Annotated in this window: 52 protein-coding genes and 5 pseudogenes; 25 read left to right on the top strand and 32 right to left on the bottom strand. The window is 53.6% G+C overall.

Features of this window, described 5'->3' with window-relative positions; translation table 11 throughout:
• Positions 1–82: 82 nt before the first annotated feature.
• Positions 83–478, top strand: coding sequence for a DUF2946 family protein (locus MWU63_RS16290; protein WP_213890417.1), 396 nt, complete (start codon positions 83–85; stop codon positions 476–478).
• 104 nt (positions 479–582) lie between these two features.
• On the top strand, positions 583–2,652 hold the full coding sequence (locus tag MWU63_RS16285; RefSeq protein WP_247078695.1) for a TonB-dependent receptor: 2,070 nt from the start codon (positions 583–585) through the stop codon (positions 2,650–2,652).
• Between the two features lie 16 nt (positions 2,653–2,668).
• Here MWU63_RS16285 and MWU63_RS16280 read toward each other — a convergent pair whose 3' ends face one another.
• The 6 genes and pseudogenes from MWU63_RS16280 to MWU63_RS16255 form a co-directional block, all read right to left on the bottom strand.
• Positions 2,669–3,526: a TonB family protein gene (locus tag MWU63_RS16280; RefSeq protein ID WP_213890415.1), complete on the bottom strand. Its 858-nt coding sequence runs from the start codon at positions 3,524–3,526 to the stop codon at positions 2,669–2,671.
• Complete coding sequence (locus MWU63_RS16275; protein WP_213890414.1) at positions 3,523–3,939, bottom strand: biopolymer transporter ExbD; 417 nt, start codon at positions 3,937–3,939, stop codon at positions 3,523–3,525. Before MWU63_RS16275 ends, MWU63_RS16280 begins: the two co-directional genes overlap by 4 nt.
• A gap of 4 nt (positions 3,940–3,943) precedes the next feature.
• Entirely contained in the window at positions 3,944–4,327 is a 384-nt protein-coding gene (locus MWU63_RS16270) for a biopolymer transporter ExbD (protein WP_213890413.1), read from the bottom strand.
• Positions 4,327–5,028 carry a MotA/TolQ/ExbB proton channel family protein gene (locus MWU63_RS16265; RefSeq protein WP_213890412.1) on the bottom strand — a complete coding sequence of 234 codons (702 nt, stop codon included), beginning with the start codon at positions 5,026–5,028 and terminating at the stop codon, positions 4,327–4,329. Before MWU63_RS16265 ends, MWU63_RS16270 begins: the two co-directional genes overlap by 1 nt.
• Before the next feature lie 254 nt (positions 5,029–5,282).
• Positions 5,283–5,402: pseudogene (locus tag MWU63_RS16260) on the bottom strand (IS6 family transposase); the annotation flags it as partial.
• 117 nt (positions 5,403–5,519) lie between these two features.
• Positions 5,520–5,654: pseudogene (locus MWU63_RS16255) on the bottom strand (IS6 family transposase); the annotation flags it as partial.
• A 33-nt stretch (positions 5,655–5,687) separates the two neighbouring features.
• Here MWU63_RS16255 and MWU63_RS16250 point away from each other — a divergent pair.
• Positions 5,688–5,822, top strand: a pseudogene (locus MWU63_RS16250) (transposase); the annotation flags it as partial.
• 328 nt (positions 5,823–6,150) lie between these two features.
• On the opposite strand, the gene MWU63_RS16245 reads toward MWU63_RS16250, so the two are convergent.
• The gene (locus tag MWU63_RS16245) at positions 6,151–7,110 is read right to left on the bottom strand and encodes a LysR substrate-binding domain-containing protein (protein WP_213890411.1); all 960 of its coding nucleotides are present in this window, start codon (positions 7,108–7,110) and stop codon (positions 6,151–6,153) included.
• Between the two features lie 72 nt (positions 7,111–7,182).
• Here MWU63_RS16245 and MWU63_RS16240 point away from each other — a divergent pair, with 72 nt between their 5' ends.
• The 7 genes from MWU63_RS16240 (at position 7,183) to MWU63_RS16210 (ending at position 12,106) form a co-directional block, all read left to right on the top strand.
• Positions 7,183–8,049, top strand: a complete 867-nt coding sequence (locus MWU63_RS16240; protein WP_213890410.1) for a pirin family protein — start codon at positions 7,183–7,185, stop codon at positions 8,047–8,049.
• A gap of 153 nt (positions 8,050–8,202) precedes the next feature.
• The gene (locus MWU63_RS16235) at positions 8,203–8,742 is read left to right on the top strand and encodes an NAD(P)H-dependent oxidoreductase (RefSeq protein WP_213890409.1); all 540 of its coding nucleotides are present in this window, start codon (positions 8,203–8,205) and stop codon (positions 8,740–8,742) included.
• Position 8,743: 1 nt separating this feature from the next.
• A complete protein-coding gene (locus tag MWU63_RS16230) occupies positions 8,744–8,989 on the top strand; it encodes a DUF2798 domain-containing protein (RefSeq protein ID WP_213890408.1) in 246 nt (81 codons plus the stop codon).
• 100 nt (positions 8,990–9,089) lie between these two features.
• Positions 9,090–9,818: an alpha/beta hydrolase gene (locus MWU63_RS16225; protein WP_213890407.1), complete on the top strand. Its 729-nt coding sequence runs from the start codon at positions 9,090–9,092 to the stop codon at positions 9,816–9,818.
• 124 nt (positions 9,819–9,942) lie between these two features.
• On the top strand, positions 9,943–10,656 hold the full coding sequence (locus MWU63_RS16220; RefSeq protein WP_213890406.1) for a DUF4386 domain-containing protein: 714 nt from the start codon (positions 9,943–9,945) through the stop codon (positions 10,654–10,656).
• Between the two features lie 80 nt (positions 10,657–10,736).
• A complete protein-coding gene (locus MWU63_RS16215; RefSeq protein WP_213890405.1) occupies positions 10,737–11,603 on the top strand; it encodes an NAD-dependent epimerase/dehydratase family protein in 867 nt (288 codons plus the stop codon).
• A 23-nt stretch (positions 11,604–11,626) separates the two neighbouring features.
• Positions 11,627–12,106 (top strand): VOC family protein, encoded by a 480-nt coding sequence (locus MWU63_RS16210; RefSeq protein ID WP_247078693.1) that lies wholly within the window; start codon positions 11,627–11,629, stop codon positions 12,104–12,106.
• 109 nt (positions 12,107–12,215) lie between these two features.
• Here MWU63_RS16210 and MWU63_RS16205 read toward each other — a convergent pair.
• From MWU63_RS16205 to MWU63_RS16190, 4 genes and pseudogenes are all read right to left on the bottom strand, one after another.
• Positions 12,216–13,366 (bottom strand): annotated as a pseudogene (locus MWU63_RS16205) (IS30 family transposase).
• A gap of 241 nt (positions 13,367–13,607) precedes the next feature.
• On the bottom strand, positions 13,608–14,150 hold the full coding sequence (locus MWU63_RS16200) for a helix-hairpin-helix domain-containing protein (protein WP_247078691.1): 543 nt from the start codon (positions 14,148–14,150) through the stop codon (positions 13,608–13,610).
• A 236-nt stretch (positions 14,151–14,386) separates the two neighbouring features.
• Positions 14,387–14,566 (bottom strand): hypothetical protein, encoded by a 180-nt coding sequence (locus MWU63_RS16195; protein WP_213890402.1) that lies wholly within the window; start codon positions 14,564–14,566, stop codon positions 14,387–14,389.
• 278 nt (positions 14,567–14,844) lie between these two features.
• Positions 14,845–14,994: pseudogene (locus MWU63_RS16190) on the bottom strand (IS6 family transposase); the annotation flags it as partial.
• Positions 14,995–15,185: 191 nt separating this feature from the next.
• On the opposite strand from MWU63_RS16190, the gene MWU63_RS16185 reads away from it, so the two are divergent.
• Genes MWU63_RS16185 through MWU63_RS16175 form a run of 3 tightly spaced genes read left to right on the top strand, consistent with a single transcriptional unit; the run spans position 15,186 to position 16,913 of the window.
• Positions 15,186–15,494, top strand: a complete 309-nt coding sequence (locus MWU63_RS16185) for a hypothetical protein (RefSeq protein WP_213890401.1) — start codon at positions 15,186–15,188, stop codon at positions 15,492–15,494.
• Positions 15,491–16,147: an ATP-binding cassette domain-containing protein gene (locus tag MWU63_RS16180; protein ID WP_213890400.1), complete on the top strand. Its 657-nt coding sequence runs from the start codon at positions 15,491–15,493 to the stop codon at positions 16,145–16,147. Before MWU63_RS16185 ends, MWU63_RS16180 begins: the two co-directional genes overlap by 4 nt.
• Complete coding sequence (locus tag MWU63_RS16175; protein ID WP_213890399.1) at positions 16,140–16,913, top strand: two-component regulator propeller domain-containing protein; 774 nt, start codon at positions 16,140–16,142, stop codon at positions 16,911–16,913. Before MWU63_RS16180 ends, MWU63_RS16175 begins: the two co-directional genes overlap by 8 nt.
• An 874-nt stretch (positions 16,914–17,787) precedes the next feature.
• On the opposite strand, the gene MWU63_RS16170 is transcribed toward MWU63_RS16175, so the two are convergent.
• Positions 17,788–18,672 (bottom strand): LysR family transcriptional regulator, encoded by an 885-nt coding sequence (locus tag MWU63_RS16170; protein WP_213890398.1) that lies wholly within the window; start codon positions 18,670–18,672, stop codon positions 17,788–17,790.
• 112 nt (positions 18,673–18,784) lie between these two features.
• Here MWU63_RS16170 and MWU63_RS16165 point away from each other — a divergent pair, with 112 nt between their 5' ends.
• A complete protein-coding gene (locus tag MWU63_RS16165) occupies positions 18,785–19,231 on the top strand; it encodes a DUF6326 family protein (protein WP_213890397.1) in 447 nt (148 codons plus the stop codon).
• Positions 19,232–19,594: 363 nt separating this feature from the next.
• On the opposite strand, the gene MWU63_RS16160 is transcribed toward MWU63_RS16165, so the two are convergent.
• The 3 genes from MWU63_RS16160 to MWU63_RS16150 are packed head-to-tail and all read right to left on the bottom strand — an operon-like array spanning position 19,595 to position 23,250.
• Complete coding sequence (locus tag MWU63_RS16160; protein WP_281496577.1) at positions 19,595–21,502, bottom strand: GtrA family protein; 1,908 nt, start codon at positions 21,500–21,502, stop codon at positions 19,595–19,597.
• 7 nt (positions 21,503–21,509) lie between these two features.
• Entirely contained in the window at positions 21,510–22,238 is a 729-nt protein-coding gene (locus MWU63_RS16155; protein ID WP_213890394.1) for a class I SAM-dependent methyltransferase, read from the bottom strand.
• A 1-nt stretch (position 22,239) separates the two neighbouring features.
• Entirely contained in the window at positions 22,240–23,250 is a 1,011-nt protein-coding gene (locus MWU63_RS16150) for a glycosyltransferase family 2 protein (protein WP_213890393.1), read from the bottom strand.
• 834 nt (positions 23,251–24,084) lie between these two features.
• Between MWU63_RS16150 and MWU63_RS16145 the strand changes: the two genes are divergently transcribed.
• The 5 genes from MWU63_RS16145 (at position 24,085) to MWU63_RS16125 (ending at position 32,172) form a co-directional block, all read left to right on the top strand.
• On the top strand, positions 24,085–25,215 hold the full coding sequence (locus MWU63_RS16145; RefSeq protein WP_247078704.1) for a uroporphyrinogen decarboxylase family protein: 1,131 nt from the start codon (positions 24,085–24,087) through the stop codon (positions 25,213–25,215).
• Positions 25,216–25,502: 287 nt separating this feature from the next.
• Positions 25,503–26,669, top strand: a complete 1,167-nt coding sequence (iadA, locus tag MWU63_RS16140; protein ID WP_247078687.1) for a beta-aspartyl-peptidase — start codon at positions 25,503–25,505, stop codon at positions 26,667–26,669.
• A 49-nt stretch (positions 26,670–26,718) separates the two neighbouring features.
• A complete protein-coding gene (locus MWU63_RS16135; RefSeq protein WP_213890390.1) occupies positions 26,719–27,591 on the top strand; it encodes a cyanophycinase in 873 nt (290 codons plus the stop codon).
• A 31-nt stretch (positions 27,592–27,622) separates the two neighbouring features.
• Entirely contained in the window at positions 27,623–30,424 is a 2,802-nt protein-coding gene (gene cphA, locus MWU63_RS16130) for a cyanophycin synthetase (RefSeq protein WP_247078685.1), read from the top strand.
• An 11-nt stretch (positions 30,425–30,435) separates the two neighbouring features.
• Positions 30,436–32,172 carry a Mur ligase family protein gene (locus tag MWU63_RS16125; RefSeq protein WP_213890388.1) on the top strand — a complete coding sequence of 579 codons (1,737 nt, stop codon included), beginning with the start codon at positions 30,436–30,438 and terminating at the stop codon, positions 32,170–32,172.
• Between the two features lie 152 nt (positions 32,173–32,324).
• Here MWU63_RS16125 and MWU63_RS16120 read toward each other — a convergent pair whose 3' ends face one another.
• The 5 genes from MWU63_RS16120 to MWU63_RS16100 all read right to left on the bottom strand — a co-directional run bounded on the left by MWU63_RS16120 (position 32,325) and on the right by MWU63_RS16100 (position 38,626).
• Positions 32,325–33,575 carry an alpha/beta hydrolase gene (locus MWU63_RS16120; protein WP_247078702.1) on the bottom strand — a complete coding sequence of 417 codons (1,251 nt, stop codon included), beginning with the start codon at positions 33,573–33,575 and terminating at the stop codon, positions 32,325–32,327.
• 400 nt (positions 33,576–33,975) lie between these two features.
• The gene (gene arsA, locus MWU63_RS16115) at positions 33,976–35,748 is read right to left on the bottom strand and encodes an arsenical pump-driving ATPase (protein WP_213890386.1); all 1,773 of its coding nucleotides are present in this window, start codon (positions 35,746–35,748) and stop codon (positions 33,976–33,978) included.
• Positions 35,749–35,787: 39 nt separating this feature from the next.
• Complete coding sequence (arsD, locus tag MWU63_RS16110) at positions 35,788–36,189, bottom strand: arsenite efflux transporter metallochaperone ArsD (protein ID WP_247078683.1); 402 nt, start codon at positions 36,187–36,189, stop codon at positions 35,788–35,790.
• Positions 36,186–37,403 (bottom strand): PatB family C-S lyase, encoded by a 1,218-nt coding sequence (locus tag MWU63_RS16105; RefSeq protein WP_213890384.1) that lies wholly within the window; start codon positions 37,401–37,403, stop codon positions 36,186–36,188. Before MWU63_RS16105 ends, arsD begins: the two co-directional genes overlap by 4 nt.
• 200 nt (positions 37,404–37,603) lie before the next feature.
• On the bottom strand, positions 37,604–38,626 hold the full coding sequence (locus tag MWU63_RS16100) for a threonine/serine dehydratase (protein ID WP_247078681.1): 1,023 nt from the start codon (positions 38,624–38,626) through the stop codon (positions 37,604–37,606).
• Between the two features lie 141 nt (positions 38,627–38,767).
• Here MWU63_RS16100 and MWU63_RS16095 point away from each other — a divergent pair, with 141 nt between their 5' ends.
• Positions 38,768–39,097 (top strand): metalloregulator ArsR/SmtB family transcription factor, encoded by a 330-nt coding sequence (locus MWU63_RS16095; RefSeq protein WP_213890383.1) that lies wholly within the window; start codon positions 38,768–38,770, stop codon positions 39,095–39,097.
• A gap of 18 nt (positions 39,098–39,115) precedes the next feature.
• Here the strand turns inward: MWU63_RS16095 and MWU63_RS16090 are convergent, their stop codons facing one another.
• From MWU63_RS16090 to MWU63_RS16080, 3 genes are all read right to left on the bottom strand, one after another.
• Positions 39,116–40,114: a succinylglutamate desuccinylase/aspartoacylase family protein gene (locus MWU63_RS16090; RefSeq protein WP_213890382.1), complete on the bottom strand. Its 999-nt coding sequence runs from the start codon at positions 40,112–40,114 to the stop codon at positions 39,116–39,118.
• 275 nt (positions 40,115–40,389) lie between these two features.
• A complete protein-coding gene (locus tag MWU63_RS16085; RefSeq protein ID WP_247078679.1) occupies positions 40,390–40,920 on the bottom strand; it encodes a DUF2478 domain-containing protein in 531 nt (176 codons plus the stop codon).
• Between the two features lie 426 nt (positions 40,921–41,346).
• On the bottom strand, positions 41,347–41,493 hold the full coding sequence (locus MWU63_RS16080; RefSeq protein WP_213890380.1) for a hypothetical protein: 147 nt from the start codon (positions 41,491–41,493) through the stop codon (positions 41,347–41,349).
• Between the two features lie 888 nt (positions 41,494–42,381).
• On the opposite strand from MWU63_RS16080, the gene MWU63_RS16075 reads away from it, so the two are divergent.
• Positions 42,382–42,696 carry a DUF3775 domain-containing protein gene (locus MWU63_RS16075; RefSeq protein ID WP_213890428.1) on the top strand — a complete coding sequence of 105 codons (315 nt, stop codon included), beginning with the start codon at positions 42,382–42,384 and terminating at the stop codon, positions 42,694–42,696.
• A 405-nt stretch (positions 42,697–43,101) separates the two neighbouring features.
• Here the strand turns inward: MWU63_RS16075 and MWU63_RS16070 are convergent, their stop codons facing one another.
• Positions 43,102–44,142: a PLP-dependent cysteine synthase family protein gene (locus MWU63_RS16070; RefSeq protein WP_247078677.1), complete on the bottom strand. Its 1,041-nt coding sequence runs from the start codon at positions 44,140–44,142 to the stop codon at positions 43,102–43,104.
• A 109-nt stretch (positions 44,143–44,251) separates the two neighbouring features.
• Complete coding sequence (gene yciA / locus MWU63_RS16065) at positions 44,252–44,635, bottom strand: acyl-CoA thioester hydrolase YciA (protein ID WP_213890378.1); 384 nt, start codon at positions 44,633–44,635, stop codon at positions 44,252–44,254.
• A 285-nt stretch (positions 44,636–44,920) separates the two neighbouring features.
• On the opposite strand from yciA, the gene thpR reads away from it, so the two are divergent.
• Positions 44,921–45,463: an RNA 2',3'-cyclic phosphodiesterase gene (thpR, locus tag MWU63_RS16060; RefSeq protein WP_246531776.1), complete on the top strand. Its 543-nt coding sequence runs from the start codon at positions 44,921–44,923 to the stop codon at positions 45,461–45,463.
• Positions 45,464–45,886: 423 nt separating this feature from the next.
• Positions 45,887–47,044 (top strand): CAP domain-containing protein, encoded by a 1,158-nt coding sequence (locus MWU63_RS16055; protein ID WP_213890376.1) that lies wholly within the window; start codon positions 45,887–45,889, stop codon positions 47,042–47,044.
• A gap of 117 nt (positions 47,045–47,161) precedes the next feature.
• On the opposite strand, the gene MWU63_RS16050 is transcribed toward MWU63_RS16055, so the two are convergent.
• From MWU63_RS16050 to MWU63_RS16020, 7 genes are all read right to left on the bottom strand, one after another.
• Complete coding sequence (locus MWU63_RS16050) at positions 47,162–48,124, bottom strand: dipeptide ABC transporter ATP-binding protein (RefSeq protein WP_213890375.1); 963 nt, start codon at positions 48,122–48,124, stop codon at positions 47,162–47,164.
• Positions 48,121–49,098, bottom strand: coding sequence for an ABC transporter ATP-binding protein (locus MWU63_RS16045; RefSeq protein WP_213890374.1), 978 nt, complete (start codon positions 49,096–49,098; stop codon positions 48,121–48,123). The genes MWU63_RS16050 and MWU63_RS16045 overlap by 4 nt, the downstream gene beginning before the upstream one ends.
• A gap of 1 nt (position 49,099) precedes the next feature.
• Positions 49,100–50,008: an ABC transporter permease subunit gene (locus MWU63_RS16040; protein ID WP_213890373.1), complete on the bottom strand. Its 909-nt coding sequence runs from the start codon at positions 50,006–50,008 to the stop codon at positions 49,100–49,102.
• Complete coding sequence (locus tag MWU63_RS16035; protein WP_213890372.1) at positions 50,008–51,015, bottom strand: ABC transporter permease subunit; 1,008 nt, start codon at positions 51,013–51,015, stop codon at positions 50,008–50,010. Before MWU63_RS16035 ends, MWU63_RS16040 begins: the two co-directional genes overlap by 1 nt.
• Positions 51,015–52,115: a Xaa-Pro peptidase family protein gene (locus MWU63_RS16030; protein ID WP_213890371.1), complete on the bottom strand. Its 1,101-nt coding sequence runs from the start codon at positions 52,113–52,115 to the stop codon at positions 51,015–51,017. The genes MWU63_RS16035 and MWU63_RS16030 overlap by 1 nt, the downstream gene beginning before the upstream one ends.
• Positions 52,116–52,172: 57 nt before the next feature.
• On the bottom strand, positions 52,173–53,765 hold the full coding sequence (locus MWU63_RS16025) for an ABC transporter substrate-binding protein (protein ID WP_213890370.1): 1,593 nt from the start codon (positions 53,763–53,765) through the stop codon (positions 52,173–52,175).
• A 75-nt stretch (positions 53,766–53,840) separates the two neighbouring features.
• Positions 53,841–54,533: a GntR family transcriptional regulator gene (locus MWU63_RS16020; protein ID WP_213890369.1), complete on the bottom strand. Its 693-nt coding sequence runs from the start codon at positions 54,531–54,533 to the stop codon at positions 53,841–53,843.
• 415 nt (positions 54,534–54,948) lie between these two features.
• On the opposite strand from MWU63_RS16020, the gene MWU63_RS16015 reads away from it, so the two are divergent.
• On the top strand, positions 54,949–55,314 hold the full coding sequence (locus MWU63_RS16015) for a hypothetical protein (protein ID WP_213890368.1): 366 nt from the start codon (positions 54,949–54,951) through the stop codon (positions 55,312–55,314).
• 63 nt (positions 55,315–55,377) lie between these two features.
• Positions 55,378–56,793, top strand: a complete 1,416-nt coding sequence (locus MWU63_RS16010; RefSeq protein ID WP_213890367.1) for a M20 family metallopeptidase — start codon at positions 55,378–55,380, stop codon at positions 56,791–56,793.
• Positions 56,794–56,833 lie beyond the last annotated feature (40 nt).

Genomic DNA, 56,833 nt, shown 5'->3' with positions numbered 1-56,833 from the left:
GGCTGACGATTTGAAGCCGTTTCTTCCGCGCGGTTTGTCGCACGGGCTTGCACCTCACATTTTTGTGAGTCAAAACAAATTCATGGAATCGAATATCTTATTGCCCAAGAAGAAACTTCGCCCCGCTATGGCGGCGTTTCTGGGTATTTTACTGCTTTTGCAGACGACACTGGCTAGTCTGGGCGCCTTTGCTGCATCCGCTGAGGGTTTGCAGGTCGTAATCTGCGATGCCGGTGGTTTGCGGACAATCACGCTGGATAGTTCCGGAGAGGAAATTCCCGAAACACCGTCACATCACGCCGATGCTGAATGTCATTTCTGCCTCACTGGCATTTGTCTGTCAGCACAATCTCCGAAAAGTGATGTGCTCCCTCTTGCGACCGGAAGTCAGCGGCTAGCGCGACCACGTAGCAAGCAAGCCACCTCGCGACATGAAAGCCGAACAGGACCGATCCGTGCGCCACCTCGCACAGTCTAAGCCAGCTTAACGCGTGGCTTTTCGCTTAACTGTGCTTAGCCGTCTTGCCACTTCCGGCGGCGGTTGGTGCATTCCTAGACTGGATTTCTAGAGAGGTTGGACAAATGTCGAAACCCCAATTCATGCGCCTTGGCGCGACCGCCATTCTGCTGTCTTCGCTTTCCACCACGGCTTTGGCCCAAGCGGCCGACTTACCGGAAGCCGAATTAATACTGCAACTCGATCCGATCATTGTTCAGAACACGACAGCTCCCTCCGGACCTTCGCGACTTGTATTCAACCACCGCGATAGAACCTTAAATCTGGCTGCTGACGGGGGTGAACTGCTGCGTTCCGTACCCGGCATCACCTCTGGGCGCATGGGTGGCCACGGATTGGAACCGGTGATCCGGGGCCAGCAGCAAAACCAGCTAAATATTATTGACGCGGGCGCCTTCACATTCGGGGCTTGCCCTAACCGAATGGATCCGCCAGCGACTACCGCCGCCTTTAATCGTGCGGACCGCGTGATCATCGAACGCGGCTATCATACCGTCACCAATGGGCCCGGCGGTTCGGGCGGTGCCATCGTGCTTGAACGCGAGGCACCTGTTTTTGATCCCGGCAAACCCTGGACCCTGTCAACCCAAGCCGGTGCAGCGTCAAACTCTGATCTGCGCGAAGGAGCGTTGTCCGGTGCGCTGGATTTGGGTTCAGGTTTCTACCTCGAAGGTTTTACCGAACATCATGAGGCCGACAACTACGTGGATGGCGATGGCGCCACGGTACGCAGTGCGTACCAGCAGCAAGCCGCTGGCGTTACCCTTGGTTATGTAGGTGAAAGGCTATCGCTCGCCTTTGACATTGAAAGAGACGAAGCCGAGGATGTCTTGTTTCCGGGTGCTAGTATGGACAGCCCGTCGTCAGAAACGACAGTAATGCGTCTACGCGGTGGTCTGGAGATGAACCAAGACGTGTTGCAGCGGGTAGAGGTGAACGCCTACCTCGGCACCGTTGACCACGTGATGGACAATTTCTCGCTAAGGCCAGTGGGTATGATGGCAGCCCGCACGCCTTCAACCTCGGACACCTATGGTGGTAAACTAGAGGCTCATCTTGATTTCGGGCGTACCACGGCAAAAATTGGGGCGGACCTCCAATCCAACAACAGAATGGCGACATTCTATTCCGCGCCAGCCGCCATGCAGGCACAAGTGGCGGCTGAAAACCCAGCGCTGGCGCGTTTTCTGATGTGGCCTGATGTGACCATTGCCCAATATGGTCTCTATGGTGAAACCGAGACAATGCTCACATCTAAAACCACGCTGACACTCGGCGGCAGGTATGACTATGTCAGCGCGTCTGCAGATGCCGCCAACATCGTACCGGGCGGATCAGCCCTTTCACCCAACGATTTCTATACTGCGCAATACGGCACGACCTTCGACAACAACCGCGAGGAACATAATTTTGGCGCCCTCGCCCGGGTTGAACAAAAGCTTAACGACAATGCGACGCTCTTTGTCGGCGTGTCTCGTTCAGTCCGCACATCCGACGCCACGGAACGGGCAATGGCGCGCAACAATTGGGTTGGCAACCCTGACATCGCGCCTGAAAAACACCACCAGTTTGACGTCGGCGTCGAGGTCACCCGCGCAAATTGGCAGGTCGGGGCAGCGGCCTATCTCGATCAGGTCGATGACTACATTCTGCGAGATGCTTTCAGCGTGCCCGGCGTGACCACTTATCGCAACATTGGTGCTCGGCTTGTCGGGCTCGAACTTGATGGAAGTTGGCAACGAGGGGGCTTGGAACTCTCGGGTGACATGGCATGGACATATGGTATAAATCTGATCGATGATCGACCGCTTGCACAGATCCCTCCGCTTAGCGGTTCGGTGTCTCTTTCCTATGGTGAGACGGACTGGCGTGCAGGGGCACGGGTGAACTGGGCAGATAGTCAGTCACGGATTGACCCGTCGCGTGACGCAAACGCGACGACGGGTTATGCAACTCTGGATGTTTTCGCCAGATACACGCTGAGCGACAATGCGATCCTTCATGCAGGGGTCACAAACCTGACCGATCAGACCTATGCAAATCACCTGAACCGCCCGAACGTCTTTGACCCGACAATGGTACAGGTGAATGAGCCAGGGCGCAGTGTTTACCTGAGTGTGTCAGCCGAATTCTGAATGGTGCCGCTCCTCCCTATCGAGTGAACTGTATAGGTAGTGAGAACACATAACTGGGCCGTGTCAGGCCCCTTGGCGCGGCGGGAAACCGGCGCGCCGACCGCACAGCTTCCAAGGCAGCCTGATCAAGCAAGCTATTACCTGACGAGCGGGCAACTGAAACACCCTGCAACCGGCCATTCCGACCCATTGAAAGTCTGACCGTGACCGTACCTGACACCCCGCGCGCGCCTGCGGGATAGCGCTTGCGACGTTCGATAGTGGCGCGTAATTCTCCCCCCCAACTGGCCAGCAGGCTACGCTCTTGGTTTTGGCTTAGGGTGGCGGAACTATCGGATGCGCTTGTGCCTGCTGCGGCCCCACCACCCTGACCAGCAGCGCGTTGCGCAGTGCTGGCCGGAGCTTGCACCTGCACCTGTTGTGCTCGCGTATCGACAGGTTGGGTGTTGGGACGCGCGACGGGAGCAGTATCTGAAGGCGTCGCAGCCTGTGGCGCCTGTGGTTCGGGCGGCTGCGGCGATGTGGTGACAACCTGATAAGCAGTGTTCTCAGTGGGCATTGGCAAAACCTGAGACATACTAGGTAGCATCGGCTGTGCCGGGTTGCTGGTTTGCCTGTTCGACATAGTAGGCGGCACGTTTGGTGTCGCGAATTGTTGAGGAGAGACCTCGGGTGGCATCACAATCTCAGTAGGCTGCTCCCATTTCGCCACCATATTCGCAACCGAAGAACTTGAGGCTTGCAACGAGACCAGCGCCGTTCCGTCCTCACCTGACGAGCTTGCACCACCGGCCTTCTCACTTGTGGCAAAAGCCGCCATGTGCACCGCCACCGCTATGGTGAGGAAAATAGTGAATTCAACAGCGCGACTCATGGAGCAATCGTGATCAGCTGAAGTTGTGCAATCCCTGCCGCTTTGAAATGCGGCAAGAGTGATGCCAAACGCTCGGCAGGCATCGTTGCATCTGCCCTCAAGATAACTGGCGGTGGCCCATCCGGACATGGGGTCTTCTCGCAGTAAGTGGCGTGGTCCGCGCGCAAAGCAGCGAGCGCGTTTTGTAACCCGCTCGCATCGCGGTATGCCAACTGCTCATCGGCCCCAAGATAAAGTGTAAAGCTGCTTTCGGCAGGGTCTTGTGCGTCTACCTGCGGAGGGGTCACCTCAAAAGGTTCAGGCGGGGCGATTTGGGCTGTCATCAGAAAAAAGATTAGTAACAGAAACACCACGTTGATCATCGGAACGATGCTTTCACGTGGCGCGGCGAGGGAGGGGGCGGGAAATTTCATCGCGCTATTCCACCAGCACGAGCGCGGTATGGCCCGCCTCACGCAGTAGCTGCATCACCTCGACCAACCGTTGCAGTGAAGCCCCATCACGGCTGCGCAGAATGATCGTGTCTTCTTCTGCTTGGGTCAGACTTGCCATGCCTTCCAGCAGCGCATCAGCGGAGACCGGGTTTCCGTTCAGATGCAGCTTGTCTGGCAGAATATCAACGAGACGAGGCGGCCCTTGATAGGCCGTCTCTGCGTCGCCACCAGCCAATGTGAGCGGAAGTTGCATATCATTGCCGAAACGAGCAGCCAACATGAAGAAAACCAACAGTAGAAAGACCACGTCAATCATCGGTGTCAGGCTTGGTCGGCGTCTTTTGCTGGCTACATCGAAGGAAAACATCACTCGGCGGCCAATACTTTAGTGCCCGCCTTCGTTGACAAGGGGCGTAAAAAAATACGCGTGGCAGCATCTTCCATGTCATGGCGCAACCGGTCGACCACGCTGTCAAACCAAGTCAGAGCGACGGAGGCGGGAATTGCCACTGCCATGCCTGCTGCTGTTGTCAGAAGCGCCTCCCAGATGCCGCCGGCCAAGGCTGCCGGGTCGGCGCGGCTGCCAGCCTCCTGAAGGGCCTGAAACGCCGCGATCATGCCCAGTACTGTCCCCAACAAGCCCAGCAGCGGCGCAATCGTCGCGATCAGTTCGAGCGGACGCAAACCACTGCGCGCCTGCATCAGGAGGCTTTGAGCAACACGACCTGTTTCCGCTTGAGCGGAACTGTCGTCAAGCGACGGATCACAACGGGCGAGCATGGCAGCACGTGCCAGTCGCGCGCGGATCGTGCACCGCCCTTTCAGCAACTCCAGCGCATCATCCTGATGACCTTCGGCCCAGAGAGTCACGGCTCGTCGAAAACACGGCCCACCGTTCCACGCACCCAGAACGGCCAGCCGCCAAGTCTTCCAGAGGATCAACGCAAGTGCCACAACTGACAGTAGTGCAATTGCAGCGATAGCCGGGCCACCAAGCCCCAATAATTCATAAATACGGGCAAGCGGATCGGCTGTGCTGGGCACTGTTACAATTTCGATAGCATCCATCGGAACACCCTTTTCCAGCAGTTTGGCTTAAATTTTCCCAAAGAAATTTTCTGAGTATTTATAATGTGCTGGTAGGTTTGGAAGAGTGTCCAAGGGTCGCACCCCCTCCCCGTGTTTCCGGGACTATGCCTGATAGGCCCTATCGAGGATGGCGAGGACCTCGGTTCCGCCACGCACAGCCTGGGTGTAATGTCCAAGGGACATAACCTTTTCCACCAGAACCAGACCGCTTCATGGCTGATATTAATCCCTTATTCGTGCAGCATGTCCACGACTTTCTGAAGCGAATATGGAAAGCGAACGTAGAGCATGACTGCTAGGCGGATAATCTCGGGGCGCGTCTTGGAATAGCGAAAAGGGCTGGTTTTTGTCATTCAGCCAAGTTAGGCACCGCCCTGCCCACCTCAAGCCAGTTTTTTCTGACAGAGCCCTCTTGACGGCTGTGTCAGACAAATTCGAACCAGTCTCAGCATGCTGCCAAATACCAGAACCTATGCTGAACAAAGTTGGCGCCACTCGGCGAGAGCGGCGGTTCGGTTAATCTTGAAATTGCCGCGTGAGTAGAGATGGCGCTCTAGGTTGAAATGGTTGTGAACGGAAGCATGCACAGCGGCGAGTTTCTGTAACCTGGACAGACATCCGGAACACGTAAGAGCCACGGCGACAAAGTCGTTAACGACATCCATCGTGCCACACGCAAACAGTATTCAGCCGAAGAGAAGATCAGGATCGTGCTGGACGGCCTTAAAGGCGAGGACAGCATTGCTGAGCTTTGCCGCCGTGAGGGGATTGCGCTGCATTTTTTGAGGAAGGCGCGGGTGCAAAACGGGGCTTCACTGTTATTTTATGCTGCGCCTCGAAGGACTGAACCCGGATTCTCTGCGTCGTTTGGCGCAGAACAGATCTCGACCAAGCACATTGCTCGCCCTTGCCGGGAAGACAAAGTGAAACGAAGTGGCCTCGAATATTTGATGCAAGGTCTGGAACAGCCTCACCGACCATGATGCATCATATCCATGGGCCGGTGCGAATGCGCTTGTGGATTCTGATCAATGGTTGGCGGCCGGGTAGCTTTTCCAGAGCCAGCGAGGGATTTGTCCAGTTGGTTGGATCGAAAACACGCTACAAGCTGCCGGCACAGTTCATGACATCCGGCAACTCGCGGCGCAGAAACGCGGCAAGGGCGTCGACCTGTGGCGGGTGTCCTCTCCGCCCGTGCATCAGAAGGCTGATCTCCGGCAACCCGGCAGTCCATTCCGGCAAGAGGCGGCTCAGCCGCCCTGCGGCGACATCCTCGGTGCAGGTGTAGACCGGCAGGGCCACCACACCGAGCCCGGCCGCAGCCGCCTGTTTCAAGGTGACCATGTCATCGCTGCGCATGCGCGTTGCAAAGGGAACCGACGCATTGGCCCCGTCGGACCCTTGCAACGACCAACTGTTACCGCCGGGCCGCCAGCCAAGCGTAAGTCCGGGCAGACCGTCGAGATCAGCAGGTGAAGCCGATGGACCGATTTGGTGCGCAATGCCGGGAGAGCCGAACAGGTGCCAGGGAACCTCGGTAAGCCGCCGCTGGATCAGCCCGGAGTCGGGTAGCAACTTGAAATGCCCCCGAATGGCCAGATCAATGCCATCGCTGATCAGGTCGGAAAAGTCGTTGGACGCCTGGATTTGCAGAACGATACGAGGGTTCTCAGCCAAGAAACGTGGCAGAATCCGGCCAAGCGCGAACTGCGCAACCCCGACCGAACAGGACAGTGTGACGGTGCCCTCCAGCGTGTCCTTGTCCCTGCGCACCGCCGTTTCGGCCGCGACCATGCATTCAAGCGCCATCTTGGCGTGACGATAGTAGGCCTCTCCGGCCTCCGTCAAAGACATTCGTCTTGAATCCCGGTTCAGGAGCCGCGTGCCCAGAGCCTCTTCGAGGTTTTTCACCTGCCGGCTGATCCGTGATTTTGGAATGCCCAGCGTCCGCGCTGCTGCCGAGAACCCCTGTTTCTCAACTACATGCACCAGGTAATAGGCTTGATTGAGGTCCATAGTCTCTGCCTTCTCAATATAGTTGTCGTTCCAAATACAGAACAAAGGGTTCCGAAATCAACGGATTTTCCGAACAACGTCTCGACTGTAGGTCCATATTCAGCACAGGAGGCGAATATGACCGTTCAACACACAGAACCAACCTACACGTCCCAAGCCGCGATCATCAGGTCCCAGCAAGGCGAGAAAATAACCCGGGGCGACGACTTTGAAGCGATCAGCTTCATCCACCGCCAGCTTGACGGGTTGATGGACCCGCTGATCATGGTTGATCACTTCACCATGACAGCACCGACCTTCGGACCCCATGCCCATGCCGGTCTCTCGGCGGTGAGCGTACTCTTTGAGGACAGCACCGGAAGCTTCCGCAACAAGGATTCGCTGGGCAACGACATCGAACTGGCACCGGGCGATCTCTACTGGCTGAAGGCCGCCCGCGGCGCGGTGCATGACGAGGCGCCCACCCCCGGTTCGCGCACCCATGCGCTGCAGATCTTTGTCAACCAGCCGGCAGCACAGAAACAGGACGAACCCAGTGCGCGGCATGTGCCCGCTGATGAGATGCCGGTGATCAAAGGTCCGGGCCATCGGGTGCGGGTGATGACCGGCAAAAGCAATGGTGTTGTCGGCGTAATCCCGCCCGCGATGCCCTTCACCATCCTCGATATTGCCCTGCAGGCAAACGGCAGCTTCACCCATCGCCCCGATCCCGGCGACGCCACGTGGCTGCACCTCATCCGTGGTGAGATCGGGGTCGACCTCGACGGAACCCGCCATCGGCTCAGCAGCGACACAGCGCTGGCCGCCCACGGCGCCGACGAGATTCGGTTGCTGAGCAGTGAGGGCGGACAGGCCGTGCTCCTCGGCGGTGCCCCCTTGCGCGAACCTTTTGTGCAAAAGGGTCCCTTCGCGATGCGTGACGTCCACCAACTGGCCGCGGTGATTGCCGCCCAGGAGGCCGGCGAATTTGGCACCATCGACTGAGCCGTCCGCGTCTCTTTTTGGTCCGAAATGCCAACCAAGCCGGTTCGGGCAGGGAAACAAGACGTGGCCTGTATCAATCCCGAAGCGATGCCGATGCGGTCCAGGGCCGGTGAAATTTACGAAAACCTGTGAAACGGAAACTGGAGAATACCCATGAAAATCCTGACTTTCGGTGCAAGCAACACCAAGAACTCCATCAACAAAGCGCTGGCGCGGTTTACCGCGACGCTGGTCCCGGGGGCCGAGATTGAGGTCCTGGACCTGAGTGACTACGACCTGCCGATCTTTAGCGAAGATCTTGAGAAAGAGATCGGTCAACCTCCGGCGGCAAAGACGTTCTTCGAGAAGATCGGCTCCGCCGATGGGGTGATCGTATCCTTCGCGGAACACAATGGATCCTATACCGCCGCCTACAAGAACCTCTTCGACTGGGCGAGCCGGATCGATCAGAAAGTGTTCCAGGACAAGCCAACGGTCTACCTTTCGACCTCTCCGGGGCCCGGGGGCGCGGGGAGCGTGCTGGCTTCAGCGAAGGGCTCGGCCCAGTTTTTCGGGGTGGACCTAAAGGCGGCTGTTTCCGTTCCCAACTTTTACGATGCCTTTGATGCGGAGACCGCGCGCATCAATGAGCCGAACGCCTTGGCTGACCTGATCGCTGCGGCCGAGACTTTGGCCCTGCGAGAGATCGCTTGATATGACACATCGTGGGCGCCTACAGCGGCTCTCAGGATCATTGGTCATGTCGTCTTTCATGTCCATGGCTCTATCAGGGGTGTTCAGCCTCTTGGAGTTCGGAATCTCGTGGACGTGGCTGCAAGCCTGGGGGCAAAGCATTCTGATCGCACTGCCGATCGCGTTCTCGCTGGATATGATTTTCGGAGACAAACTCCGCTTTCTGTCAGGCAAACTGGCAGACAAGGCCGCAAGCGTTTGGCCATGAAAACTGAAGCTCGGGAGGGCGAGAAAGCTTTCCCGAACTTGGCGAAATGAATGCTTAGGACCAATGTCCCCCAACATTTCAATGCACGAAGGGTAAACCCATGAAACGCATTTTCTCCCTGACTACAGCAGCCTTCTTCGCACTGCCGGTTGGCGCGCTTGCTGAAGAAGGCTCCTTCCTCTCTGACGGCGTTGCCCTGCATTACACCGACGAGGGCACCAGCCCGGCAGTAGTGATGCTGCACGCCTTCGCCGGCACCTCGGCGCTGTGGAACTCGAACGGGCTGATACCTCTGGACGGTTTCCGCACGCTTGCCTTCGATGCCCGTGGCCACGGGCAAAGCGACAAATCGGCCGATCCAAGTGCCTATGGCGAGCATTTGGTCGGCGACGTGATCCGGATGATGGTTGCGCGCGGTATCGAAGAGGTACACATCGTCGGCTATTCGATGGGCGCTGAAACCGCGCTCAAGCTTGCCACTGACCATCCCGATCGTATCCTGTCGCTGGTTGTTGCCGGGTCTGGCTGGTCCGGCGAGAAGGAAGCACAAGTCTACAGCTTCGTCTCCGACGCGCTTGGCTCAAGCGACGCGTTCGGTGATTTCATGGCCGCGATGCCTGCCGACAAGATGACCGAAGACGAACAGATGGCCGCTTTCGCCATGCTGATATCGCACGGCACCACTCCCGATCAGGCAGCGGCCCTGCTGTCCGGAGCGTCGGCGACGATGAATGAGGTGATTCACCTTACCGCAAAGGAGCTTGCTGCGATCACGGTCCCCGTGCTGGGCATTGCGGGTGAAGCGGATGAGGAGCGCGCCAATGTCTAACGCCTGTCCGACGCGATCCGGATTTCACTTGCGTGATGACCCCCAAGGCCGATCACCTCGCCACCCCTCTTTTGCCGCTTTTCTCCGAAGCCGTCACCGGGTTCCTGCACAACTGACCAAATCCATGAGACGCCACCTTTCTCAATCCGAGCTTTCAATCGCGCGTTTCGCCGGGCTGCTCTATCTTGCCATCATCGTCTTCGGCATCAGTTCCGAAGTCGCCCTGCGCGGCCCGTTGATCGACCTGACGAACGCAGAAAGCACCGCAAAGGCAATCCTTACCGCTCTCGGCAGATTCCGCCTGTCCATCGCCTTCGACTTGATCATGGCGTTGGCCGATACCGGGCTCGCAGTGCTGCTCTTCATATTGTTCAGGCCGGTCGCACCCACGCTGGCCCTGGCTGCAATGATCTTTCGCCTCGTGCAATCGGTCATCATTGCCTCCAACCTGATGAACCTGCAGTCAGCGGTCCTGTTGATCTCCGCCGGGCAGGACATCACCGTGCTGGCCCCTGGGCAAGCCGAGGCAATGGCGACGCTGTTTCTTAACCTGCATGGGCATGGCTATGACTTGGGATTGGTGTTCTTCGGGCTCAACAGTCTGATGACCGGCGCCCTGATCTGGCGCTCTGGTTTTGTGCCGAAGGTCCTTGGTGCGGGAATTGCCGCGGCCGGGATCGTCTACCTGATCGGTTCTGCCTTACGTTTTTTTGTGCCCGAATTCTCTGTGGTGTTCGCGCCGGCCTATGGCGTGCCGGCAATCACCGAGACGGCTTTCTGCCTGTGGCTGCTGGCGGCAGGTTGGGCATCGCGGCGACCGCACCTCGCATCGGCCTGAACCCGCAACCGCGGTGGCAGAACCTGACCAAGGGGACGCCACCGCGGCAACTTTCACCTATTGAAGAAAGGAAACGGGCCATGAAAGTCCTTGTCCTTGGCGCAACCGGCATGATCGGAACCGCCGTTACCAAAGAACTGCTGCGGGCCGGGCACAAGGTCACAGGATTGTGCCAATCAGATCGCTCGGCGAGGCAGCTCGAACGCATTGGGGCAACGCCGCTTCCCGGCGATCTGCAAAACCCGGGGGCCTGGGCAGGTGTGGTGCCGGTTACTGACGGTATCATCCAGGCCGCCGCGACCTTCAAGGACGATATGGGCGCGGTGGACAGATGCGTTCTGACGTCGGTGGCACAGGCAGCGGAAACCGCAGGAACCCGACCGAGGTTCATCTACACCGGTGGTTGCTGGCTATACGGTGAAACCGGTGATGAGATCGCAACGGAAGAAAGCCCGTTCAACCCGTTACCTGCCTTCTCCTGGATGGTGAAAAACGGCGCGCGGCTGGCGGCCTCTTCTGTCTTTTCGACGGCGATCATCCATCCGGCGATGGTCTACCATGCCAGCGGTGGCGCGTTTGCCCAATTCATGTCGAATGCGCGCAGGAACGAACCGATTGAGATTTGGCGTGACGCCGGGATCCGCTGGCCGCTTGTCCATCGCGACGACCTGGCCCGCGCCTATCGGCTGCTGCTGGAGCGCCCGGACCTCACCGGCCATTTCAATGCCTCAGCGCAGGCCGGGGTGAAAGTTGGTGACATTGCCACCTGGTTTGCCGGCGCATCAGGTATCGTCGTGAAGAGCGCGGAAATGGCAGTTGCAGATCATGGCAGGCTGGCAGACGGGCCGATGCTCGATCAACAAATGTCAGCGACGAAATTGCAGAATATTTGCAACTGGATACCGCAACACGTAGATTTCCGGGCATCCGGTATCTCCAGGCCTTAACGTTAAAGAAAGCGAGGAGACGTATGTCTGAGCGAAATTTCAAAGCCCGCGCCATTGGCGAGATCGCCATCAGGTGCATTGATCTTGACGCTATGGTTGCATTCTATCGTGACGTGATCGGGCTTGAGCCACTCAATGATCCGGACAATGGCCGTATCGTGTTTCTCCGTATTGCCGAAGGTTTTGCCGGGCATACCGCCATACTGGCCCTGTTTAACCATGACGTCGAGGGAGCGGGCCGGACCCGCGCAAGCGTGACGCCGCCGAAAACTGGTCCATCCTCATCGCTTCACCATATTGCACTCAGCCTGCCCTGGGACGAACAGGACGCGGTAATTGCCTGGTACGAAAAGCTGGGGCGCGACTATAATGTCGAGCATTTTGACTGGGTCGGCTGGCGCGGTGTTTTTACTTTCGATCCTGACGGCAACACCGTTGAACTTGTCGCCAAAGACCCAGATTGGGTCGGCCCTTCAGATACTTCGTCCGAGACATCAGATTAGTGCGCCTGTTATGAAAGCGGCCTTTGATTGAGAACTCTGCAGTGTCTGCTTCGTCTCGCTGGCCGCCATTCGCAGCAACTTATGTCGATGACTGCTTTGCGGGGCGGTTTCAACGGATCGACGCAACACATGCATTGAAACGCTCGGCAGGTGTTTCGTAGTTGAGCGTCTTACGAGGTCGTTCGTTGAGCTGCCTTGCGACAGCGCTCAGCTTTGCTGGACAATTTATCGTCAAATCCGTGCCCTTTGGAAAGTACTGTCGCAGCAGGCGGTTGGTGTTTTCGTTTGTACCGCGTTGCCACGGCGAATGTGGTTCGCACAAGAAGACGTAGATATCCGTCGCCAAGGTGAAGGTCTTATGTCCTGCCATCTCTGTCCCGCGATCCCAAGTCAGAAAGCGATACAGCTCTTTCGGCAACTTGCGTGACTGTTTGATCAATGCCTGAATGACGCTGTTGCTGTCTTTGTTGCCAACCCTTGCCAGCATCACAAAACGGCTGTGGCGTTCGACCAATGTCGCAATAAAGCTGTTGCCAGTGCCTGCAATCAAGTCGCCTTCCCAATGTCCTGGCACTGCCCGATCTTCGATCTCTGCAGGCCTGTTACGGATCGATATTGCATCATTGAACTCACCCAATCCGCTGCGCTTCAAGGTAGCGTGACGAGACCGTTGAATGGATCGCGTGGCTCGCAGATGCGCCAGCAACTCCTTTTTAAGTACACCGCGTGCTTGGATAAACAGGCTTCGATAGATCGTCTCGTGTGAAACGCGCTTGTTCGCATCACCTGGATGTTCGCGCATCAGCCAGCCTGCGATTTGTTGCGGGGACCACTTGCGGATCAGTTTGGTTGATATTGTGCGGCAGAGATAGGCATTACCATTCAGTTTGCAGAGCTTTGGGCGGTGGGCACGGTCCCACGCGGCTGCATCTGACGGTGCTGCTCGGTATTGTTTAGCGCCACCATTGCGCCTGACTTCACGGCTGATGGTCGATGCAGGTCGCTTCAAATTGCGGGCAATGGATCGTAAAGACTGAGAGGCAATAAGACCGCGTGATATCTCTTCGCGATCTGCAAGTGTTAAAGCTAAACGCGGTCTGGTGGACGAATGCCGCCAGTACAGGCAAGGAGCGGATAAATCGATGAGGACGCGCGATCAAACCCACGTCCAATCGAACTCATCGACTCTCCGCCTTGCCAGCGATCCCAAATCTCTGACTTCTGCTTGTCCGTGTAAAATGTACGTTGACGATACTTCATCCTGCTCACTCCATCTTTCCTAAAAGATTAAAGTGTTGCATTGACCAGTTGAAACCGCAGCTCGAAAAAAAACGACGCGAACACTTCGAACGGAGGATGACCGAGAGCAACGAGGGCTGAGTGTGCGAACGAACTCAAGTGTGGGTTTTAGGCGAAGACCTGAGCCGCTGGGTGGTGTGTGGTGGTGAGGTGTGGGTGGTGAGCGGAGAGAAACCGAAGGCAGCCCATTGCAGCGGCGCATTTATTTCTTTTTGGACTTGCGGTCTTTCTTGTCTTTCTTCCGCGCCTTGCCCTTCTTGACCGCGGCCTTCTTTGACTTTTTGGCGGCTGCTTTCTTGGCCGCAGCGGCTTTTTCCTTGGACTTCTTTTTCGAGGCCTGTTTTTTCTCCTTCGACTTGTTTTTGGCTTTCGCCTTCTTCGAGGCTTTTCCTTTGTCCGCTTTCTTCTTGTTGGTTTTTTTAGCGGCTTTCTTCGGTACGGCTGGCGTCATGGCCTCGTCGGCGATGGCGGTGTCTTCGGCCTTGGCACGGGCATCCCCCGACACCTTGGACGCCGCAGCCCGCACAGAGGCTTTGTGCGATTTTGGATATACTTTCGGAGCATCGGTGATGACCTGCCGCGCCGCTTTAAGGAGGATTTCAACGCGGCGCGCGCCGATGCCCGGAACCTCAAGCAAAGCTGTGGGCGATGTCGCCGCAAATTCTTCCGCTGTTGAAATGCCTTTTTCGGTCAACTTCGAAGCTAGGTGTGGTCCGATTCCCGGTACGTCAAGGATGAATGTCATTGAAAAATTCCTTATTACCCAAAGTGACGGGATGTAAAAGGGACCGGCCCGGTGGCCGATCCTGTCGATTGATTTGCGCTGTTCAGGATACTTTCTTCAGCGCCTTTTTTGCGGATTTCAGCTTTTTGCTCTGACGCGCGACTTTGGATTTGCGCGCTTTGACTTCTTTCTTAAGTGCTTTGATCTTGGCTTTCTTGGCCATTGGGGTTTCTCCTATGTTAAAAGGGTTATTGCCTTTAGGACTGATCCTCATGTTCCTTGAGAAAATCGCGGATAAAGCGGCGGATCTCGCGCGCGGCACTCGTGTCGAGTGAATCGCACAACGAAACGAACCGGTCCCTGTCCGACGCTTTGATTCTGATGATCAACTGACTGTCTTTCAGGTGCTTTTTCCTCGGTTTTTTCTTTTCGGGCATCGTCCAGTTCCATATTAGCTTATAGTTTGCTATTCTATTGTAGATCGTTTGTATATACTTTTTTCAGTTTCCACTTTGAAATGGTTTGCCCCATGTGAACGTAATCGGATGGTCAAAGATCACCATCAAGCAACCGGAGTCAGAGGCGATTGTCGCGAAGTTACGACAGGTTGCAGTTCTGGTGGCGGTGTCAGACTATTTCGAACCAGTCTCAGTTTGCCGCCAAATGCCAGAACCTATGCGGAACAAAGCTGGCGCCATTCGGATAGGGCGGCGCTTCAGATTATCTTGAAATTATCTCTGCTGCAGAGCGCGCGTTCCTGATTGAAGTGGTTATGGACGGAGGAGTGAACGGCGACGAATTTCTGCAAACTCCGCATCTGCCGGAAGCGCTGCATGGCACGATCCTGATCTTCTCTTCGGCTGAATACTGTTTGCGTGTGGCACGACGGATGTCTTTAACGACTTTGTCGCCGTGGCTCTTACGTGTTCCGGATGTCTGTCTCATCTCCACTCCTTGGTGGTTACGATGAGCCAGAAATCCTCTCTTATCAAATCGTCCTAATCTGTCCCATAAGCCCTGAAGTCAGACATGCCCGTAGACGCCGCAAGAATTCTTATGCCAAATCGCTTTCGTTTTTGGGTGCAGATTCATATGCCCTTGATGATGCGCACATGCATTGCCGCTTCGCTGCTGATGTTTGTACTGGCGCTGGGAGAGCTCCCAGCATCACTGCTAACCATTCCACCGGGAACCGGCACGATAACGATCCGTATTTACAATTACATGCACTACGGTGCCACCGAAACGGTTGCAGGCCTGTGCCTTGTTATTCCGCTGCTAACGATAATTTATGCAATTTTTCTGTTTGGAGTGGCCGGAAGCTGGCGCTTTTTTCTACCAAAAGTACCAGGGAAAAAGACATGATTTCGCTTAATTGCATCACCAAATCCTTGGCAAGAAAAACCATATTCGATGACGTATCCCTGACAATCGAAACTGGGACCCACGTCGCCATAACAGGGCCTTCCGGCTGCGGGAAAACCACCTTTCTGCGTCTGATTGCTGGTCTTGATACGCCTGATCGCGGCGACATCCGCATTGAAAGCAAACTGACAAGTCAATCTGGCCGGACCCTTGTTCCACCGCATCAGCGGCAAGTTGGTTTTGTGTTTCAGGCCTCGGCTCTTTGGCCACACATGAATGTTGTGCAAAACATTTTGTTTGGGCTTCAGCAGTTGCCAAAATCTGACGCTGCTGAGCACCTGAACCGAATTTTATCCGAAACCGGAACAACGCATCTGGCTAAACGCATGCCCGGCACGCTGTCTGGTGGTGAACAGCGGCGCGTCGCAGTCGCGCGCACGCTCGCACCAGAGCCAAGAATTCTACTGATGGATGAACCACTCACCGATCTTGACAGTGTTGCAAAAACTGAGTTGGCGGAGTTGATAAAGAGCATCGTGCAGAACAGCAAAATGACGCTGATCTTTGTTACGCACGACTTGAAGGAAGTTAGCCATTTTTGTGACAGAAATTACGTGATCAAAGGCGCTAAAGTGATTGCATTAAATGGGTAATATTTGGGGAAATAAAAAACTCCACAACACACTCAGATCGGGCCTCCAGTTTTTCATTGGTGCAGTGGTGGTCTTGGTTGGTGTTGCTTTGATTGTCTCGCTTATTGACCTCAGGAAAATCAATTCGCTTCCCCCTGGTTGGGTGGTTTTACGAGAACCTGGAGAAGTCTCAGCCCTGCTTACGGTTGGCGACGAAGTTTGGGCGGGAGGACGTGACGGTTTGACCATTGTTGACAGGGACACATTGACCATTCTGGCTACGCCAACTGAGGTGAAGGGGTTAAGGTACATACGCGCGCTACAGAATTCTGTGGGCGGTAGCCTTTGGGTGGCACACGATGCAGGTGTTTCACAGTTTGACTACGGGCAGTGGCATCACTTTTCATCAGGTGAAATTGGGCTAACGGGCCCAGTGTATATGGTTCTGGCAGAACCTTCGGGAAACATCTGGGTCGGTGGTGAGGGCGGGCTGGTACGCTTTAAGGACGGTACTTTTGAGCCTGTCATGTTGCCTGAAGAAACGAAGATTACAGCCATCAGTACAATTTTTCTGGATAGTTCGAATACCCTTTGGTTGGGTTCAGATTCCAACACAAACGGCGGGCTTCTATCCTTTAGCGAAAGTTCTGGTTGGCAAAGCTACTCTGCTGGACAAGATCTAAATCATAGCTCGGTTACAGACATTATCGAGGATCAGACCGGAGTATTGTGGGTCACAACCGGCTTTGCCGGGCGTGGAGGTGTCAGCCTTTTTTTCGCAAAATAAGTGGGAGAAGCTTGAACGAGAGTCAGAACTTGAAAGCAGAAAGGTGCGGTCTGTCTTTGAGGATTTAGAGGGGCGTATTTGACAGTGGTATGAATATGACGGCCTCAGCATTTTTGATGGGGACCACTGGACCGATATCAGCGCGGCCGACGGCCTCGCCGGAGATGAGGTTAAAGCCGTACTGCAAGACCAAAACGGGTCTTGCTGGATCGCCACACCTGAAGGTCTGTCTGTTATCGAAGAAAACGCCTGGCGATTGCGCATTAGTAACTAGCTTGCTAACAACTAAGTTCTTTCTATCCGTGCGGCTCTATGATGGCGATGCTGCACAAACTCTTGCGGGGCCATCATAATCCAGGGAGTGGCAGCGACATCCGCGTTCTGGACGCTGGATTGGGAGCCGGAACACTTTCGTAAGCCCTGAGCAAGGCGGTTCGTTCCGGTATCAGCCTTTCTGGAATCGACGTTGCGCCTGATATGATCGCGCGTGCGCAAAAGAACTTACAGAAATCAGGATTGAATGTCGCTCCGTCACAAGCAGACATCACTGCGCTACCCTTCCAAAATGAATTGTTCGATATCGTCATGGCTGGACATGTGCTTGAGCATCTACCGCAACCCAGCCTTGCTTTAGAGGAGGTGGTCCGGGTTTCTTAAACCCGGCGGCCTGCTTATTGCCTGTATGCCGCGCTGGTCACTGCTCGGAACCTATGTTCAAATAAAATGGCAAACCCATGAGGTCCCAGTTTATGTTGGGCGAAGATGGCTCCGCGATTACGGTCTAAGCGCCGTGCGCAATTCCATTCGACAAAGGCACGAACTGCAGAAAACTCAGCGTCACCTACACCGGGAAAAGCTGGCCTGAGCAATGCGTTCAAAGCAAGCTTTCGGCCAGCAGATCGAAAACAAGGCGTATTCGGCGACTCGTATGCAATTCACGGTGGGTCACAAGCCAAACAGGGATCGCAATCGGATTGATTTCGGGGAGAACCGGCGTCAGCTCCGACATCGTCGCAGCTATTTCCTTTGACAAAAGGCCGATTCCAAGCCCTTCGCCCACCATTGCCAGATACGCGGGGCCGCTGTTGGTAGACAACTTGAAGTTTCGATCTGTCAGCGACAGTCCCCGAGCCGCCAACGCTGAAAGCAAGTGCTCAGGGTTTTCAAAACCGATGAACTCCGCCCCTGAGACATCGGCGACTGTTTCGGGATATCCATACGATTGAAGATATCGACTGGATGCATAGAGGTGGGCAGACACCTCACCAATCTTTTTGCCAACGAGGTCTGGCTGCTCAGGTCTTGCGTGCCGGATAGAAATATCCGCCTCTCGGCGCATTAAGTCACGCACTTCATTCGATGTGATTACACTAATATTGATACTAGGTGCGACGTCTCTTATCCGCCGCAGAACTTGAGGTAAAAGGTGCGTCGCCAAGACATCGGTGGCTGTAATGGAAACCTTGCCTTCAACGGTCTGAGATTGACCTGATGCAACCAGTGACACGAGATCAGCAGCCGCCCCCATCGTCTTGAAATGCTCTAGTAATTCAACGCCAGGCTCGGTTAACACTAACCTGCGGCCAACGCGCTCAAACAGCATGACACCAAGATCCTGTTCCAAGTTGGCGACCTGCCGGCTTAATGTCGGCTGCCTCTGGCCAAGCAAACGCGCGGCTGCAGAAAGCGAACCCTCCTCGGCAGTTGCAAGGAATGCCCTTGCCTGATTCCAGTCGAATGATTTTGATATTTGAGTCATCGATTCACGTATATAGCAGAGACACAATTTGGCAATATACAAGCATTTTTTTATATGTATTTTGCGGTCAAACACGACGCTTGTCGAAATTTCCGAATGGAGAATACCCAAAATGTGGAACCAGAAACTCAGTAACAACACACTGCTTTCAGCACTATGGATTTTCTACATGCTCAACTTGTTCGCACGCGACATGCATGAATTGGGCCGACCGGGAATGCTTGAACAAGTGATGTCGGGCACGATCAATGGTGTCGAAGTCACCGAAGGGCTGATGTTGTTGGGCGGAATCATGGCCGAATTTCCGATCCTGATGGCACTGCTATCGCTTGTTCTTCGCAAAGGGATCAATCGCGGGTTGAACCTAGTCGCTGCGCCGCTCGCCATTGCCATGACCGTGATGACCAATCTGAATCCGGACCTCGACAACGTGTTCTTTATGATCATTCAGATCGTGGCCCTGCTCGTGGCCGTTCGAATTGCCTGGAAGTGGAAGGAAGAAAGCAGAGCTTTCCGGCTGCGCCAAGCCGAATCCACCATAGCGGTTAGCCTGACATGATCCGACGATAATCTAACCAAGGATCCCATGCCCTATTTCAATGTACTCGTTCCCGCTTTGTTGATGGCGCTCGCTGCAGTTCCAAGTCTTTGGAAAGTATTTCGTTTGACACAAATGTCTGGAGCGTCGATCAACTTTTTGCCCGATAGCGATCACAACTTGGCAGCGCATCCACGAACTTGTTCTCCTCATCGTCAGCGCCGGATTTTATTGCATCGTGGTCATCATGCGAAAGCTGTCGAAACCGTAAACGCACTGGTCAAGGCAGGCCTTTTCTGGGTCGGAAAAAGCCCTTACGCATGACGGACACTCTGGGCTCGTTCGAAAATATGGAAATGGACTGCGTTTTATCATGCAAAAAAGCTAGAAGGCCGCACTGCCCGCTTCAAGCCGGTTTTCTCTGACAAGACCCTTTTGGGGCTCTGGCGTGTAGTGATAGTAGATGTAGCGCTGGGTTTTTCCGATTTCTCTATAATTTTTAATAGTCTCGGACCACTCGGGGTCCTGCGCCATGAAAGTTTCCCACGAGAAGCCGGGCTCATCGAAGTAACCTGCGTTCAGATCGAAGACCAGCAAATCAGGGTGGGCGGTGGCGATATCGGCCAGGTTGTCTGCGCGGTTCCTTTCGGCAATAGCTTCAAGGTGGGCGCAGGTTGTGGGCTCGTTCGCGCAGTTCGTTTTTTCCAGGCGATTCAGCGCACCGGGCACCAGCCAGTTTGCAGGATAGCGACTGACCCATCTGGCACCGCTTGCAATCGCTGCGGATGGCCCGGCATCGACATGTGAACTCAGCACCATCAGGCTGTCCACCCTGCCCAAATCTTGCGCCACATGAGCAATTTGCTGTGCAGAGTAATTATGGTAGAAACCACGCTCGATGTTGATCGCCATCAGGATCGCGGCAGCTATACTGGTGGTGATCAACACACTTTTGGGCTGAGAACTTCGGATAATCACGAAGAAAAAGGCTATGAGCGCAAAAACGCGAAATGGGATCGCGTGATACGCAAACCCTGTTCCCTGCAAGAAATAGGAACCAAGTCCAGCAAGAGCCATAGCTGCGAACAGGTCAACATCGGGATACCGCGGACACCGGGACAAAACCACAGGTGCGAGGACCAGCGCCAGCAGGATCTCTATTGCGATTCTGTTAAACATGATTTCAACCGACGAACCATAGGCTCCATAGACCTCTCGTGCCATTGGAACGATCTGTGAAAGATAGGCGGGATGGACGACCAAAACATAGCCGATATAGCCTAGCCCGACCGCCAAAAAAGTGAGATTCGCGACCGAAAAGAACGGTCTTGGTGACCTTTGGCGCAGGACCTGAAGCATCGTCAAGGCCAATGGAAACAGAACGAAATATGGCTTTAGGCAGATGCCCAGCGCTGCGACAGCGGCGCGCGTCATCTGTCGTCTGAGAGGAGCCGGGGTCGATGCCAGTTCGCCCAGCAACCACGGCATCGCCAGGATCACCATGACTTGTTCACGCTGGCCGAAGTTTTGGAGCGCTGGCAGCACCAACGCCACAGCAATCCCACCCAGCATAAATGCGTGACGATTGTTGGAGAAGCCAAGCTCCTCGCGGGTGATCGTGCTGCACCAGCACAGGATCAGGAAAAACAGAAGTGCCAGTGTCAAATACGCGCCATTGGTGTCGCTGAACCCGAACAGATCAGCGAGCCCGATTGCAGGCAATGTAAAATAAAAATTGAGAGGCGGATTAACCTCAATGAGATCGACATAAAGCGCCGCCCCGTCCAGCCATTCCCGGGTCGCGATCAGATACCAGGCGGTATCATGATTGACCGTTCGTCCCCAGAACAGCGCCAGAACCGCCAGTGCAAGCGCACCCGACAGACCCAACCCGAGCCAGTCCGTATCCTCCCTCGGGGAGGTGGTTTCGAAAACCCAGAAGCGCAGCGCGAGGTACGTTGCTGTTGGCACCAAAACGGCGACGGCCAGCATCGCGATTCCGAAATCCAGACCCAGCCCCACATCAAGAAGCAAGACTGCGCCACTGCTGATCACCAATCCAACCAGCGCAACAAAGAGAAAACGCAGAAATTGGGCCTCTCGGCTCAGGCCTTTCCCAAAAGTCCAGTACGCATGACCGAGATATGAAAACAGAAGCGCGCTGGCAAAGCCTGTGAAATTGGCCTGCAGCGGGGAGAACCCAAAGGTCCCTCGCATCATCATCGCGACGATGACATGAACAAGCGTGGCCATACCTCCAACGCCACCGAATCGGATGAGTTGCCCAACCATGGCGGAATCAGGCCTTTTCGAGAACGGCGGCGAGCGAGAGGCCGAATGGCAGGTGCATACGCCCAAGCAGGTACCGTTCGACACCGAAGACGCGGGTGAGTACCCCATTGATCCATGCCGGAGGCAGTTGATCATCAGGCGTCTCGCTACCCATCAGTTTCTTGATCGCGCGCGATGCCACGGCGAACGGGAAGAGGAACGTGTTGAAATAGCTGCTGTGGCTGACTTTCAAACCAGCCTTTTCTGCCACCTCGGCAAGGCTTGCGCGGGTATAGCGGCGGAAATGGTGGTGAGTTTCATCATGTTTCGACCACAAGAAGGGGAAGGCCGGAACTGTAACGAGTATCTTGCCACGTTCAGAAAGGCGCTCGGCCAGTATGGCAAGCGACGACTCGTCGGCCTCGACATGTTCGAGCACATCGAAAAGACCGATCAGATCATAGCGATTGTCTTCGAAGGGTACCTCGTCAGGCAATGCACCAAAACGGATGTCGAGCCCCGATTTCTCCTCGGCCGCCTGGAGAGCGACGCTGTCGAATTCAAAAGCATCAACCTTGCCAAAATGACGCAGCATCGACAGATTTCCACCGCTGCCACAACCGGCTTCGAGGATCGCCGCATCGGGATTTTCCTTCAGAAGCGGTTGGATCAACGAGGCGATAATCTCGCGACGTGCGGAAAACCACCAATGCCGGGCTTCGAGTTCATCCATGCGCTCATAGACACAGCGTTCCATGTCAGTCTTCCTTGTCGGAGCAGCGGTGATGAGAACGGATTATATAGACTGGCCTTTGACGCACTTCTGTATAGATGCGGCCGACATATTCGCCGATGATGCCCAATGCGAACATATTCATGCCGCCGAAAACGAGGATCAGTATCAACGTGGAGGCATAGCCCGGGACATCGACACCAAAAAACAGGACTCTGGCAAACATAAATGCGGAATAGGCCAAAGACGCCAGTGCCAGTACCATGCCGATATAAGTCCATATCCGCAAAGGCACGGTGGAGGACGCGAATATACCGTCGAGTGCCAGTTTCCAGAGCTTCCAGTACGACCAGCAGGTTTCGCCGGCAGCCCGGGCCGGACGTTTAAAGGTGACCTCCTCGGCCTCGAACCCAACCCAGGAGAACAGCGCTTTGTTGAAACGCGACCGTTCACCAAGTTGGCAAATCGCACTCACCACCTCGCGGTCGAACAGGCGAAAATCACCCACGTCGCGCGGGATTGGCTGTTCTGCCATCGCGTTAAAGACGCGGTAGAAGGCGTTGGCGGTAAGGTTCTTGAAACGGCTGTCGCCATCGCGGCGAGCCCGGCGTGCATTCACAACCTTGGCTCCTGCAAGCCAGCGTGCGATCATCTCCGAGATCACTTCGGGGGGATCTTGCAAATCGACATCAAGCGGGATCACCGCCGCGCCCTCAGCATGGCACAGGCCAGCAAACAACGCCGCCTCCTTGCCGAAATTGCGTGATAGATTGAGCAATCCGATATCGCCGCGCTCGGCGGCGGCGGACATGATCAGCCGTTCAGTGGCATCACGGCTACCGTCATTGACGAAAAGGATTTCGAAACGGACCTGCGACCTGATGCCTTCAAGGACCGGGGTTACCGTGTCGAGGAAGGCCTGAATGCTCCCTTCTTCGTTATAAACAGGAACAATCAAGGTGACAGACCGGGCACCGGTTTTATCCGGGGCGGGTTTGTTGTCTTTTCGAAACGGGACAATGCTGATGGCGTTCATTGAAGCGTGCATTCTCATTTGGATCGGATTTGCCGGATCGGGCTCACACGCACCATTGAAGGTTTCAGCAATGGCAAAAGTATGGCGAAGGCGAGACAAAATTCAGCTGAATTCGGTTCTAAACCTGCCTCCTCCTGATCCCGCCGCTGAAGTGGTTCGCCCCAATTGTCAGGAAACGGACGATCAAAGTTGGGAATCCGGCGACACAAAGAGGAAGCGGATTTGTCGCGCAAGATCGTCGATTTAACGTGTCAATGCCCTGACAATGCCGGTTAGGGTTATGGCTGGAGCGTCATTGAGCGAAGTGGTGCTGCCGCATATGTCTGAAGTCGGAAACAGAACCCTGAAGATTTGATTTTCAATAGCTTGACACGCAACTGCCTATCCGGAAGACTGGCCAATAATTGCAAAAAAGCCGGGGGGCAAATTCGTAATTCGGCTCTTGGGTTAATGCTTTTTTGCAGCGTCTCTTTTTGTTTCATTGGATGAAGCTCGAGCGGGGCGGAATGCCTCTATCTTGATAGAATAGATGGCTTGGAGACAGCGACTCTGGAATATTACGAAAAGCGGTTTCAGCGCTACAAGCCAATTGGGTTGTTTTTTCCGTATCAAGTAATGCTAGGCTTAAAAGAAGCGGGATGCGCAGACAATGGCAAATATCGAAGATTATTCATTCCCTTCTGGCCTGCACCTTTGGATGCGATGGCAGTCGGATGACGCGCAGGCAAAACAGGAAATAACCGATTTTTCGATGCTGCCATTGCCGGGGTTTTTGACGAAGACTTCACGATTCCAGTCCCCGCCAACGAGGTGCACGCAACCACCTCGGTACATATGCTGACGCTTGCGCTTTTGAATGATCTCTACGGCATTGAATCTTGGGATTATTACAACACTGACCCATACCGATATGTCCGGGCCAATCTTGCCGTCAGCCGCCTGTTGGGGTTTAGGAAATTCTATATGACATGGGCCCTCTATGCTTTTACCTGTGAGCCTCTTGGCCAGAAGACGATGTACCCTGATAGGTTCCCAGCGGGGGCCGATCCAGATGAAACATTAATCAACAAAGCCAACTGGCACGAACTTGGCACACCCGATTTCACAACCAACGTGCCTGCAGTAATCGATGCCATTATGCGCGTGACGCAAGAGCCGACGGGTGTTGCTCCAACCCTGCAAATCTCGACCCCTTACAGCCTTGCGGCGGATATCAATGGGCAGGAACCCTTGCTGGCAGATGTCGTGAATGACCCCGAGACTGTTAACGCTTTGCTTGACCACCTTGGTGACGCCGTTCTGGCCCCGTGGATGGACCATTTTTTTGAACAATTCCCTGATGGTTGGACTGAGCTTTCGGATGCTTCTGGATCGCCTTTTTTCATTGGGCCCGAAAACTGCCAGAACATGTCCATTCGCTCGATCCGTCATATGCTCCGGGACAAGCTTTACGCCGACCGTGTGTTCGACAATAACTACCGCGGCGATTTCGTGACCGAAGTCCAGAAAAAGGTTCGCGCCTCACGCCCCCGTGGCGCAGTAGTTGCTGAAGATGCCCCCGGAGGCAAAAGCAAGCTGCTGAAGTTGACGGACGCCAAGGTCAGTGTGAACCCGATCTTCATTATGCGGCTGGAATCCGACAAGGTGGATATCTCGTTCTACGAGGAACAGGTGATCCAGCGGAATATGCCCCTGACGGTCGGCATCGGATCACCTGAGATTGATCGCAATAGTATCGAAGATTTGGCGGCGACCAAGGCCGAAACGGCTGAGAAGACCCGCGGATACGTGGCCGCCATCAAGCGCGTATGCGAAACGGTCAATTTGCCCGAAGATAACCATGTGGGTCAATCCTGGCCCAGCCATATCTATTTCGAAGACATCAACGGGCAATCACAGTTCGAACTGGTCGAAAACATCCTGAACGAAATCCGTAAATGCGCGCCATTTGTACGGCGGGTGTGACAAACGATCAGCCGCTAAAGTTACCGGCTAAAACCGGTTCACCCACTGCAGTTGGAAGCGTTCTGGCAGTATTTTCGGGGATAGATACAGGGCATCGCGATCAACCAGATACGTCGGACCATCTTCGGTTTGATGATGAATCAAAAATCCTCCTGATGCTAATTTCTCAAATCTGCCCCACGACTGCTGATTTCAGACAGAGTATTTATGGACAACAAAGACCTTGATCAATTTTCGAAAATGACGCTACCTGACGAGCCTGTTTTTCTAGGCTATATGAGGTTTCGATGCTCAAACTTATAAAAAACGCGAATGTTTTCAACCCTGATCCTCTAGGGCTATGTCATATTTTACTGGCAGGCGAAAAAATTGTTTATATTGGCTCAGATCTGCCGGATTTGGATTCTCGTCTTGGCGTCGAAATTCTCGACGTTACCGGTGAATCTGTAATTCCCGGTTTGATAGATGCGCACGCCCATATTACTGGCGGAGGAGGCGAAACAGGCCCCGCAAGCCGGGTGCCGCCTGTATTTTTGTCAGAGTTTACTTTAGCTGGTGTGACAAGCGTCGTTGGAGTTCTTGGAACCGATGATCTGACCCGCAACACCCAAACGCTTGTCACGCAGGCTTATGGTTTGCGCGAAGAGGGTCTTTCTGCTTGGTGCCACACAGGAGGGTACCATCTTCCTTTGACCACACTCACAGGCAGCACACGCGGAGACATCGTGTTTATCGACCCCATCATTGGTGTCGGTGAGCTTGCTGTAAGCGACCACCGCTCGAGCCAGCCCACGCTTGATGAATTTTTGCGCGTGGCAAGCGACGCTTATGTTGCCGGTCTCATGACGGGTAAGGCCGGTATCGTGCATTGTCATATGGGTGATGGCGAACGGGGATTAACCTTGCTAAGGGCTGCACTAGACAAGTCTGAAATCCCAGCACGGGTCTTCAATCCAACACATGTGAACCGCAACTTACCGCTCTTCTGCGAAGCCAAAGATCTGACCCGCAGGGGCTGTTACATTGATTTGACAGCTTTCCCGGAGGGCCATTCTGAGCCCGGCATCTCGGCGGCAGACGCTTTTCTGGAATATCGTGCAGGAGGATTTCCAGCAGATCGCCTGACAATCAGCTCAGACGGCGGCGGTTGCCTGCCCGCGTTTGACGCCGAGGGGCGCTTGACCCGGTTCGGCGTAGGATTATCGGGAACATTGCCAGACACATTGAAAGAACTTGTCCACCAAAATATCACTTTGGACGAAGCGCTGCCGCCGCTAACGTCAAATGTTGCCAATTTGCTTAAACTCAAGCACAAAGGGCGACTTAAAGTGGGGATGGACGCAGATCTTGTCGTGCTCGACGCAGAAACCAAAGTGCGGGATGTTATGGCCCGCGGGCGTTGGCATGTACGCGATGGAACGGCGGTCGTATTAGGAACCTACGAAAGCAACTGAGCCGCATTGGTTGCCTAACTGTGAAGTAGCAAGAAAGAATAAATCTGAAATGTGTCCAGCACCAGTTGTTCCCACGGCGGATCGTGGATTTATCATTCCCATTGGTGGAGGCGAAGACCGTGTCAAGGAAATGCAGATCCACCGCAGGTTTGTTGAATTGGCCGGTGGCGAAAACGCCGATATAGTGGTTATTCCCACGGCCTCTCAGCTCGAAGAAACCGGACCGGATTACTATCGAATTTTTTCGGATCTTGGAGCGGGGAATGTGGAGTTTCTGCCCATATCCCGGCGCGTTGATTGCGAAAACCCAGAGTTTTCTGAAATGCTCGACCGCGCCACAGGCATATTTATGACGGGCGGCAACCAGTTGCGCCTGTCGACAATTCTTGGCGGCACATTGGTCGCTCAGAAAATTCGTCGGCAGAATGCGATAGGCGTACCAGTTGCAGGCACCTCTGCCGGAGCGTCGATCATGTCCGAGCACATGGTCGCAGGAGGCGACAGCAACAGCGCACCTGCTGTCGGGAATGTCAGCCTTGCCCCTGGGATGGGATTGACCAATGCGGTTATCATTGATCAACATTTTACCCAGCGCAATCGACTGGGGCGTTTGCTGACGGGTACGTCTTACAACCCATTTCTGATCGGACTTGGCATTGACGAAGATACTGCCGCGTTTATTGGCCCGGATAATGTTTTCGAAGTTGTTGGCAGCGGCACCGTTACAACCGTTGACGCGAGCCACCTTACCCATTCATCAATGTGGGACGCGCGTGAGGGCGAGGCAATCAGCCTTCTGGGATTGCGCATTGACGTTATGGGTGAAGGATGCCGTTATGATCTGACCAACCGTCAGGCATACGCACCGGACGATCACGCCAGTTTTTGCAGCCTCGCTGCAGCGGAAATCAAGGTAGACTGACAAAACAAAAAACCAACCGGAGAATGCATCAATGAAAATAGTCTCGACCAATGTTTTTGTGGGGCCCAATGTCTGGGCCAGTTTTCCGGTCATTCGTCACGTTGTCGATCTGGGTGTTCTTGAAGAATGGCCATCCGTAAAGTTAGGTACAGAGTTTATTGATGGTCTGATAAATGCACTGCCGGGGCTTGAAGAACATGGCTGTTCTTATCGTGAACCCGGTGGTTTCATTCGGCGCCTGCGCGAAGACGAAGGCACTTGGATGGGCCATATTATGGAACATTGCGCTCTGGAGATTCAGGGTGTCGCGGGCACCGACGTTTCTTTTGGACGCACCCGTGGCACTGGTGACCCCGGACAGTACAATATGGTCTATGCTTATGGGCAGCGCGATGTTGGGCTTGCTGCAGGTCAATTGGCGATGCGCCTATTGATGCATTTGCTGCCTGCGCCTGTGAAATCGCAGGTCGACTATGAATTTGACGATGCATTTGATTGGGAAGATGAACTGCGCTCGTATGTTCTTAGCGCGCAACGCCGCGAATTTGGCCCTTCGACCGGCTCATTGGTCAAGGCCGCCGAAGAACGTGATATTCCCTGGATCAGGCTAAACAACTATTCTCTGGTTCAGTTTGGTCACGGAAAGTACCAACAGCGTATTCAGGCGACGATCACCTCGGAAACACGTCACATCGCGGTTGAACTGTCTTGCGACAAAGAAGACACCCACAACCTTCTGAACGATTTGGGCTTACCTGTACCGCACCAGCGTATGGTTTATAGCGCGCAGGAAGCAGTGAGAGCTGCAAAAAGCATTGGGCACCCGGTCGTTGTCAAACCGCTGGATGCCAACCACGGGCGTGGCGTCTCGATCGATCTCAACACTGACGAAGAAGTAAGTACCGCTTTTGATGAGGCGAAAGCGCATAGCAAAAGCCGCTCGATTCTGGTTGAAAGCTTCGTAACTGGGTTTGATCACCGAATGTTGGTTGTAAACAATGAACTTGTTGCCGTAGCCAAACGGGTCCCCGGTCATGTGATAGGCGATGGCAAGCAGACAATTGCCGAGTTGGTCGAAGAGGTTAACACCGACCCGCGTCGTGGTATTGGCCACGAAAAGGTCCTGACCAATCTTGAACTCGACAATCAGGCGATGCGCCTTATGGCAGATGCCGGCGTCACAAGGGAGACTGTGTTGCCAAAGGACGAACAACTGTTTCTGCGGGACACCGCCAATCTTTCAACCGGTGGTACAGCGATTGACATGACAGATGTCGTACACCCCGACAACCGAGATATGGCCGAACGCGCAATTAAGGCGTTGGGTCTGGATGTGGGAGGGGTCGATTTCCTTATTGACGATATCACCCAATCATACAAAGACATTGGTGGCGCTATTGTCGAGGTCAACGCAGCCCCCGGTTTCCGTATGCATGTCGCCCCAAGTGAAGGCACTCCACGCGATGTGTCTGGAAAAGTAATCGACATGCTGTTCCCTATAGGAACAGAGGCGCGCATTCCGATCGCAGCAATCACTGGAACCAACGGTAAAACAACAACCTCACGCATGCTTGCGCATATTATGAAAACCAGTGGTAAACATGTCGGCATGACGTCGACCGATGGCGTCTACGTAGATGGAAAACTAAGCGTCAAGGGGGACATGACTGGCCCCAAATCAGCACAGATCGTTTTGCGTGACCCTTCCGTTGACTTTGCGGTCATGGAAACCGCACGAGGAGGTTTGGTACGAAGCGGCCTCGGGTATCAACGATCAAATGTGGCTGCCTGTTTGAATGTAACAGCAGATCACCTTGGACTGCGCGGCATCAACACTGTTGAAGAACTTGCTGTGGTAAAACGTGTCGTGGTCGAAACAGCAACCGAAACAGCGGTTCTGAATGCTGACGACATCAACTGCCTGCGCATGGCCGATTTTTGCCAAGCAAAATCAATTTGTTATATCACGATGAATTCCGAACACGCTCTGGTCAAGGAACATATCCGTTCCGGTGGTATGGCAGTCGCCTTGGAAAAAGGCATGAACGGCGATATGATCACAATATACCACCACGGGCTGCACATGCCTGTGTTGTGGTCTCATCTGATCCCCGCTGCGATGGAAGGCAAGGCGTTGTTTAACGTGCAAAATGCCATGTTTGCAGCAGCTATGGCGTATTGTTTTGGCGTTGATTTGGACAACATTCGCCATGGTCTGCGAACGTTTGACACCAGTTTCTTTCAAGCGCCCGGCCGCACCAATGTTTTTGAAGAACACCCCTTCAAAGTTATTCTGGACTATGCCCACAACCCCGCCGCCGTGAACGCGATAACCGATCTAGCATCTCGCATGGATGTCGCAGGACGCCGGCTGTTGGTCGTGGCGGTTCCGGGAGATCGGCGTGACGAAGATGTTGCTGAAATCGCACGCACTATCGCTGGCAAATTTGATCACTTTGTCTGTCGTGCAGATGACAACCGTCGTGGGCGCGGCGACGATGAAATACCGCAAATGCTGCGTCAGAACCTCTTGGATAACGGTGTGCCAGATGACGCTATCACTGTTATCCCCGGCGAGACACAAGCAGTGGACCACGCGCTGAATATGGCGGCGGAAGGTGACTTGTTGATTATTTTGGGCGACGACAGCGCGCGCTGCTGGAAACAAATCATATATTTCCACAATGACGCAAAGCCAGAGCAGACAGTTTCGGCTCGTGTTGAAGAACCTGAAGCCTTTGAGCTGAGCGCCGTTATGGGCGAAGGAGAAACATTGATCCGCGACGAACGCGGTGTGCGCCTCGCGAGAAACACTGACGAAGACGGTGATTGAGGGGCTGCATAATGGATTCGATTGAAGACATCGAAGATGCCCTGTCGATCACGATTCCGACCTCAGATAGTCTGCAAGTCGAAGACTGTCGGCGCCTGACGGGACCTGGATTTCTCTGGGATCATCCGGGTGCTGTGGTGCAGCTTGAACTCCGGAATGTTAGTGCAGAAAAGGTCGTAGACCTATGGAAAAAGAATGCGCGCCGGGTGATGGATGTCATCGCATGGCATGACCAGCAGATTACAGCGCGCGCCTACGATGGCGGCGTTAACTTGGCGATATCTGCGCCCATCGATCAGCTGTATTCAGCGGTCTTTGTAGCGCAAACCGCATTGCATTTTTCTTCCGCTGAGTTGCTGGGAAAAGCTTCTGGTGATTTTGACAGTATGATCAAAGATCTTCAGAATGTTATGCAGCGCGAGGCAAATCCGGTGTTGATAGCGCTTGTGAACGCTGCTGAAGACCGCGGCATTGATGCCCTGAGCGATGATGAAACACTGTCATTGGGACATGGTGCCGGCGCAAAAATTTGGCCCATGACATCCCTGCCTAGCCCAGAAAACGTCGATTGGAAAAAGTTGCATAATGTTCCATTGGCGATGATTACAGGCACCAATGGCAAAACGACAACCACTCGCCTCTGCGCTGCAATAGCCAGGGCGGCAGGCAAAGTGTCGGGCCTCACGTCTACAGATTTTGTCCGTGTCGGCGACATAGTTCTGGACCGGGGCGACTACTCCGGACCCGGTGGGGCACGTCTTTTGTTGCGTGACAAACGATTGGAACTTGGCTTTCTCGAAGTCGCGCGCGGCGGTATTCTTCGTCGTGGATTGCCAACTCGCAAAGTGCGTGCCGCTGTCGTGACAAATGTTGCTGCCGATCATTTAGGCCAATACGGCGTTAACACTGTTCCTGAATTGGCGCGCGCCAAGTTTGCGGTGCATCGCGCGTTAACAGAGGATGGAGTTTTGGTTCTGAACGCTGATGACGCCTATATCGTCGATGAAGCAAATCAGACTGACGCCAATATCTGGTGGTTTTCACTCAACCCTGCTTCACCGCAGCTGAAAAAAGCGATTTCGGCATCGACTCCCTGCGCGTGGCTTGATGCAGAACAGATCGTTTTCTTTGACGGACAAAGAACAAAGCCCGTTGTCAACGTTCATGACATCCCAATCACAATGCGTGGGGCCGCGAGGTACAACATCCAAAATGCTCTGGCTGCAACATGCATTTCTCGCGCACTCGGACTAAGCGATGATGCCATTTCTGACGGCTTGACACGTTTTGGAAACGACCCAAAAGACAACCCTGGGCGGTTAAATGAATTCGAAAGCAATGGCGCTCGAATATTCGTTGATTTTGCTCACAATCCACATTCGATCGCTGCGGTATCTGAAACGGTTTCAAAAATTCCTGCTAACAGACGTTTTGTTATGTTGAGCCACGCGGGTGATCGGTCTGACCAAGATATCAGAGATGTCACTGAAACGGCGTTAAAAATGAATCCCGATTTTGTGGTCGCCGTTGAGCTTGCTGACTATCTGCGAGGGCGAACACTCGGTGAAGTTACACAGCTGATAAAAGAAACATGCAAGAAGCATGGATTACAACCGGACCAGATCATTTCTGCGGAATCTCCCAATGCTGGTGCCGAAGAAATTCTGCAGAATCTTCAGCCTGGGGATCTTGCTTTGTTATTGGTTCTTTCCGAGCGAGACCAAGTTTTAGAGCTTCTTTCTAACTAAAAAACTGGGCCACTGTGGGTTGTCTTCCGGCGAGGTTACGCAACCGCTCAGGCGGGCTCAAGCTAGGTTACTCTGACAAAACAATCTGGCGTTTTTTCGGGGTAATTAATATCTAGCTATACTTAACCAATGCTTCGCTCTACCGCGTTAAGTCATTGGACCTGCAGTGGATAATCTTTGCGTAATTGCCAAAAGTTCCCGTCAATTCTTGTCAGGGGGCGCTCCGAAGACCCCGGCAATGCCCCCGTCCGTAAGGCAAGCGCAATGTCAGACAGCACCGCAGGGTTCTCGCGAAAATAGGCGTGTCCGGACTGTCCCCGAACCTGCTCAACCTCAATAAAATTTACGTTCTGGATTCTTTTAAAAATCACGCGTTCGCTTTCCCCGAGATTTTCGGAGGAAATCCGGCCGAATCTCAACCCTGCCATTAAGGTTTGCGACAAGCCCAGTGCCCCATCTTTCGAGTTCATATATACAATAATCTGGCCAAAAGCCGGGCCAAACTGCTCTGCGATCAGTCGCTGACACACTACACCAAAATCAAGGTCGGGGGCTGCTAGAATCAAGGTGTCGAGCTTCAGGGAACGGCGCGGATCGCGCCCGGCTGCACGCTCAGCAATCACCAGTTCCCTCAGCGCGCTGGTCGCGACATCCGTACCACGGCTATGCGCAATCAGATGAATTCTTTCAAGTTCCGTAACCGAAGACAGCGCCCGCAAAAACTCTTTAAGGTGAAAGATCGAAAACTCCCCCGACTCCCGGTCGGTAAAATAACCAAATAGACCTGAACTATCCGCTGGCCAGGAATATACAATCGGTACACCGATCCGGCCCGTGGAATGCCAAATATTGGCTAACGTTGTTACCCCATCATCAAACCCATTATTGAACCCGTGTATGAAAATCACAACGTCGCGCCGGTTAGCCCGCTTCAGTTCAGCCGAAACGCGCCGTTGAAACGCCCTTTTTTGTTCTTGATAAGGCGCCAAAGCACTTGGCAAAGGTCTTGCCACCCCGTTTTTCAATTCAAAGGGCAGCGGAGTGGGTGAAAACTGAACCAGCGTTTCAGCGTCGCCTGTCACAATCGCTGGCATTCTGTTCCGATTTGCCGACTGCTCTTGCAACAAATCTGACCAACTCCATCCGGGGGCAAGATTAACTTCTATTCGCCCAAATGCCATTGCCGGGGACCGTTCGTGTGAAAAGTTCATTTTTCCTTCGCGCGTTGTGACTGCGCGTCGATCTGTTACAAACAGTATATCAGGCGAGACTGTACGAAGGTACTCTGGCACCTCGCTTTCGGGATAGCTCCCTTTTTCCACATAGATTGTAGGTGCCTGAGCAAGTCGATTTACCTTTTCGCAGGCCCCCAGAAGCAGCAAAGTGAAGACCACTGCTAACATCGGCAAAAGGCTGCTCCAACATATTGGAACAATTACCGAAAACACCTTTGAAATCTGGTTCATCGTTTTCCGTGCCGCCTAGATGTCTTCCGCACCTCCAGCCTACAGGGTTGAGGGTCTATTGCAATCGCGCTGTGTTCACAGTTTCGGGTTTGAAACTTTCATTTTACAAGCGCCGCAAATGCAGTTTTTGTTAGCAATTCCGTCAACGCGCCTTCGCAGAGTTTCGGCGGTGAATATCAGTCAAATCTGTTCCACCAGAGCCAGGCTAATTCATGGCTGATACCAATGCCGCGCTCGTGCGGCAGATTCTCAACATTGCAAAGCGAAAAACGGAAGCAAACATACATCATCATTCATGAACACCATCGGAGTATTCCGCCGCCGACGAAGTACCAAATCACGCCGCAGCCGAGTCAAGCGCCCGGCGACACAAACCTTTAAGTCTTTCGACACCCACTGGCTCGACTGCCTGAATTGGTACAACCGCGTAGCGTTTTGACAACGTGTCTCGCACTTTTGCGATCTGCTCATGTTCCGACTGGGCGCGTTTGCGCAACAACGGCTGGCTTGTTTCGGCAGCGGCAAGGCTGGAATTGATGATCCAGCCCCACGGCTCGATCCCGGCGCGGCGCAGGTCGTTCTGCAGATGGGCCGCCTCCAGAACCGGTGTGGTTTCCGGTAAGGTCACGATCATGATTTTCGTCTGTTGCGGGTCCTGCAGGCGCATCATCGGGGTGACCAGACGGGCGCGGCTTACCTTGTCCTGATGGCGTAGAATATCCTTGTGATAAGACCCCGTCGCATCAAGCAACAACAACGTATGCCCGGTCGGAGCTGTGTCCATGATGACGAATTTCCGGCCGCTTTCACGGATCACCCGGGAAAACGCTTGAAACACAGCGATTTCTTCGGTGCAAGGTGAACGTAGGTCCTCTTCCAGCATCGCGCGGGCCTGATCGTCTAGGTCCTTGCCTTTAGTCGCCATCACATGGGCATGGTAGTTCGCGGTTTCCACGGCTGGGTCAATACGGCTGACCGTCAGGCCGGGCTGATCACCTGCCAGTGTTTCAGAAATATGGGCCGCCGGATCAGTGGTGGTCAACAAGACCTCGTGGCCCCGGGCCGACAATTCGCTGGCCACAGCTGCCGCCATGGTCGTTTTCCCAACACCGCCTTTACCCATGAACATGATCAAACCCTTGCCTGGGCCTTCGATATCATCGACCAGCTTTCCAAGCGTGGGGAAACCCGACTTCTCGTTCGTGGTGGATTGCGAGTCGACAACGACATCCTCCTCGCCGGCTGCAAATCGTTTCAACGCCGCAAGGCCGACGAGGTTTTCTGAACGCAACGCGAAAACCGTACGCGGCAGGGCCGCAACCTCCGGCGTCATCCCCGCCAATGCATCCTGATCTCGTTTCAGAAGGGCAGACGCCAGCAGATCACCGCCCGTTTCCTCGGGCATCATACCGTTAATTGCCAGATGCTGGTTCCTGATGCCGATGGCAGCCAGTTCAGATGAGGTACGGGCCACCTCCGCCAGTGCCGAATGCCGGGGCCGCGCCACCAGAACCAACCGTGTGGCATCGCGGTCAGACAACCGGTCAACTGCAGCCGCGTAACGGTCGCGCTGTTTTTCCAGCCCGGCCAGCGGGCCCAGGCACGAGGCGTCGCCTTTGCCAGCTTCGAGAAAACCCGACCAGGCGCCAGGCAGTTTTAGCATCCGTATCGTGTGACCGGTCGGCGCCGTATCGAAAATGACGTGATCATAACGATCCACCAGATCATTATCAGTCAGCAGGGCCGTAAATTCGTCAAAAGCGGCAATTTCAATGGTACAGGCGCCGGAAAGCTGTTCTTCGATGCTTTTCAGCGCCACTTCAGGCAAAACACCCCGCATCGGCCCCACGATGCGTTCGCGGTAATCTGCTGCTGCTTCCTCGGGGTTGATTTCGATCGCATCAACACCGGGGGCGGTAGCGATTTTCGTAATTCGGTTGCCGATTTCTCTTTCAAATACCTGCCCGACATTTGACGCAGGATCCGTACTGACGAGCAGGATCATCTTGCCCTTGCTGGCAAGATCAAGCGTTGTCGCACAGGCCAGCGAGGTTTTGCCAACGCCGCCTTTGCCGGTGAAAAATACGAATTTAGGCAGGCTCTTGAACATGGAAGTACTCGCTTTTGTTTCAAAATGGTTGAGGCCGGGTCAGCAACATCCGGAGGAGGTTTCTTCGGCACTTTTCTTGCTACCACAGTAGCCGCTTATGCTGCCGTCCTGGCCCGACGTTCCGGTTTCAGATGTATACGCGACGCCCGCCATTTCAGCGAGTTCACCCCGCGCTGGATAGCGGCCAGACGAGTTCAGCGTATCGCCGAGCATGATGACCGGTAACCCCTCGACGCCGGAGCTTTCCAGCACCGCCTTAACCTTGTTGTTCTCTGCGAATTTGGCAGGTTCCTGAGACAGGTTGATGCGCGTAACCGCGATGCCTTTCGATTTTAGCCAGTCAAGATCGGCGGCAAATGTAACTAGCTGCTGTTCAACTTCCGCACCACAAATGCCGGTGGAACAGCACATAGCCGGATCATAGACGGTTACGTTGGTCATTGGGGAACTCCTGTTTTCTGGGTGTTAGAATGTTCAGTGATAGCGTTTGACAGCTGCTGCAAGGCATCGCTCAGTGTGGCACGGGTGCAGGCTATATTCAGGCGGGCAAACCCTTCGCCCTCGACCCCGAAAGCCTGCCCGCGGGTGACGGCCCAGCCAGCACGCTGGCGCAGAAAGGCGGTCAGGTCGCTCGGAGACAATCCGAGCGCGCGAAAATCAAGCCATAGCAGAAAGGTCCCGTCAGGTTCGATCAGCTTCACGTTGGGAATGTTTTCCAGATGCGTGCGTACCAGCGCCAGATTGCCTTCGATATAGCTTAGGGCATCGTCCAGCCATTCGCCGCCCCGTGAATACGCGGCGACCATCGCCGCACTGGAAAACGCGTTATTCTTGTTGACGGTCAGACGGCTGTTTTCAACTTGAAACGCCTTGCGTCGCGCTACGTTCGCAATCACCGTGAAGGCCGAACAACAGGCGGCGATGTTGAAACTTTTGGCAGGCGACAGACAGATGATCGAATTGTCCGCATAAGCCGGCCCAAGCGCGGCAAAGGGGGTGTAACGATGGCCCGAAAACGTGACATCGCCGTGAATTTCATCCGACACCACCAGCACATTATACCGCGCGCAAATTTCACCCAACTGCTGCAACTCGGCCTTAGTCCAGACCCTCCCGACCGGGTTATGCGGGTTGCACAGGTAGATCATTCTGGTGCGCGGCTCGGCTGCCAGCCGCTCCAGCCCGTCGAAATCCATCTCGTACCGGCCGTCGTTCAGGATCAGCGGGTTTAAGACCAGTTCACGGTTGTTTTCGCGCAGGATATCATAAAAGTCGAAAAACACGGGCGACTGCACAATGACGCCATCACCGGGTTCCGTGAACAGCGAGGCGGCAATTGCCAGGCTGTTCAGCACATTCGGTGCGCGCAGGATATGCGCGGGGTCCACCTGCCAGCTATGCCGGGATTGCAGCCATGCGGTGAGCGCGGGCATCAATCCGGCCGGCACCGCCTCATAGCCAAAAATGCCGTGGGCCAGGCGCTGTTGCAGGGCTTCGAGCACAACGGGCGGGGCCATGAAATCCATATCAGCCACCCCTGCTGCAAACAGGTTTTCACCATCCTGACCTAATACCATCGGGTGGACTTTGAGCGCCGGAACTTCACGCCGGTCGATCCGCCGGTCAAATAGGTTTTCTGTCTGCGTTTCCACCATTTAGAAATCTTTCATGTTCGGTTCAAGCCCCGGTCAAAGGCGGTTCTTCTGCCAGCAGCCAATTGAAAAAACCGTTGCAGGCAATGCCCCAACAAGCAGCGCCGTGACAAAGGTGGCGATGTTCCCATCTGCCAGCCGTTTGGCCATGATCCCCGAACCATGCTGCAAAAAAACCTGTTTGGCATGTCAGCGTTCCCTGTTCATGAGTTTTTAGCCGCCGCCAATGCGTCAGCAAACCTGCCTCTGTCCACATTGCCGCCCGTTATGACAACAGCAATGGTTTTGCCGGTGATACCGATCTTTCCGCTCAAAACGGCTGCAAGGCCAACCGCCCCACCGGGTTCCGCCACGATTTTAAAATTTTGGAATGCAAACAGCATGGCGTCCCGGACTTCATCGTCTGTGACAGTCAGCACACCTGCCAGCAGTTCCTTGTTGATGGAAAACGTAAGGGAATTGGGAGTCGGCGTCATGATCGCGTCGCAAATGGTTTTACGGCCTACCGGGTTCTCGACCCGTCGACCAAGGGCAAGCGATCTGCGCGTGTCGTCAAACAACGCGGGCTCCACCCCGAAAACCTGCGTTTCCGGTGACATCGCTTTCATAACAAGCGCGGTGACAGCAGACAGACCTCCGCCGCCACAGGGAACCAGAACCACATCAGGAGGTGTCTCTGCCTGCTGAAGGATCTCAAGTGGCACGGTCCCGCCGCCTGCCAGAATACGCCGGTCCTCGCTGGGCGGCACTATGATGCGCCCGGTATGACCCCGCAGGCGTGCAACCACGTCATCGCTGGAATCCTTTTCACGCTCAAATGTGACGACCTCTGCGCCCAGCGCGCGCGTATGATCCATCTTTGCCTGTGGAACATCGCTTGGCATGACAATCAACGCCGTGGTGCCCAGCAGTTTTGCCGCCAAGGCAACCCCCTGCGCATGGTTGCCCGAGGAATAGGTGATGACGCCACGGGCTTTCTGGGTCGGGCTCATTTGGCTGATGCGATTATACGCCCCGCGGAACTTGAATGCCCCAGTCCGTTGCATGGCCTCATTCTTGATCAAAAGCCGGCCTTTAAGCCGCGCGTTCACTTCCGGGCTTTGCAGCAACGGCGTCAGCGTGATGGCAGCAGCCAGCGTCCCTGCAGCGGTGCGCACTTCATCCAGTGTTGGCGCGCTCAGTATCTGGTCAGGGTTCGCCTGCATCGGATTGTTGGCTTTGTTCACTGGCGGTTTCTCTCTGGCAGATTGAACTGGTTGTCTTATCGGATGAGTCTTCTTAATAAATCGTCATCTGCCGAATTATCAATTTGGCTATCCGATCCCAGCAGCCTTGTCAAGATTCGTTACTTCGGGTATTGCCGTAATATGGATCAGATCAAAGCAATAGAGGCCTTTGCAGCCCTTGCCCAGGACAGCCGCATGTCGATTTATCGGATGCTGGTGCGCGAAGCACCCAATAGTCTGAATGTCGGCGAGATTTCCAGCCGTCTGAACATTGTTCCGTCAACCCTGTCAGGTCATCTGGCCGTGCTGAAACGGGCCGGATTGCTGAAATCGACGCGCCACCAACGCGAAATCCACTATTCCGCCGATATCGGAGCCATGAATGACCTAGTCAGCTTCATGCTGCAGGATTGCTGCAACGGACAGGTCCAAAACTGCGCTGAAATCCTGACTCTGCTGGATCAGCCCTAAGGCTGGCCATACGGGCCGTTAAAGATCACTGCCGACCTGGAAAAGGCAATCTCCGCGCTCAACCCGGCCCGGTACACGCTTGCACAGAACCATGCCGCCATGCTGGAAATCCAGTACCTTCGGTTCACGCCAAGGTTCTTCCGGAAAATGAATCTGACCGGCTGAATCGCCCTTTTTCACTACATCCTCCACGTCGTAAAACGGTTCAAACAAGCCATTGTCATAGGCGATGACGCTATCTGTAATCGTCAGTTCGCGCGTTCCATTCATGGCATCTGCTTCATACCCAGGCAACATGCCGATGCTATGGAGCATCCGCCGGATCCCCCGTTCCGTCAGCGCCAGAATTTCCTTGGAGACGGTACCACCGCCTCCAAGCTCTGCCATCAGGGTTATGACCCCTTTGCGCCCTGCCCCGCCCATGGCCGTGCGCGCCTTTGTCTCGCGCCCGCCGCCGCTCGTGAACACCCACGCGTAAGGCGCATCAAAGGCGTCTTGCAGTTTGATCAGTTCTTCGCGCTCATGGGCCGAATTCCCCATACCGCGCAACAGCGTCGGCGGGTAGTAAAGCGACGAACCCCCTGAATGAAAGTCAAAGAAATAGTCACACTTCGGCAGAAGAACCTCTTCGATGTAGTGCGCAATCATCTGGGTGGGCGTGCCTAGCGGATCGCCGGGAAAGGTCCGGTTGAGATTGCCGTCGTCAATCGGCGACGTTCGTGTCCCTGCCTGTGCCGCCGGAAAATTCGCCATCGTCAGAATAATCAAACGGCCGCGAATGTCACCCTTATCCACCTCACGGCAAAGCTTGCTCAATGCGATCTGCGCCTCGTATTCATCCCCATGATTGCCCGCAATGAGCAGCGCAGTCGGCCCATTGCCGCTCCTGACCATCACGGCGGGAATAAGGATCTGGCCGTTTGCACTGCGGTGAACCGAATGCGGCAGACGAAGATACCCAGTTTGCTTCCCATCAACCTCCAAATCGATATCCGAACGGATGAGGGACTCTGACATGATGGGCGTTCCTTTGAAACTTGCAGGCCCCGGCTGTGAGCCGAAACTTGCGCAAGTTGATGCTGCCAACTTAAGCAAGCATTGTCAAAAATGCCAAGGGATGCCTGAAGGTCTGTCGCTGGCTTCAATGCATCCAGAGTTTTGCGTGAGAGTGGTTCCTCCATTGGAAAACAGGACAAGATAGCGACCTGCCGCTTGTCTGTTTATGATCTGGGAAAGATCATGGCTGGATGCGCCGCTCGTACGGCCAGCCAACCGGTCACGCAACCAAACGGTCAGGTATGTTGAATCTCAGGCAATTTTGACATAGCCGCATAGCACCATGCGCGGATTGCCTCCTGATCAGCTGGTAACGCCTCGGCCAATCCGTCGACAAATTTGTCAAAGTCTTGGCGGCAGGCGCCTCCAACACCAACGAGCACTGGAATACCAAGTTCCAGGGCAGACCCAATGACGGTGCAAAAGCCCCTACCCGCCGCTTCCTCTGGACCGAATTTATTAAGGATAAAGAGATCGGCCCCCTCTATAGAGCTATGCTCTACTGCGGAAACCGTGTTGGCGATCGCTCCCGGGTCCAACCGGCAACTGTCCGAGCCCTTCCCCAAAGCTTGGGTGATCTTGATCTCGGGGCCATCTGGTAGAACTTTTACTTTCATGTCGCAGCCGTTTTCGAAGGCACTCTCGTGTTGCATAACCTTGACGATCCCGACAAGGGCTGCACCTTCGATCTGAAACTGAGTAGCGATCTCGGTCAGCAAACGGTCCGTTTCCCCCCGCAATTCTGAACTAACCCGGGCAATTTTCATGTTAACCTCCTTGCGTCCTTTTGGGCGCGATGGATCGCTTGGCGTGTCTGTCCCTTAAAACAGACAGAAGATCGCCCTATAAGCAACCGCATTCATATGGTTAAGCCGCGCTACTTCCGCTTGGTAGCCGTTGAAATATCACGCGGCATCCTGCCACAAAGCAAAACCAGAGAAGACGCAGTCCGTGATACCTCGCACCCTGTCGCTCCAGCTCCCTTTGAAAAGAAGGTTTTGGATTTCCAGCGAATGACAATCAACCATCACACCCAAGCCCAAACATTCTACGTTCCAGACTGCAGAGGCATTTGAGTACCGGTAGCCTGGATTCGCTGTTATTACGCCAGTGTGTGAGACAATCGATTCAGCCTTTTTGCGTTAGAGGGTGGAAACATGGGTTTAGAACTTAGATCCCTGCTCTACGTCAGCTTAGAAAAGGCCATCGTCACCGGTTCGGTTTTCTATCACCTCATCGGCGATCACGGCACCAGCAGCGCCAATAGCCAACTGGACGCATCCTGAAAAACTTACCCAAATTGTTGCAAACCCCAAAATCATCCAAAATTTGTTTCGCATGCGCTGTACTCCTGCCATCAAGCTCGTGAGACTATCGCCAAAACTACAGAGAATGTAAGGGGTTTACCAACGCGCCAATCCGGCGCTAGTCCAAATTCCGCCAGGAATGTCTCTACAGTTCGAACCGCGCCACGTTTCGTCATCGTCAGACATCACCAGAATGGGCTATTTTCCGCCAACCTTTAAGCCTCAGTTTACGTTGGACAAAATCGAGTTATACACTACATTTACACATTAAATTCAACAGGTTATCCACAGCTCAGCAACGCAACTGCGAAGAATTTTTCTTGCGCGACTCGCCCCGGTCTGAGAAAGTTCATCCAATGCGAAGGTTCTTAGGAAGCGGAGCAGAGCAAAGGCTTCTCAAAGCTAGAGCTGAAAGAAAACCGGTCTTCGGAAACGGGTCATGATGCAAAGGCTTCAAGGAAACAGATCAGGCCATATGGGTTCTTCGGAGCTTGAATGGGATGGTAATGTCAGCAAGCTAGAGCGGGTTACAATTTGTTTTCGGACATTTTGTGACAGCGAGGTTTCTTCGGAATCCGAGCAACTGGGCCCGTAGCCCTCTGGGGGGAAAGGTTCAGGATGGCGTCAGGGTGTGTCTTTCAGACACGAAGCAAGGGTTCGCCCAAGCACCTGACGCCTTCTCTAATTTCACCACCCCTCCTTTCATTTCACCGCCAAAAGTCTATTGATAGGCTTTATAGCTGTGCTTTAGGTATTCAACCTTGTTGTGCCGAGGGTGGCATCATTATGCACTCTATGCATGAGGGTGAATCCTGCGGCCAATAAGGTCTCAGGGTGTTTGCACTTCGTTTGACACGTCAATTTAGCTTGCCACGGCCAAGCTAAGCTTGGACACTGTGGCTAATGAATCGGAAGGTCGATATGCTTGAAATCAGCACAGGAAAAATTGTTCGTGTCATCATGTTATCGCGCGAGTACGGACCCGACAGCAGACAACTATTCAACTACATCTCCGGCATGAATGATGACGAGAAAGTCAGCCTGGTCGCTTTGATGTGGATTGGCCGTGATAGTTTCGACGCCGAAGAGCTTGAAGAGGCTAAGGAGGAGGCAACGCGTGAAGCTACTGCACCAACTGAGCAGTATCTTTCGGGCATTCCGAGCCTCGCGGAGCATTTGGAGAATGGGTTGGATGCACTGGGCATAGACGTCGCCGATGTGGAGGATCACATGTAGCGCTTTAGGGCGTTACGTGCCTAAATTTTAAAGATTTTTGCCAACTTCTTCCATGGGTTTAACGCGATGCGCCGTCGCTCTAAAATTCATGTCCCTGACGATCTACGGTTTCGCTGTCAAACTTGAAAACAGCGCCTAATTCGGCCTCCATGCAGCCGCTCATGATAGCTAAAGTGAGTAAGACAAGAAAACGCAAATCAACCCCTAAAATTTTCATACATGCGGGCCGCCGACCTTGAACAACAAACGAACCAAAAGAAGATCGTTCGAAATGTGAAAGCAGCCACTTCAGCTTACCAAGATGCTGGCATCAACAGCATGATATTCATCAAGCGACACCTCCCACGCTTCAGATGAAAGATGGCTGTACGATCTGTTTCGTTTTCTAAAATGTAAAAATAATGTTTATAACCAGCGATTTAAGCGTTCGAGATGAGGCTCAACATCGCCAATGCATTTTGTGACCCATTGCTTGTCATAATATGTGTCCAGATAACGCTGCCCGCTGTCGCACATCAGTGTGACAATCGACCCCTGGCGCCGCTCGGCCATCATCTGTTCGGCGGCCTGTAACGCACCCCAAAGGTTTGTACCGGTGGAGGCCCCGGCCTTACGCCCTGTCAGTTTTTCCAACCAAAGTATTGTGGCGACACTCGCCGCATCAGGCACCTGAACCATCTTGTCGATGACATCGGGTTGAAATGAATGCTCCACCTTGGGCCGCCCGATACCTTCAATCCGACTGGATTTGTCCGAAGTCAGGCTCCTGTCTTTTTTGACATAGCTGTCATAAAAAACCGAATTTTCAGGATCAACAACAACAAGCTGCGTCGAATACCCTTTGTACAAGATGTATCGCCCGAGCGTTGCAGAGGTACCGCCTGTTCCGGCACTCATGACCAATGTATCGGGAATCGGGTATTCTTCCCGCTTCATCTGCATAAAAATGCTTTCTGCGATGTTGTTGTTTCCACGCCAATCGGTTGCCCGTTCTGCATATGTAAACTGATCCATGAAATAGCCGCTTGTTTCCGAGGCAAGTTTCACAGCTTCGCTATGCATCTGCGGTGACGAGTCAACAAAATGGCAACGTCCTTCATATAGCTCGATTTGCCTGATTTTGGTCTGCGCGGTGCTTCGCGGCATAATGGCGACAAAGGGCAAGCCAATCATCTGCGCAAAATATGCCTCTGATACCGCAGTACTGCCGGAAGAGGCCTCTATGACAGTCATACCTTCCCTGAGCTTGCCATTACAAAGCGCATAAAGAAAAAGGGAGCGGGCAAGCCGGTGTTTCAGGCTTCCTGTAGGATGCGTACTTTCGTCCTTAAGATAAATGTCCACGCCCTGAAGTTTGGGGACATTCAGCTTGAAAAGATGCGTATCAGCGGAGCGCTGGTAGTCAGCTTCGATCTTGTTGATTGCAGCGGTGACCCATTGGTTCATTCTATATGACTTTCGTTTCGCGAACCCGCCCAGAATTACAAAGAACAGTGCAGCTTACCAGCGGTTTCGGCGCGTTAAATCTCTGGCACTGAAAGCCTAACAATGGGTGCTATTGTTGCACGACCCTTGGACGCCCCTGTTCGTCAATAGCCACAAAGGTAAAGACCGCCTCGGTTACTTTCTCACGTTCACCGATCCGGTCACGCAAGACCCATGCTTCTATTCCGATACCCAGCGAGGTGCGCCCAACGCGCTCTACCTGCGCATAAATGCAAAGAACATCGCCAACCTTTACCGGTCGAATGAACTTCATTGCATCAATGGCTACCGTCGCAACTCGGCCTTCCGCACTTTTGCCGGCGACAATACCTCCGGCGATGTCCATCTGGGACAATACCCAACCGCCAAATATATCACCGTTAACATTTACGTCCGCAGGCATGGCCAAGGTGCGTAAGGTAAGTTCACCCTCTGGAAGCTCAGTTTCGCTCATCTTTTTCTCCTTGATGCGGCAAATACAAACGATAGCTGTCTTTGATCGTGAAGCAACCTTCCTTACATCTTTCTCCCCGTTGGATCGCAGCGGGGTCTGGGGTTTCGAAAATTACATAATCCTGTAATATGTTAAAACCCTACGCTGCAGTTTTTGAAAGACGCAGTAAATTACGCGTTTGCCTACATCTTCTGATCAAGCAATAACTGACGTTAGCGGACTATTTCTTTTCGAGTTCTGCCTGAATCTGAATCTGTGTATAGCCTACACAAAATTGGGGGAAAGATGCGCGTTTTTCTAGCGATTGACCTCCCTGAACAGGTTGTGGATACGCTTTCGACGATCCAGAGTTTCTTGCCCGTCGGCCGCCCCGTCGATGCCCTAAACTTTCATCTAACCCTAGCTTTCCTGGGCGAGCAGCACGATGAACTGGTTGAAGAAATACATCACAGCCTTCAACTGCTTAGTGCCCGGCCGTTCGAACTCGAACTTGCCGGGCTCGATATTTTCGGAAGTAATGAGCCAAAAATACTCTACGCAGGTGTCACCAAGAACGAAGCGTTGGCCAGTCTGCACAAAAAAATCAGAGGCGCTTTGCACGCTTCAGGATTGCAGCTGAGCAGGGAGCGGTTCCACCCGCATGTAACGCTGGCACGTTTCAAACGAGGGATATCTCACAAGGAGTTGGAAAGATTACGCAGTTATGTATTCGAACATTTAAATTTCAAACTCGATGCTTTTACCGTAAGTCATTTTTCGCTCTATCGCTCCACGCTACATCGGGACGGCGCCATACATGAAAAACTGTCGCGATATCCGCTTATTTAAGAACGTTTTCGAGCAGTAAAGAAGAAAGCGCCCTTAGGGGAATGAGCGATCGACTGTCGAAATGACGAGCCTTAAACAAAGGTTTACGCGCAATATTGCCAGCATCAGATGGCGTCTCGGCTGTTTTAGGCCGATTCTTGTTAAAGATTAATCTGGTTGTTGTCACGGTCAAATTGCGCAAATAGCGTCCAGTTTAGCACTTAAGGAGGGGGCTGCCTTAAGTGTGTCGCGGGCTGTAAACTTATGTTTTTGCAGCACTATAAAGCCTCGATCTTCTTCATTGGGATACGAGGAATCGCTCTGGTCAGGTGCTTGGCCAGATCCGGGAAAAGTGCGCCATTTCGCAGGCGTTATTACCCCGGGGGAACGTTGGAAACCAATCGGGCACTCAAAAAACGAGAGTCCAATAAAAGGAAGTGACATATGTCAAAAGCGAACAATCTTGAAATTCTGATGCTTGGACTGATCAACGCTGAGCGCGCGGCTGCCGGAGTTGCCCCCCTCACCTTTGACGATAATTTGAATGATGCAAGCGAAGATCACAGCACCTGGATGCTTGATGCAGATGTTTTTTCCCACACAGGGAGTGGCGGCTCCAACCCAACCCAACGCATGGAGCGTTCTGGGTTTCAATTTGAGGGTGCATGGCGAAGCGGCGAGAATATTGGTTTTCAAAGCGAACGTGGCGACCCTGGTTTAGAAGACGACGTAGAGGCCATTCACCAAAGCCTGATGAATAGTCCGGGACACCGCGCAAATATTCTGAACTCCAATTTTGAAGAAATTGGAATTGGCATCGAACGTGGTGATTTTTCTTCCGGTGGGCGTGGGTTTGACTCTGTGATGATCACCCAAAACTTTGGAACCACTGATGCTGTCAACCTCGGCGTGCCTGTACCTGATGTACCGGATACCCAAGGAGACCAGTCAGACATTGTAGGGGAGATGACAACAGAAATTCCACAGCCGCCAGCCGAAGAAAACGACGAGGTTGTCGTAGACGAAGACGAAGTCGTAGACGTTGTAGAGAACGAAGACCCTGTTGCTGAAGACACCGAAGACGCAGATGAAGTCGTCACGGATACAGACGAGACTGTAGCAGCAGAAGAGGAAGGCGACACAGACAACGAGCCAGAAGACATCGTCAACGCCGAGGACCCTGAGGACGAGGAGGAAGCTGACACGGAAACTGAGGAGGAAGAAGAAACTGTCGACGCCGCTGATCCAGATGACAGCGAAGATGTCGCTGAAGAGGATATGGTCGATCCCGTTGGAGAAGACGACGATATGCTTGTCGCATTTGGTTGCGGTCAGGATGACAGATTTGCCGAAGATGCAGAGTTTTCTATCAGTTTCGGAGGTGACATCTATTTCCCAAATGCAGGGAAATTCAACTTTCAGTTCGTCTTCAATATTGATCTGCCGGACGATGATGGAATGTCCGACATGGTAGAGCTTGAGGCCCAGCAAAATGATGACCCGTTTCGTGGTTCAATTACGGTTGAATTCGACGCGGGAGATTTTGGCGACTTCTTCTCAGATTTCACGACATGTCAGCCAGACTGCATGGAACTGGCGTAAAACATTGACCCTGGGTGGGCTAAACGCTCGCCCCGGGCAAAAAATGCTCCAGTAAGATACACTTAGTATTTTGTGGTTCACCGGCTCCACAAGTTTTCGTTCTGCTACGAACGCAAACTAATCTTCAACATCCGCATAGAAACACGCTACGGAATGCTGATTGCCGTCCAGAACGGGGCGTTCGGTATGGCAATTGTCATGCGCGCGCCAGCAGCGAGGCGCGAACGGACATCCGGCGGGCATATCAAGTGGCGATGGCAATTCACCCTCAAGCTTGATCCGCTCTTTCTTGGCAAGCGGGTCCGCAGTTGGCGTGGCCGACAGCAGCGCACGCGTATAAGGATGACGCGGATTTGCGAAAACCTCTTCCTTTGGACCGGTTTCCACTGGTCGGCCCAGATACATAACAATCAGGTCATCCGCCATATGTCGAACAACAGAAAGGTCATGACTGATGAAGAGATACGCAAGCTGAAATTTTTCCTGAAGATCTATCAATAAGTTGAGAATCTGACTTTGAATCGACAGATCAAGTGCCGATACAGGTTCATCCAATACCAGCACCTTTGGGTTCAGCATCAGCGCGCGCGCAACGGCAATGCGCTGACGCTGACCACCGGAAAACATGTGGGGGTAGCGGTCAAAATGTTCCTCGCGAAGACCCACGAGCGATAACATCTCACGCGCCTTTGCCGTACGTTCGGACGCCGACATTTCAGGACGACTGATCTTGAGCGGTTCCTCCAGTATTGCACCAATGCGCTGACGCGGGTTGAGTGACCCATAGGGGTCCTGAAACACGATTTGTACAGAAGAGCGCAGGCTGGCCCAATTCTCGGGCACAGCAGAAATACCATCAATTTCCAACGACCCTGTAGTGGGTGGCTCAATAAGAGTAACAAGCCGCGCAAGCGTTGACTTACCACAGCCAGATTCACCAACGACGGCTAAGGTCTTGCCGGGGCTTAGTTTAAAGCTTGCATCCGATAGCGCACGTACGGTCTGACGCTCTGCGAATAGCCCGTCCTTGACCTCATAGTGACGAGACAATTCTTTCGCGATAACAACAGGCGCAGTCATGCGGTTTCCTCCGTTTTGGCGGAAATGGGATAGTGGCAACGCGCATAGCCCAATGATGCCGGTTGCACAGCTGGTGGCGTTGATTTGCAAGTCTCATCGGCAAAGGTACAACGCGGCGAGAACAGGCACCCCGAAGGCCGGTCAAACTGGCCCGGAACGACGCCCTTGATTGTGGGCAAGTGCTTTTCCGTCGCCCGCTCTGGCAACGCTGCCAAAAGCGCAAAAGTATAAGGATGGTGAGGTGTCGCAAAAAGATCTGTAACAGGTTGTTCTTCGACTTTCTGGCCCGCGTATTGCACGCTGACCCGCTCAGCCGTTTCCGCAACCACGCCCATATCATGTGTGATCAGGATCATGGCCATTCCAGTATCCCGTTGCAGCCCCGTCAGCAGATCCAGAACCTGCGCCTGAATAGTCACGTCTAGCGCTGTTGTCGGTTCATCCGCAATTAACAATCTGGGAGAACAGGCAATCGCCATGGCGATCATTACACGCTGGTTCATCCCGCCTGAAAGTTGGTGGGGAAAGACATTCAGCCGCTTTTCCGGCGACGGAATACCAACCTGTTCCAGCAATTCTATTGCACGATTGTGTCGCTCCTTGCGGTCAAGCCCAAGATGCTGACGCAAGGCTTCCTTGATTTGGTAGCCGACATTGAAGCAAGGGTTGAGCGATGACATCGGCTCCTGAAAAATCATGGCGATGTCTTTGCCCATAAGGCGTCTGCGTTCGCGCGTGGAAAGGTCTGCCAGATCCTGCCCGTCAAACCGCATCACATCGGAGGTGACAGTTGCGGTCCAGGGCAAAAGCCCCATCATCGCCATCATCATCACAGATTTGCCAGAGCCGCTTTCGCCTACAATGGCAAGAATATCGCCGGACTCAACAACAATATCAGCGCCATCCACAGCACGGAATGGTCCGGAAGCCGTGGCAAACTCGACAGTGAGATTTCTTATTTCCAGAAGCGGCATGTCAGCTTCTCTTCAGTTTGGGATCAAGCGCATCACGAAGACCGTCGCCCATCAGGTTAATGGCCAGCACAGTCACGAGAATGGCAAGACCGGGAAAAGTTACGACCCACCAGGCGCGCAGAATGAATTCACGCGCATCTGCCAGCATGGTTCCCCATTCAGGCGTTGGAGGTTGCGCGCCCATGCCAAGAAAGCCCAGCGCGGCTGCATCAAGGATTGCCGTTGAAAACGACAGGGCCGCCTGCACGATAATGGGGGCAAGGCAGTTCGGAAGGACGGTAATAAACATAAGGCGCGGCAGACCTGCCCCGACAACCCGGGCGGATGTGACATAATCCTTGCCCCGCTCTGACATAACAGAGGCGCGTGTTAGCCGAACGTAGTGAGGTTGCAAAACAATCGCGATCGCGATCATCGCATTCGTAAGCGAGGGACCAAGGATCGCAACCAAAACGAGGGCGAGCAACAGCGACGGGAACGCCAGGATGATATCCATGATCCGCATGATAATTGTGTCGACCCACTTCGGCGCAAAGCCAGCGAGCAAGCCGATGAGAATACCACCAAACGCAGCGACTGACACAACAACAATCCCAACAAAGAAAGAATATCGCGCGCCGTGCAAAAGCCGTGAAAGCATATCGCGGCCAAGCGGGTCTGTTCCGAGCGGAAAGGCAAAATTTCCGCCGTCGGCCCAGAACGGTGGGACCAGCGTGAATTCGCGAAACTGTTCTGTCGGATCATAGGGTGCCAGCAAGTTCGCCCCTGCCGCAACGATCACAAAAGCCGCAAAAATCCAGAGCCCGATCACCGCACCACGGTTTTCTCGGAAATAGTACCAAAACTCGCTCAGGCGGCCTGGGCGCGCCGGTGCTTGTGATTTGATTTCATCGGTGGATGCGTGGTCCATCAGCGTTTCCTGATTTTCGGGTTGATGAAGCCGTAAAGCACATCGACTGTTAAATTGACGATCATAACCATGACGGCGATCAGCATGAGGCCACCTTGCACCACCGGGTAGTCGCGGCGGAAAATACTATCGACCATCCATTTGCCGATCCCCGGCCAGCTAAAGATAGTCTCTGTCAGGATTGCACCCGCCAGCAGGGTTCCCACCATCAGGCCAATAACGGTTATGACCGGGATCAATGCATTGCGCAGCGCATGAATGCCATTGACCCGCGCAGGGGTAAGACCCTTGGCGCGTGCGGTGCGAATATAGTCTTCGCTCAACACCTCAAGCATTGCAGAACGGGTCTGGCGTGCAATCACCGCAAGCGGGATTGTTCCAAGAACGATCACAGGCAGGATTAGGTGACGAACCGCTGAGCGAAAGGCCCCTTCCTGCCCCGACAAGAGGCTGTCGATCAGCATGAAGCCCGTTGTGCTGTCAAAATAGTATAATAGGTCGATCCGTCCGGAGACCGGCGTCATACCGAGGTTTCCGCTGAAAACGATGATCAACAGCAATGCCCACCAGAAGATCGGCATGGAATACCCGACCAAAGCAATCGACATGAACAACCGGTCCGGCAGTTTTCCGCGATTGACTGCTGCTATCACGCCTGCGGGAAGACCCAGCATCACGGCAAAGATCATCGCGCAGATTGAAAGCTCCAACGTCGCAGGGAACAGCGCGAAAAACTCGTCCCAGACAGGCCTCTTGGTCACAAAACTTTGCCCCAAGTCCCCCTGCACAACACCAAGAAGGTAGTCCCAGTATTGAACCAATATCGGCTGGTCAAACCCGAATTCCTGCATCAGAGCATTGTATCTCTCTTCGCTCATCCCGCGTTCGCCCGCCATTACGATGATAGGGTCTCCTGGCAGCAAACGAATGAAAGAAAACGAAATTAAAGTAACGCCAACAAAGGTTGGCAGAAACGTAAGCAACCGGGCCAAAAAGTACTTAAGCATCAATTGGCCCCCACTATTGTCAGTTCTTTTGGAAAGGATGTCAGGCACCGGCACCCGTCTGCTGTAACCAGAACATCATCTTCGATGCGCACACCGAAATTACCGATTTCGTAGAGCCCGGGTTCATTGGTAAAAACCATGCCGGCCTGCATGACCTGATGATTGCCCCGCATGATGTAGGGGGCTTCATGAACGTCGCGGCCCAATCCGTGGCCCGTTTTGGTACGGATGCGGTCGGAGTAAGGAGAAGCCTCCATAACAGAAGTCACGGCGTCGTCTATGTCATGTGCTGTGATACCAGGGCGGGTTATCGCGTTTCCAACCTCGTTGGCTGCCAAAACTGTTTGATAAACCTCTCGGCCTTCGTCTGTTGCGTGCCCGACAAAAACAGTTCGCGTGATGTCTGCAGCAAAACCATGTTTGCGAGCGCCAAAGTCAAACAACAACGGGTCCCCTGCCTTGACGCGGTAATCTGGTCTTGCATGCGCGTGCGGGCGTGCCGAGCCATCGCCGGCGGCGACAATCGGGCCAAATGCCATTTCATCGGCACCTTCTGCAAACAAAGCTTGAACAAGGTTTTGTTCGATCTCTGTCTCTGTCTGGCCAATTCGTATGGCTTTCAGCACCCGTTCCAGCGCGCGTTCGGAAATATCTATTGCGGCTTGCAGGGATTTAATATCATCAGTCGTTTTGAGGAGGCGTAAACCGGAAATTTCCTTTTCGGCATCGACAATCGTCAGATCGGGCATCGCAGCCTTCAACGCGTGATGCACAAACACCCGCATGACCTGTCCCTCAACCGCCAGTGATTTCAGCGGCATATGTTTTGCAAACGCCTCAAACGCATGCTGGTAGCCATCTTGATCACGCCAATCAAAAACAGCGCCTTCAAAGTTCACCAGTTCCCAGGACCCGAGCTCGAGATTTGGGACAATTGCGGCTGGCTCGCCCTTTGCCGGGATCACGACCAAAAAGGGCCGCTCATGACTCATAAAAGCCTGACCCATCGACCGGGTAAAGTTTGGCCCGGGCACCAGGGCGACTGCGTCAACATTCAGGCTGTCCGCAACCTGTCGGACATCGTCATAGCGGTTTGTCATGGAAATTTCGCTCCGAATAAAAAATCCGGGGCCACGAAGGCCCCGGAAAAGCCAGCCTTACTCGGCCAGATCAACACCATAGAAGATGTGTCCACCGAGCGGGTGAACGATGTAGTTTTCGACCTCTGGCCGCATCGGCATGTAAACAACCGAGTGTGCGATTGTGGCCCAAGGTGCTTGCTCTTTGAAGACAACCTGTGCTTCTTCATATAGACGCGTACGCTCTGCCTGATCCGTCACTGTTTTGGCTTGTTGAATCAGGTTGTCGAAAGGCTCGTGACACCATTGTGCCCGGTTCGAAGCTTCTTGTCCGTCACATCCCAGAAGAACAGCAAGGAAGTTGTCGGGATCACCATTGTCACCGGTCCAACCCAGCAGCACGGCACCATCGCGGTCCAGTTCTTTTGAGCGGGACAAATATTCACCCCATTCATAAGAAACGACCTCAACCGTTACGCCAACCTTTGCAAAATCTTCCTGCATCAGCTCTGCCATACGGCGAGCATTGGGGTTGTACGGGCGCTGGACAGGCATTGCCCAGATTTTCATGCTGAGATCTGAAACACCTTCGGCTTCCAGCATTGCACGGGCTGCATCGGGATCATATGCATCATCCTCGATCGCATCGTTGTAACCCCACATGGTTGGTGGGATCGGGTTTTTCGCAATTTGGCCAGACCCCTGGAATACCACGTCAATAATCGCCTGTTTGTCGATTGCCATATTTAGCGCACGACGCACATTTGGATTATCGAAAGGCGCAACAGTAGTGTTATAGGCGAGGTAGCCAACGTTCAGACCTTCCTGCTCCAGGACGTTGACATTTTCATCGGCTTTCATAGCCTCAATGTCAGCTGGGTTCGGATACGGCATTACATGACATTCGCCTGCCAGAAGTTTCTGGTAACGCACTGATGCGTCAGGTGTAATTGCGAAAATCAGGTTGTCGAGCGTTGAAGGTGCTTTCCAGTAGTCCTGGTTCGCAGCGTAGCGGATCACCGCATCTTTCTGGTAAGCAACAAAACTGAACGGACCAGTACCAACAGGTGCTTGATTTAGCATCTCTGGTGTTCCAGCATCCGACATTGCCTGACCGTATTCAGCCGACAGGATCGACGCAAAGTCCATTGCCAGGTTCGCAATGAACGGGGCTTCCGGGCGGTTCAGTACAAATTTGACAGTATTTTCGTCGACCTTCTCAATCGATTTAATCAGGTCAGGCATCGACATACCGTCGAAATATTCCCAGGTACCGCCAGAAACGCTGTGGTAAGGGTGATCATCCAGGCGTTGACGCTCAAAGCTGAAGATAACGTCGTCAGCGTTGAAATCGCGGCTTGGCGTGAAACCATCGTTAGAATGGAATTTTACGCCCTGACGCAGGGTGAATGTGTACTCAAGCCCGTCATCCGACGCTTCCCAGCTTTCAGCAAGGCCAGCAATGACATTGGTTGTGCCGGTTTCAAACTCGACCAGGCGGTTGTAGATCGGGTGCGAAGCAGCATCAAAAGTAGTGCCCGAGGTGTAAAGCGCCGGGTCGAACCCTTCTGGTGAGCCTTCCGAACAGTAGACCAGTGTCTTGGCTGATGCGCTTCCCGCCATCAGCACAAGAAGGGTCGCCCCTGTTGCTAGAAACGATGTTATTTTCATAGTAGTCTCCCTTGGTTTGGTATTTTTGGGTTTTCAGTTGAATTCTGAACTTTAAGCTGACCCCGTCTCAGACACTTACGTTTCCGGGCCACCTCCTTTGCTGCCAGAATCTATGAACTTGAGCGTACGCTCTAACCCCTGTCGCAAATGCGCATCAAGATGATCAATCATTGCATCAAGATCATCACCAAGCGCCAAAGCCACATAGGCATCGTGCGGATTGTGCGTTAACCCACCCGGCTGATGCGCGCGTTCGTTCAAGGCAAAATAGAGCTGAATATTCGGCAGCATTTTGTGCCAGAATTGTTGCAGCAATCTGTTACTACTCACTTCATAGCACCAACTGTGAATGCAAAGCTCAAGCTCTATCCCGACGAGCGGGTCATTTTCCTTGGTATGACAATCGAGCAACCATTCGTTACGTTGTCGAAGGTCGTCACGCGCGCCAGCAGTTCGTTTATCCCAGCATTCGCGAAAAGCAAATTTTTCAAGGACAAAGCGCATCGAGTAAAGCTCTTTGATATCCTGAATTGTGAACGTCCGAACGCTGATCCCTTTATAGGGTCGGCTAATAAGCAACCCGCTGTCGACAAGTTCTTGCATCGCCTCGCGCAGTGGCGCGCGGCTTACACCCAGGCGATCCGCCAAATCCTGTTCCGTTAAACGCTGTCCTTCCTCGACACTTCCGCTCACGATTAATCTGCGCAAGCTACGTACGATCTGACTGCGTCGTGTCTCTTCGCTGAGCGGAGGCAAATCCATACTCATAGGCATAACCGAAAATAACAGCGCTTGATAAAGGTCTGGTTCCACCCGCTAAATTCTATGTGTCCGGTCTTGGTTGACCTGTCTAAATAGCACATAGTTCCATTAGAAAAGAATGGCTTGATCATTGAACCCCCAGAGTCGCCGCAGAATTGTCGACAATCTACAAAATTGCAAGCCCCTCACGATTACAAATTTCAGATTGCGGGACGCAAGTCCAAATTCAGCTTACTGGCAAAGGGTTAGCCATTCTAACAGGTTGTCTGAAAGAGTTGGGGTTCGGAATACAGAACAAAAACAAAAAGGCGTTAATAGATTGTTAATATCTGAGCTTCTCAAAGAATTGCGTACACTCTGTAACACTATCCTTGCCTCCGATTTATGAATGAGTAGTGTTTGATGTGGAGGAGATGCCCCAATGCGCCCAACATCTTGTTTACAACAAATTTCCGCGACCATCACGCTGTGTATTTTTTCGGCTACGGCTTCTGCCGAAACTTATTCCTGTGGCGAATGGAGCGAGGCGAGCTTGTTACACCGGGGTGTCATCAGCGTTGAGCTAAGAGAAAACACGCTGACGTGGAGCAACGACAGACAAACATACGGCGCTGAGTTAATAAATTCAGCAGTTGGCCACAACGTCTATTCTGATGATGCCTCTATCTACATGGTTTACGGATTACCACCAATGGACGAAGGCAATGTGTTTGACGGCAGACGCCTTACCATTCGTCGGATATTCTTTAGCTCCATGGCGCTACAGGTTTCAGAACTAATGTGTTAGATTCCGGAAGTTTGAATAGTTTCAATATTTTAAATAAAGACGCCAGGCGACAATCGAGGTGAAATGACATCAAACGCGATCAATCACCGCGAAAATGCCATCGCGCTCGCCACGCGCTATTTTGATGAAGGTCAGTTCAAATCTGATCTGGGCGCGCTTGTTGCTTTTGAAACCGAAAGCCAGGAACCCGGGAAAAAGCCAGAGTTGCTGCGCTATCTCTCCGAAGCATTACAACCTCGGCTCAACGCGTCAGGTTTCACATGCAAAATCTTTAACAATGACGACCCGCAAGGCGGGCCATTTTTGGTTGGGGAACGCATCGAGAATGTGAAGCTGCCGACAGTTTTGACCTACGGGCACGCTGATGTGATCCGTGCACAAACCAGCCAGTGGAGCGATGGATTGCAGCCATTCAAATTGATTGAAGAGAACGGGCGATACTACGGCCGCGGTACGGCCGACAATAAAGGCCAGCATCTGATCAACATCATCGCGATCGAAAGCATTCTAGCCGAGCAAGGGTCACTGGGGTTCAACGCTAAAGTCGTGATCGAAACCTCCGAAGAAACAGGTTCCGCTGGGCTAGCCGCCTTTTTTGAGGCCGAAAAGGAGCGGCTCAAAGCAGATGTTCTGATTGCGTCCGACGGTCCGCGATTGCAACCTGAAACCCCAACGATTTTTCTGGGCTCACGTGGCGGGTTGGGGTTTGATCTGGTCGTTAAACTGCGCGACGGTGCGCATCACTCCGGCAATTGGGGCGGGTTGCTTGCCGACCCCGCGATGATACTGGCGCATGCGCTGACAACAATCTGTGACCGTCGCGGACAAATAAAGGTGCCGGAATGGCGCCCGGACAGTCTAACGGAAAAGGTTCGCGCTGCGCTAAAAGACCTGCCGGTTGACGATACTCAAAACAGCGGCGAACCTAAAATTGACACCGAATGGGGAGAAGCGAGCCTGTCGCCCGCAGAACGTGCTTTTGGGTGGAACTCCTTCGCAGTGCTGGCAATGACAAGCGGAGTTCCCGACGCCCCGGTAAACGCCATTTCACCGAGCGCCCGCGCAACCTGCCAATTGCGTTATGTCGTGGGAACCGACCCGTCAGAGATTTTACCGGCCCTCCGCCGCCATCTCGATTTGCACGGATATGAAATGGTGAAAATAAAACCCCATGATGATGGCTTGTTTAGAGCAACACGCCTTGAGCCGGACCACCCATGGGTCATGTTCACCGAAAAATCGCTAAGCGAAACAACGAGCAAGAACGTGCATGTTCTGCCAAATCTGGCGGGCTCGCTGCCGAATGACTGCTTCACAGACATCCTGGGTTTGCCGACGATATGGGTCCCTCATTCGTACAGGGGTTGCTCGCAACACGCTCCTGACGAACATGTTCGCAAAGACATTTGCCGCGAAGCATTGCAGATCATGGCCGGGTTGTTTTGGGACATTGGCAACACGAAGACACCTACGCCCTAGCCGCAGCTGCGATAGTCACGCCAAACCCCGAATACGACGC

The organism is Pseudohalocynthiibacter sp. F2068 (assembly GCF_023015645.1).
In the GTDB taxonomy this organism is placed as follows: Bacteria; Pseudomonadota; Alphaproteobacteria; order Rhodobacterales; family Rhodobacteraceae; genus Pseudohalocynthiibacter; species Pseudohalocynthiibacter aestuariivivens.
Note: the sequence above shows the minus strand (reverse complement) of the source record. Positions and strands in the feature narration are given on the sequence as shown.

Coding starts and splice junctions, on each gene's coding strand:
- MWU63_RS16225 (WP_213890407.1), top strand. CDS start 9,090: ATGAAACGCATTTTCTCCCTGACTACAGCAGCCTTCTTCGCACTGCCG.
- MWU63_RS16285 (WP_247078695.1), top strand. CDS start 583: ATGTCGAAACCCCAATTCATGCGCCTTGGCGCGACCGCCATTCTGCTG.
- MWU63_RS16020 (WP_213890369.1), bottom strand. CDS start 54,533: ATGAGTATGGATTTGCCTCCGCTCAGCGAAGAGACACGACGCAGTCAG.
- MWU63_RS16210 (WP_247078693.1), top strand. CDS start 11,627: ATGTCTGAGCGAAATTTCAAAGCCCGCGCCATTGGCGAGATCGCCATC.
- MWU63_RS16220 (WP_213890406.1), top strand. CDS start 9,943: ATGAGACGCCACCTTTCTCAATCCGAGCTTTCAATCGCGCGTTTCGCC.
- MWU63_RS16135 (WP_213890390.1), top strand. CDS start 26,719: ATGTGTCCAGCACCAGTTGTTCCCACGGCGGATCGTGGATTTATCATT.
- MWU63_RS16160 (WP_281496577.1), bottom strand. CDS start 21,502: ATGGTTGGGCAACTCATCCGATTCGGTGGCGTTGGAGGTATGGCCACG.
- MWU63_RS16030 (WP_213890371.1), bottom strand. CDS start 52,115: ATGACAAACCGCTATGACGATGTCCGACAGGTTGCGGACAGCCTGAAT.
- MWU63_RS16010 (WP_213890367.1), top strand. CDS start 55,378: ATGACATCAAACGCGATCAATCACCGCGAAAATGCCATCGCGCTCGCC.
- MWU63_RS16075 (WP_213890428.1), top strand. CDS start 42,382: ATGCTTGAAATCAGCACAGGAAAAATTGTTCGTGTCATCATGTTATCG.
- MWU63_RS16035 (WP_213890372.1), bottom strand. CDS start 51,015: ATGCTTAAGTACTTTTTGGCCCGGTTGCTTACGTTTCTGCCAACCTTT.
- MWU63_RS16090 (WP_213890382.1), bottom strand. CDS start 40,114: ATGTCAGAGTCCCTCATCCGTTCGGATATCGATTTGGAGGTTGATGGG.
- MWU63_RS16165 (WP_213890397.1), top strand. CDS start 18,785: ATGTGGAACCAGAAACTCAGTAACAACACACTGCTTTCAGCACTATGG.
- MWU63_RS16105 (WP_213890384.1), bottom strand. CDS start 37,403: ATGGTGGAAACGCAGACAGAAAACCTATTTGACCGGCGGATCGACCGG.
- MWU63_RS16120 (WP_247078702.1), bottom strand. CDS start 33,575: ATGTTAGCAGTGGTCTTCACTTTGCTGCTTCTGGGGGCCTGCGAAAAG.
- MWU63_RS16050 (WP_213890375.1), bottom strand. CDS start 48,124: ATGACTGCGCCTGTTGTTATCGCGAAAGAATTGTCTCGTCACTATGAG.
- arsD (WP_247078683.1), bottom strand. CDS start 36,189: ATGACCAACGTAACCGTCTATGATCCGGCTATGTGCTGTTCCACCGGC.
- MWU63_RS16095 (WP_213890383.1), top strand. CDS start 38,768: ATGGATCAGATCAAAGCAATAGAGGCCTTTGCAGCCCTTGCCCAGGAC.
- yciA (WP_213890378.1), bottom strand. CDS start 44,635: ATGAGCGAAACTGAGCTTCCAGAGGGTGAACTTACCTTACGCACCTTG.
- MWU63_RS16170 (WP_213890398.1), bottom strand. CDS start 18,672: ATGACTCAAATATCAAAATCATTCGACTGGAATCAGGCAAGGGCATTC.
- arsA (WP_213890386.1), bottom strand. CDS start 35,748: ATGTTCAAGAGCCTGCCTAAATTCGTATTTTTCACCGGCAAAGGCGGC.
- MWU63_RS16080 (WP_213890380.1), bottom strand. CDS start 41,493: ATGCGAAACAAATTTTGGATGATTTTGGGGTTTGCAACAATTTGGGTA.
- MWU63_RS16125 (WP_213890388.1), top strand. CDS start 30,436: ATGGATTCGATTGAAGACATCGAAGATGCCCTGTCGATCACGATTCCG.
- MWU63_RS16235 (WP_213890409.1), top strand. CDS start 8,203: ATGAAAATCCTGACTTTCGGTGCAAGCAACACCAAGAACTCCATCAAC.
- MWU63_RS16070 (WP_247078677.1), bottom strand. CDS start 44,142: ATGAACCAATGGGTCACCGCTGCAATCAACAAGATCGAAGCTGACTAC.
- MWU63_RS16290 (WP_213890417.1), top strand. CDS start 83: ATGGAATCGAATATCTTATTGCCCAAGAAGAAACTTCGCCCCGCTATG.
- MWU63_RS16040 (WP_213890373.1), bottom strand. CDS start 50,008: ATGGACCACGCATCCACCGATGAAATCAAATCACAAGCACCGGCGCGC.
- cphA (WP_247078685.1), top strand. CDS start 27,623: ATGAAAATAGTCTCGACCAATGTTTTTGTGGGGCCCAATGTCTGGGCC.
- MWU63_RS16180 (WP_213890400.1), top strand. CDS start 15,491: ATGATTTCGCTTAATTGCATCACCAAATCCTTGGCAAGAAAAACCATA.
- MWU63_RS16195 (WP_213890402.1), bottom strand. CDS start 14,566: ATGCCCGAAAAGAAAAAACCGAGGAAAAAGCACCTGAAAGACAGTCAG.
- MWU63_RS16270 (WP_213890413.1), bottom strand. CDS start 4,327: ATGTTTTCCTTCGATGTAGCCAGCAAAAGACGCCGACCAAGCCTGACA.
- MWU63_RS16230 (WP_213890408.1), top strand. CDS start 8,744: ATGACACATCGTGGGCGCCTACAGCGGCTCTCAGGATCATTGGTCATG.
- MWU63_RS16275 (WP_213890414.1), bottom strand. CDS start 3,939: ATGAAATTTCCCGCCCCCTCCCTCGCCGCGCCACGTGAAAGCATCGTT.
- MWU63_RS16155 (WP_213890394.1), bottom strand. CDS start 22,238: ATGGAACGCTGTGTCTATGAGCGCATGGATGAACTCGAAGCCCGGCAT.
- MWU63_RS16085 (WP_247078679.1), bottom strand. CDS start 40,920: ATGAAAATTGCCCGGGTTAGTTCAGAATTGCGGGGGGAAACGGACCGT.
- MWU63_RS16045 (WP_213890374.1), bottom strand. CDS start 49,098: ATGCCGCTTCTGGAAATAAGAAATCTCACTGTCGAGTTTGCCACGGCT.
- thpR (WP_246531776.1), top strand. CDS start 44,921: ATGCGCGTTTTTCTAGCGATTGACCTCCCTGAACAGGTTGTGGATACG.
- iadA (WP_247078687.1), top strand. CDS start 25,503: ATGCTCAAACTTATAAAAAACGCGAATGTTTTCAACCCTGATCCTCTA.
- MWU63_RS16280 (WP_213890415.1), bottom strand. CDS start 3,526: ATGAGTCGCGCTGTTGAATTCACTATTTTCCTCACCATAGCGGTGGCG.
- MWU63_RS16025 (WP_213890370.1), bottom strand. CDS start 53,765: ATGAAAATAACATCGTTTCTAGCAACAGGGGCGACCCTTCTTGTGCTG.
- MWU63_RS16015 (WP_213890368.1), top strand. CDS start 54,949: ATGCGCCCAACATCTTGTTTACAACAAATTTCCGCGACCATCACGCTG.
- MWU63_RS16265 (WP_213890412.1), bottom strand. CDS start 5,028: ATGGATGCTATCGAAATTGTAACAGTGCCCAGCACAGCCGATCCGCTT.
- MWU63_RS16215 (WP_213890405.1), top strand. CDS start 10,737: ATGAAAGTCCTTGTCCTTGGCGCAACCGGCATGATCGGAACCGCCGTT.
- MWU63_RS16185 (WP_213890401.1), top strand. CDS start 15,186: ATGCCAAATCGCTTTCGTTTTTGGGTGCAGATTCATATGCCCTTGATG.
- MWU63_RS16055 (WP_213890376.1), top strand. CDS start 45,887: ATGTCAAAAGCGAACAATCTTGAAATTCTGATGCTTGGACTGATCAAC.
- MWU63_RS16240 (WP_213890410.1), top strand. CDS start 7,183: ATGACCGTTCAACACACAGAACCAACCTACACGTCCCAAGCCGCGATC.
- MWU63_RS16145 (WP_247078704.1), top strand. CDS start 24,085: ATGCTGACGCTTGCGCTTTTGAATGATCTCTACGGCATTGAATCTTGG.
- MWU63_RS16175 (WP_213890399.1), top strand. CDS start 16,140: ATGGGTAATATTTGGGGAAATAAAAAACTCCACAACACACTCAGATCG.
- MWU63_RS16200 (WP_247078691.1), bottom strand. CDS start 14,150: ATGACATTCATCCTTGACGTACCGGGAATCGGACCACACCTAGCTTCG.
- MWU63_RS16150 (WP_213890393.1), bottom strand. CDS start 23,250: ATGAACGCCATCAGCATTGTCCCGTTTCGAAAAGACAACAAACCCGCC.